Genomic DNA, 43,073 nt, shown 5'->3' with positions numbered 1-43,073 from the left:
GTCATCAGCTTCATCTGGTTCGTCATCCACTCCTGGCGCAAAAAAGATCCGCTGGTCAACCTGCGGACACTCAAGGACCGGAACTTCGCCATCGGCTGTTCATTGATGCTCCTGCTGGGGCTAAGTGTCTATTCCACCATTACCGTCCTGCCACTTTTCTATCAGGAGGTGCTGGGGTATACGGCGTTCACGGCCGGCTGGGTGGTAGGACCGCGCGGATTTGGCGCCATTGCCGCCATGCCCATTGTCGGCACGCTCGGAGGGAGGCTTGATGCGCGCTATCTGCTCACATTTGGTTTTGGCGTTTTCGGCATTACGTCGCTGATTTTTGGCGGAGTCACGCTCGACACCAGCCCGACTACATTGTTGTGGCCGATCATCATCACCGGCTTTGCCATGAGCTTCGTCTTCGTGCCCATTACCACGCAGGCCTATGCCACTCTCAGAAACGAGCAGATTGGCAACGCTAGCGGCATCTTCAACCTGGTGAGAAACATTGGCGGTTCGGTTGGCATTTCACTGGCGCAGACGCTGCTCACCCGCCGCGCTGATCTCCACCAGCATGACCTGGCCAGTTCCATTGCCCGGTCGAGCTACTGGCTGCAACAGCGCATGAGTGGCCTGACGAACTACCTTAGCCATCAGACCCATCAGGGCAATGCGGCTGGCGCCAGTATGGCGCAGCTTTACCGGCAGCTTGGCCACCAATCCATGCTGTGGGCGTTCGTGGATGTCTTCCGCTATATCGCCCTGACTTGCTTCGGCTGCATCATCCTTGTCTGGTTCTTCCGCAAAGTCCAGCCTGGAAAGAAGGCCCCGGCCGGCGCGCACTAAAACCATTCGGCTGGTCTCCACTAAAATGATTCGGAACCGAATCAGGAGAGAACCTCGCTTGTCCACGCCGCAGAACACCTATGACGCCGTCGAATACCCCGGCTATGCATATGCCCACACCCATCCTGACCAGCTTGCTCTCATGTCTCTCCTCTATGGATTGGAGCCAGCGCCTGTTGCGACCTGCCGTGTGCTGGAAGTCGCCTGCAACGAGGGAGGAAACATCATTCCCATGGCCTACGCCATTCCCAGAGCACAGTTTGTCGGCTTCGATCTCGCTCCTGAATGCATTCACCGCGGGCAGGAGCGAATTAACACTCTAGGGTTGAAAAACATTCGTCTCTTCCAGGCAGATTTACGGAAAGTTGGCACAGAGCTGGGCGAATTCGACTACATCATCGCCCACGGACTTTACGCATGGGTGCCGGAGCCGGTGCGCGACCGTCTGCTTGCTCTCAGCGGGGAACTGCTCGCCCCTAATGGCGTCGCCTTCGTCAGCTATAACGCGCTGCCCGGCAGCTATATGCGGAAGATGGTCCGCGAGATGATGACCTTCGCCGCTTCAGAAGTCGAAGATCCGGACAAAAAGCTCAAGGCGGGGATCGAATTTCTCTCCGCACTTGCGGCGACTCGCGCAGAAGGCGATGTCTACAAAGCGCTCCTCGAAGAGCACCATAAGCGGCTGAATATCAAATCGTCGCACAGCGTTTATCATGACGACTTCAGTCCGGCCTATCACCCCGTTTATTTTTCACAGTTCATCGAGCACGCTGCGAAACATGGATTGCAGTATCTAACTGAAGCCGAGTTGCCTGTGCCCACTGATCCCTGCTTCAAGGCTGGATTTCAAGGCACAATCAAGGCCATTTCAACCGATCTGCTGGAGCAGGAACAATTGCTCGATCTGGCGCGCATGCGCATGTATCGCGAGACCCTGCTTTGCCGCGCCCACCATCAGCTCGAGCGCAAATTTCCGCCGGATTCTTTCGACCGCCTGCTCTTTGCATCGCCCGCTGTCTCCGAGCCGGGAGAGGATGCTTCATCGCGCTTCTATAACCTCATCGGGGACAAAAGACTACATTGCACTCATGCGCCAACTATCGCCATCATGGAAAAGCTGATTAATGCATGGCCGCACACTCTGCGCTATGACGAGCTCATGCCTATCCTCAGGGAGCACGGCATTGCTGAAGCCGATAAGGCGGCCATGATGCTGTTACAGCTCGCTATCAGCCAAATGGTCGAATTGCATTCATGGGCGCCGCCGCTGGCTCCTGTGCTTTCAGACCGGCCGCTGGCCACGCCAATCAGCCGCCTTGATGCGCAGACGCGCGACTTCACCTCGACTTTATGGCATACACAGGTAAATTTCACCGATGCGATTGGCCGTGAATGTCTCAAGCTGCTGGATGGCACGCACGATCGCGCAGGGCTACTTGAGGCACTGAAAGCGAAATTTCCGGAAATACCGGCAGAAGATTTGAAGCAGGGAATTGAGCCAAACCTGAAATTCGCCTACCGTGCTGGTCTGCTGGAAGCCTGACTGTTACAGGTGATGATGCCAGAGGAGATGTATATACTCCTCAACTCCGATCAGCACCAGGGTCACGATGGACAGGACCATCTGCCATCGCTCCATGCGGATTTTGCGCGGACTCAGCGGCGTTTGCCGCCACTGCGAGGCCGGGCGGTTGCGCAGACGGCGCAGTTGCATCAGGACAACCAGGTTCAGCAGAGATCCGATGAGCGCGAGCAGTACCATCGGTATCCGTATCGCATCGGCGTGCAAATGACGCATGACTGAAACAAGGCCAGCGCTTACTGCGAGTGATCCAATACCGATAATGAGGCGTACTCCCTCGAGAGCGGCGAAAAACGTGCAGATGCTTTGCAGCAGCGCAAAAAGGAAGCTGGACCAGGCGATGGTTGCCCGCGCAGTTCCTTTCCCGTGAGTTTCTGAAATCTGTTCCCCGGACGCTGCGGGTTGTGCGGGGCTCGACACGAAAACACCTCTTCCCGGAGAAATAAGTACGCACTTCCTTTATACAAGAGCAAAGATGGTCCAGGTCAGCCGGAAGTCGAGTCTTCCAGCGGCGCGAATTTACGCGTCTGCTGGTCATAGGCCTCGATTGCGCCCGTCATGATGTCGTAATACCAGCCGTGCACCTGCAAAGTACTTTTGGCCAGTCCGGCAGCGACTTCGGGATGCGTTTTGAGGTTGTGTAGCTGGGCCACGATATTAGCGTGGATGAGTGCTGTATGCTGCGCCTGCTCGTCACCCATAGGGTCGCTGGGGTCGCGGTATTGCCATGCGGCTTCAACATAGCTGAGCCATTGGTGGGTAACGGGCAATCTGCTGACATCCTTCTTCTGAAGGACCGCTTTTACCGCGCCGCAATCGGAATGGCCGCAGATGATGACGTGGCGCACTTTGAGGACTTCAACAGCGTATTCCACAGTTGCCGAGTTGCCGCCTGCCATCTCGCCAAAAGGAGGAACCACATTTCCAACGTTGCGGGCAATGAAGAGGTCGCCCGGCTTCGCCTGCAAGATAAGGCTGGGGACAATCCGTGAATCGGCACAGGTGATGAACAGCACATCCGGAGCCTGGCGGTCTGCCAAAAGTTTGAAATGGTCTTTCCACTGCGGGAAAGCATCTTTGCGGAATTGCAGATAGCCTTTGAGAAGATTTTTCATGCCAATACAAATCTACCAAGAAGACAGGCGGTTGCTCAGAGTAACAAGAGTGGTCGCTAATTGGTCGTCTTCCCATCGAGCAGCCATGCGCATTTTTCAATCCGCTTCTCGCCGTCATGCACGACGAAAATTTTAGGTGAGCCACTTGCGGTGGTGTTCCAGAGTGAGACCCCAGCATAAGCGCCGTCTTTGCGGACGATGTAATAAATCATGTCGAGATAGCGAATCTTGTTCATGTCGCCGTTGTAGTTGCGGACAATCCGCCGCAGAGCTTCGAGGCCGGCTTCTTTTGGCGACATGCCCTGCCTCATGCAATCGACGATGGTGTGAGCACCGGCAACCTTGATGTTCTCCTCGCCTGATCCGGTCGCGCCAGCCGAGCCAACGTCCTGGTCGGTATAACATCCGGCGCCAATGATGGGCGAATCGCCGACTCTGCCGGGGATCTTCCATGCCTGTCCGGAAGTAGTCGTCGCGCCGGACATCTCGCCCTGAGTGTTGACGACGGAAATGTGGATGGTCCCGGTTGTCGGCCACAACACCTGTTCGACGGCGAAGGCGCGTTTGTGCGGCGCTATTCCGAGGTCGCCGGCCATACCCATAAGCTGCTGCGAGCGGGTACGGATGACATCAGCCCATTCGGGACCCGGATGGCGCGGAATGGCGCTGTGGTTCAGGGTTGGGGGCGGAGCAGGCTGCTTCCATTGAGGACTTGATAACGGAGGCCCCCAGAAGTTGTGGCTGTTGCGGTCCTCTTTCCACAGAAGCCACATTTTGCGCGCGTCGTCGGAGAGCATGTCCTCGCGCTTGAGGCCCTCCATCACGGCGAAATGCTCCGCGCCCCGGCCGACGAGCATAACATGGCCCGTCCGCTCCATCACTATGCGCGAGACCAGGCACGCGTGGCGAATATTCTGCAGAGCGCCTACTGATCCCGCCATACGCGTTGGTCCCTGCATGCAGCAGGCGTCAAGCTCGACTACGCCGTCTTCATTAGGAAGCCCGCCATAGCCCACGCTGTGGTCATTGGGGTCGTTTTCGCGTGCGACGCAGACGTGATTGCAGGCGTCGAGGGTGTCCGCTCCGTCGAGCAACATCTTGTAGGCCTCGTCGATGCTGGCATCGCCGGTGTCGCGGGTGACAATCACGGGCTTCTTCGGCGGCCGCATCTGTTTGACACTCTCGGCTACCTGCGCGGGCAATGCCTGGCCCACGGTCACAGCGCCGAATCCCGCGGCCGTCATCGCGCTGCGGGAAAGAAAATCACGCCTGGTCGTCATGCCTCGCAGCATATCATTCCATTTGCTTACCTTACCGGCGCGATTTACCCTGTGAAGCGCCATGCGCCGCTACGTTTTAGCCCTGATTTTCTCGTTACTGGCTGTTGCAGCAACAATCCCCGCGACTGCGCAGACAGCCGGCAGCTTCGCCCAGCCCGTCGATACAATCCCCGCTGACCTGCGCGGGAAGATTGACGCTGTAGCTAATAAAGTTCTCGCAGATACCGGCGTTCCGTCTGCATCCATTGCCATCGTGCAGAAAGGCCAGATTGTTTACACGAATGCCTACGGCAAGGCGCGGCTCGATCCGCCAACTCCGGCTGCGCCGCAGATGCGCTACTCCGTCGGCTCTATTTCAAAGCAGTTCACGGCGGCATCGATTCTGTTATTGCAGCAGCAGGGCAAGCTATCTATTGACGATCCAGTGTCGAAGTATGTCCCCGGCCTTACGCGCGGCGATGAAGTAACCATCAGGATGCTGCTCTCACATACCTCGGGCTATCAGGACTACTGGCCGGAAGATTACCTGATGCCGCCGATGCGCAAGCCCGCGACGGCGCAATACATCCTCGATACCTGGGCGAAGAAGCCGCTTGATTTCGACCCCGGCACGAAATGGCAATACTCGAATACGAACTACGTCATCGCAGGCGTGATCGTCGAGAAACTGGGCGGTGAGCCGCTGATGCGCTTCTTGCAGCAGAACGTCTTCACACAGCTCGATATGAAGTCGGTCTACAACACCGATGTAGCCAAGCTTGGCGACACTGACGCGGCTGGATACATACGCTATGCACTTGGCCCGCTGCGTCCCGCGCCGAAAGAAGGCGCAGGCTGGATGTTTGCCGCGGGCGAGCTGGCCATGCCCGCACACGATCTCGCGCTCTGGGACATCAGCATTATGAACCGCTCGTTGCTTGCGCCTGAGTCCTACAAGCAGATGTTCACCTCGGTCAAGCTCAAGGACGGGACGGACAGCCACTATGGGCTGGGCCTGTTTACCGGGCCGCGGTCGGGTCATGCTGCGCTGGAGCATTCGGGCGAGGTTTCGGGTTTCGTTTCGGAAAATATCGTCTTTCCTGACGATAAGGCCGCTATTGTTGTCCTCACCAATCAGGACGCGTCGCCAGCCGCCTCAGCGATTGGCCGCCAGTTGACGCCTATCGTTCTCGGCCTCGATACAGAGGCTGCATCGCAGGCTGAGACGCAGGGCTTGGCCATTTTCAAAGGATTGCAGCAGGGGCAGATCGACCGCACGCTTTTCACTGACAACTGCAACGCCTATTTCGACTCGCAGGCGCTTGGGGACTTTTCATCCAGCCTGAAGCCGCTGGGTGAGCCGGCAACATTTCATCAAATGGCTGACGACTTGCGCGGCGGCATGACCTTCCGCGTCTTTGCCGTCACGTTCAAAGAGAGCCCGCAGCGCCTGCGCGTGACCACCTACACCATGCCGGATGGCAAGCTGGAGCAGTACCTGGTGATTCCGGCGCAGTAGTGTTGGTGCATCGCTTTTGCGCGAAGCGCATCTATATGTGTCGATACGCTCTCGGGGCTGGAGCGACATCCAGCCCTGTACGATATAAGAAGAAGTAAAGAGTCAATGCCACCAACACAGCACAAAGACTATTACGCCACGCTCGGCGTGAAAAAGACGGCGACATCGGAGGAGATCCGCAAGGCTTTTCGCAAGGCGGCGCGCAAGTACCATCCCGACGTGAACCCGGGCGACAAGAAGGCCGAGGAGAAGTTCAAGGAAATCTCCGAGGCCAACGACATTCTAAGCGACGAGAAGAAGCGCAAAATCTACGATCAGTTTGGCTTCTACTCCGACCAGATTGATCCCGCGGCGGCGGAAGCAGCGGCGCGCGCGGGTCAGGGAGCGGGCGCGCACGGACAAGGCGTGCCGTTCGATTTCGGTGGCTTCGACTTCTCCGACTACGCATCCTCCGGTGCGCAGCCCGGCAGCGGGAATGCGCAATCCGGCGGCTGGGGCGGATTCCGCGACATCTTTTCCGGCATGTTTTCGCAGGGCGGACGCCGGCAACAACACGGCCCCGAACCCGGCACCGATCTTGAATATCAGGCCACGGTCGATTTCTGGACGGCGATACGCGGCGGCACCACGCGCCTCGACATTCATCGTCGTGAAATTTGCCCTACCTGCAAAGGCAAGGCTACGACTGGCGGGCCGCATACCTGTCCCGAATGCAACGGCACAGGCCAGGTCACGCAGATGGGTGGGCGGATGAAGTTCAATATCCAGTGTCCGCGCTGCGGAGGCACCGGCAAGGTATCGAATGCCTGCCCGACCTGCCACGGCGAAGGCACTGTGGATCGCACGGAACACATCGATTTCCGCATCAAGCCCGGAACGCGCGATGGCCAGCGCATTCGCCTTGCAGGCAAGGGAAACGCCGGAATGAACGGCGGCGTTCCGGGTGATTTGTACCTCATCATCCGGGCAGGCACGCATCCCGTTTTCACGCGCCAGATCGATGACATCCACATCACTGTTCCGGTAACTGTGGCTGAGGCTGCCTTGGGCGCGAAGATTGAGGTGCCCACTATTGACGGGCGCGCGCAGTTGAAGATCCCTCCGGCCACGCAGTCCGGACAGAAGCTTCGCATGAGGGAACGCGGAGTTCCTTCGGCCTCGCAAGAAGGCAAGCGCGGCGACCAGATCGTGGCCATCGAAATTGTTGTTCCGCACATACAGGACGAGCGCTCGAAGGAAATACTGCGCGAGTTAGCCAAGCTCAATCCGGCCGATCCGCGCGAGGCGATCTGGACGAAGATAGGGACTGCGCAGTGACCGAAGACTCGCAAATCCGGGAAGACGCCAACGAATTGCTAAACGCCGCCGTCAATTATGCCCGACAAATGTTGCGTAGATACGGCGCCTTTGGGCCGTTTGGCTTCTCACTGAACGAGAAGCGCGAGATCGTAAATGAAACAGTCCCACGCAAGAATGTGCCGCCCGATCCCGCCATGCTGTTAGACCTTCTGTATGAGCAGCTCACAGAACGGAGCAACAACAAAGAGATCATCGCGGCGGCCACGGCGGCCAACGTGACTATGGGCAAGCCATCAGCCGAGGGCTTTTCCGACGCTTTGCTGGTGGAAATCGAGCACCAAAGTGGGTACTGTATAAAAGCCTTCGTGCCTTACAGAATAGGCGGAGGACAGTTTTTTCGGCTGTTGCCCCGGTATATCCGGTGGGGCGCGGTCCATGTGCAAGATGGAGAGGCGCGGTTGTTCGCGCATTGAGAAAAGCGATGCCGACGAAACGCAAATCGAAGGGTGCGTACATGATCTCGGCGGTTGCCGAGATGTATGACATCCATCCGCAGACGTTACGGCTATATGAGCGCGAAGGGCTGCTGAAGCCATCGCGCACAGAAGGCAACACACGCCTCTACACGGATGGAGACCTAGAGCGGCTGGAATTCATCCTGAATCTTGCGCGCGACCTGGGTGTGAACATTGCCGGCATTGCCATCATTCTGCAAATGCGCGAGCGCATGGAAGAGATGAACCGCCAGATGCAGGGCTTTGTCGATTACGTTCGCAGCGAAATGCTCAGCCGTATGCAGCACAGCTTCCAGCAGCAGGGATCAGCCATGGTGCCGCTGCGCCGTCCTGTGGTGGTTGTGCCTCCGGTCAGGAATAAACGCCAGTAGCTGCTGCAAATCTCGGATGTGAAAGAAAAGGAAGTTTTCGGATACTTCTTCTTTCTTGCAACGCAGTTAGAACATGAGTTGCAGCGACATCTGAATCTGCCGCGGGCTCCCGATCGTATGGCTGGTAAAACCGAGGCCTGTGGGACAGTTGAAGAATGTCCCGCTCGGCGGATTTCCGGCTGCGCACGAAGCTGGTGATGGCGCTGGCGGTGTGCCCTGCACGGGGAAGTCGTTGAATCCCGCATTCTGCGAGACGTTATCACCCGGTATGTCGAAGCTGGTGGTATTGGTCACATTGAAGACGTCGAAGGTATATCGTGCACTAATGCGCTCGGTAATGTTAACGGCCTTGACCAGAGACATGTCCGCGCGCCGTTGATATGACTGACGAAATATGTTGCGTTGGCCTGTCGTAAAGTCTGTCTCGAAGTCATCTCCTGCGGGAATGGCCCCACCGAGATCGCCGGCGTGCAGCAGAGGCAGGGTAAAGCACGCCGCATTGAGCGCCGGCGTTCCGAATGCTCCTGAATGCCCGGTATACGCGCGGTGCGCGTTACAACCAGGCGCCAGAGGCACAACGGGATTGGTGATGCCGTTCGAAGTCCCATAGTAAATGCTGCCAACAGCGCCAGAGTAATCTATAACGCTGTAAGGCTGGCCGCTTTGAATGACGGTGATGCCTTGTAACGCCCAACCATTCGCCACTTTTCCTTTGAATGAGTTTTCAGCAAAAAACTTCGGCAGCTGATACAGATAGTTGAAATTGATGACGTGCGTGCGATCGAAATCTGAAGAGCCATAGCCGTCCCGCAGATTCAGCGGATTGTTGCCGTTATAGAACAGGCCCAGCGCGCTCTGTTCGTCTGTCGCATGCGAATAGGTGTATGAGAAACCAACCTGCAATCCCCCGCTAAGGCGTTTCTCAATATGTGCCTGCAGCGCGTTATAGGCGGAAATACCAGCGGCTTTATATGTCTCCGACTCAGAGGAATATCCAATATAGGGGACACGTAGGTCGATGTTGCCGCCTTCGTAGGTTGAAAGAAAGGGTTGTCCATTAGGCAGATTTGCCGGGGAGCACGAGTAGTAATCGCAGGGCATCGTCTGCACAGAATATCCATACGTATATATCTGATCGTGGATTGGATTCGATGTGCTCGCGATCTGCGCTTGATTAAACGGAACTGGAATGACTTGATGTCGGCCGAGGTTGCCAATGTATCCAATGTCGATTGCGACATCATTCCGTGGCTGCCACTGCCAGTCCAGCGTGTAGTTGATCGAGTAGGGCAGCTTGTTCGCACGGTTGTACGTTGCTATCGCAAAAAGCGACGCGCCGTTGACAATGGCTGCGGCATTGGGGAGGTATTTGGTGATGTCCGCAGGGTTGCCGGTCGGCGGAATTCCAGGAGTGTCGCCCCAAGGATTAGAGAGCGAAATCTCTCCGGAGCAAGGCGAAATAAATGCCGGCGCTCCGGGGCATTGAATCGTGCTTACAAAAGGTGGCGTTTGCGTAACGCCGAAGGGTCCGCTGGTAACTTCGCCCGCCGCATATCCCGGAGATAGATAGGTGAACAATTCTCCGCGGTCGTAGTACATTCCTGCTCCTGCACGGAAGACAACCTTGCCGTCATTCTGCTTCGGAGAGAAAGCCACCCCAATGCGCGGACCGATTCCCCACTGCCGGCCGGTAAGTGTCGTATCGCTCACGCCTTTCGTCGGGTACTGCTTGTTGTTCCCTGCAATGATGAAGCCGTTTGACATTATTTGATCGGCTACATCGTCATAGGAATAGAGCGACGGATCAAAGTTGTAGAGGCGTCCATATTTCTCTGTCAGACCACCGTTCCAGTCGTAGCGCGCTCCTACAGTCAGGCTGAGGTTCGGCAGAATCTGGAACTTGTCCTGCACATAGGCGCCGGTCTGATTGGCGCGATAGTAGCGGTTGGCATCTCCCAACATAAGTGAAGTGGTCGTAAAGTCGTCATTCTGGAACGCGATGTTGCCTTGCAGAAATCCGGCGAAGTTCGCCGAGGCGATCATGCCTTTACCCGGACGTTCATTGCGAGCGGTGAGCTGTGTATAGGAATAGCTGCCCCCGAAAGTAACAGTGTGCCTGCCGAGGATCCAGATAGCATTCGCCGAAGGCATGATGCGGTTCTGAAACATGCCCGTGAAAGGCCCTTGAGTTTCCGATCCTGGGCCAATATTCATAATCGGGTTGTAGATGCCATCTGGATTGTTGGGAGAGCTATTTCCGAAGGGATCCACGATTGTGATTCCGGGAAAGTAACTGGAGCCGAATGTATTAATACCCGCCGCTTGTGCAGTAAAAACCTGATCGTTGTAGCCATAGGCTTTTTCACGCAGGAAGCCGAGCACTCCGGTAACACTCAGCGTCGGCTTGAGGAAAAGGGTGTTGTTAAGCGAGAAAACATGACTCCCTGTATCGAGGTGCTGTTCAAAGCCGGGGACATTGGAATAGGCGTAGGGCGCGAGTGTCGGATCATGCTGGTAGTAATATTTCAACGCCAACGTATCCGTCTTGGTTGCGTTCCAATCCAGATTCGCCACCGCTTGATCAGCTATGAAATAGGCAGTACCGGGGATCGATGCGTTGTCAGGAGTGTTGTAGGTGGGCGTAACTCCTGGCGTAGCGGAGGGAACCATATAGCTTCCATTCGGGAGCTTGTACTGCATCAGAAACAGCGCGACCGGGCTGATTGCACCCGGATCCACGTAGTTTGGGTCGCCTGGATCCGCAGAGCCGGAACCATTGCAGGGATCTGGATAAACACTACTCGGCGCAACAAAGTTGCAGTTGGCGATGTTGGCTAATGCTGCAGGGCTGCGATCATCAGTCAGCCCATATGGAACTGTAAAGCGGGAGATGCCGATTTCCTGGTCGCTAACATGCACGTGTTGATAGGCCAGATACGCAAACAATTTGTCCTTGATGAACGGTCCTCCGACGCCCCCACCCGCGATATAACGATGCAACTGCGGAACCTTTTCATTTGCTGGAATGTCTCCATCCTGCTTGAAGAAGAATGGTGCAGCGTTGAGCCAGTCTGTGCCTCGATGAAAATAAGCTGTACCGTGGTATGCATTGGTTCCTGAAAGCGTGCTCATGTCGATATGCGCGCCGCTTGTCGATCCCTGCTGCGCGTCATACATAGACGTATTCACGCGCACTTCCTGAATCGTCTCAGGGGCTGGCGTCGGGAGGGCTTGCCCAATTGCCAGGTAGACTGAAGCGCTGGTTTGCAGCACGCCGCCAGCTGCCGGGTTTCCAGTCCCTGTGTTGAGCGTGACACGAGACGACGCTACCTGACTCGTGCTTTTGCCGTTGAACAAATTGCTCGCGTCGACACCATTCATTAAGAAACTGTTTGAGGTATCCCGTTGGCCATTGGCCCAAATGGGCGAGTTGCCCAGACCACTATTGGCTCCTGTGCCGCCGGAAACCTCAGCATTCACGCCCGGCGAAAGAATCGCGAGCCCGGTGAAGCTCCCGGTCGGCAGCGGAATGGCATCAATCTGCTCTTTGTCGAGCACATAACCATTCGTGGTATCGACTGCATTTAGCAGCGGAGTTTCTGTCACGGTAACGGAAGTGGTGATAGACCCTATTTTGAGCGCGGCGTTCACTGAAACAGTGCGATCGGCCTGCACCAGGATCGACGGCATATTTTGTGTTTCAAAACCGTCATGGGAAAACGTGATGGTGTAAGTGCCAATCGGCAGATTAACAAACTGATAGCCGCCATCGCTGTTTGTCTTCACAACACGGGTAAGTTTGGTCTGGTCTTCAACCGCGGTAGCCGTGACGTCACCGAGGAGCGCGCCGGAAGTGTCGCTCACCGTGCCGCTTATGGCGCCGAGTGTCTGCTGCGCCCGAGCAAACGGCATGGCAAACAGCACAAAACACAAGAAAAAGAGGAATGCTATCCACTGAAGATTCCTTCTGAACATATGTCGCCTCACAAAGGTTAGCTTGGGACAAGCACTTCAGCAGTCAGCCTTATGCCGGCTGATCACATCGCTGTTGGTCTTTAATGTGAAAACAACTCGACCCGTGAAATAGAGCAAGCTTTTGAAAACCCGGGCGCTAGGAATGCGTTTTTCGAGAGAATAACCCACGCTTGGATGTGCCCCCAAGAGGAATTAGTATCCACCCATTTCGTGTGGATGTTACAGATAAATTTTTCTTATAGAACGCACCGCTTCCGTCTTGATGCGAATGCCCAGGAGTGCTCCGAGTTTGTGCCTTTAATCTGTTCCGTCGTATGTTGACAAGTACGCTTCAGGCCATGACGGTTAACCGAATTTTTATTGACTGTCCGCTATCTACCTACCCCAAGGAGGATGCTTCCGTGGGCTTCAGCGGCGGAATCGGGGAGCACAGCGCGTCCGTTCGCGCCGATGTATGTCAGCGGATCGAGTTCTTTAGATCGCGGTCCTCATCATTCCAGGCGAAGAAGAGAAGCAGATAGCGCGCCGCTGCCGTGCGCTGCTTTGCTGCCCGTCAAATCTTGATGAAAACCTTCTTCTTATAAAGAACCAGCACGGGAATGAAGCACACAGTTACGAATGTGAGCGAATAAAGCAGGGATCCGAAAGCGGGGTCTGGAACATGCGCAAAGCTGTGTGAGTAGATGATGTGGCCTATCGCTTGGTGGTCGGCTCCTATACGGAAGGCCCCCAGCGCGGCGGCGAGCAACTCAGAAAATACATAAACCGCAATAGAATTAGACCCGAACACAACCCAGGGAAAGGTCCAGCCGCGCCGCCATTGCTTGATCTCGATCATCCAATAGAAAACGGCGAGGCCAAGCAGCGACCATCCGGCGGCGAACAGCACATAAGAACTGGTCCAAAGCTTCTTGTTAATTGGAAACCAATGGCCCCATATTTTGCCGAGTATGAGACCGGCAATCGCAGCCACGAGCAGGCCCACAAATTTATTCTGCGCGCTCTTTTTCGTGCGCAGCCAAATTGCCGTCAACATGCCGAGCAGAGCCGTCCCCAAAGCAGGCAGGTTGCTCAATAATCCTTCAGGATCGCGTGTGCCTTCATAAAGGCGGCCGGGGAAGATATGGCGGTCGATGTATGCAACCCAGTTAGCATCCTTGTCCAGCAGCGGAATATCGCGGGTCGGCAGCCCATATCCGGGCACTGGAATCCAGCGCATGATGATCCAATAGCCAAACAGCGCGGCAAGAATGACCACGACCTTGCTTTTCACGTCGCTCTTCCACAAATGCAGCACGCTGGCAATCAACAGGCAGATGGCGAAGCGCTGCAGCACACCATAGATACGCAGAGTCGGCCAGTGAAAGAAAGGAAAGCCATTGACGACTAGTCCCAATGCAAACAGGATGATCGAGCGCTTCACCGCATGTGCGAGGAGAGACTTCTTGGACGCACCCTTGGCCAGACGCGATTGAAACGAGAAGACCAGGGAGACGCCGGCGACGAACAGGAACGTGGGGAAAACAAGGTCCGTCGGCGTCCATCCGTTCCAGAGGGAATGTTTCAGTGGCCAGTAAGCGTACCGCTCATCGCCATTGTTGTTTACCAGAATCATGAAGGCGATGGTGATGCCGCGAAGCACGTCAAGGGAGATGAGCCGCGTCTGCACTCCGGCAGTGGCAGGATTGGTGATAGTCGTAGCCGTCATAGAGGGTATGACGGCTACTTTACCGCGTAAGCATGTTTTGTGGAAGGGAATGGGCCAATTAAGGCTCGACGCGCGTAGTCTTATTTCTTTCCGCTTGCTTGTTTCCGGCTCGAGGATTGGGTTGGCGGCTTCTGATAAAACCTGTAACCCACAAGCCCCCGATAATGCAGGCAAGAATCACGGCGACGATGACGGCGAAAAGTCCCATGCAATCGTCCTCCTCTATGGTAGGAGGAGGCGCAGATAAACATGGTTGCCATAAAAATCAGGAAGACTGCGGCGGCGCGTAACGCGCATCGAGCAGGTCGATATCCATGATGAGTTGCTGATAGACCAGGTCATTGATCTGGTTTGTAGCAAGCAGTTCGCTGGCCGTGTGCCGTTCTACATTGCGGGCTGCGCGCGTCACGTCAAGATAACGGCGCGCATGGGTAAACATCTCTTCCTTGGAAGCGTCCTGCGGATTCTTCAGCAAAGCAAGCCGCCGCCTGTAGGCCCTTTCCACGGCATCATAAATTTCTTTTTCTTCCGGGGCTCTCTCTCTTTCCTGATGAAGGTACAGGATTGCATCCTGGACCATTTTTTTGATTGCCAGCTGTTCTTCCACATTTCCTTTCCCGGTCCGCGCAAGACCTAGCCAGCGAATGACAAACGGAAAAGTAAGGCCCTGAAAAACCAGCGTAACCAAAATGACGCAGAAGGTAAAAAAGATAATGATGTTGCGCGCCGGGAATGGCTGGCCATCTCGCAGCGTTTCCGGGAGAGACACAGCAGCCGCCAGAGCAATAGCGCCGCGCATACCGCCCCATCCAACGACAAAAATTCCGCGCTTGTCCACGGGTGGCGGATTAGGTCCCGAAGAAAACATGCGCAACTTTTGCCCCACCCATGCTCCTGGATAAATCCAAATGAAACGCAGAGCAATCACGATGAAGCTCACCATGAGTCCGCCTGCGATCAACTGTCCGAGGCTTAATTGTTTGATTCCAGCTAATACCAGAGAGATCTGCATGCCAAGCAGCAAGAAGACAATGCCATTCAGGACAAAGTCCACAGTGTTCCATACAGCAGGAGCCTCGAGCCGCGCTCCCAGAGAAAGGAGTTGCGCGCTCCGGTGGCCGATATACAGGCCACAGGCGACTGTCGCCATTACGCCCGAGGTGTGCAGCCTCTCAGCCAGCAGGTACACAACATAGGGCGTCATAAGCGTCATTGTGAGTTCAATCTGTGCGGCTTCAATGCGCAGAATCAGCCGGGAAAACAGCCACGCAACTGCGAGGCCGATGAGAATCCCCCCAATGGACAGATACAGCAGCTTGCCCATGGCCATTTCAAATGACGGCGCGCGGCCATCCAGGATGATGGACGCGGTAAAACTAACCGCCAGCAAGCCGGTGGCGTCATTGATGAGGCTCTCGCCCTCGATAATGTCAACGATGCGCGACGGGATGCCCAGTTTGCGCGCGATGCTTGTGGCCGCAAGTGTGTCGGTGGTGGAGACCACGGCGCCGAGCACGAGGCCAGTCTGCAATGTAAGCTGCGAGAAAAAGAAATGCGCTGCAAATCCTACACCGATTACGGTGAAAGCAACCAGTCCGATCGCGAGCGAAAGAATGCTCGCCATGTTCTCGCGGAGATCACGCCATGAAGAGTTATGAGCGGCCGCAAATACAAGCGGCGGCAGAACAACAAGAAAAACAAATTCAGGACGCAGCGCAATGTCCGGCACAGGCGGAAGAAAACTCAGGACCAGCCCGCCAAGCACAAAGACAATTGGATACGGTTGGCCGATCCGCCGCGCCAGCGCAGCCAGCACGACCACAAAGACCAGCAGCATCAGCATTAACAGTTCAAGGTGATGGATGTTGACCGTCATGTGAAGTTCAAACTATTAAAATCTCTTCGTTTATGTTGCTTTGGATGCAGGTCTTTGGATCGCAAAATCATATATCTTGGCGTTAGTGAAATGAAGATCAATCCCTCTTTTGCTCTCTTTGCTGCAGTTCTTTCTATTTCGTGCGCGGCCCAACAAACCTCATCCAATCCACCGGCAATCAGTTCAACTGTCGTTATTGTTGGCAGCCCGCAGGCTGTTACGCTCGGCGAATCGAACCGCTCGGTTGTGGTGATGGCTACGCAACAGCATCCGCGGACCTTTCAGACAGTCGAAGACCGCCTCCGCACCGACTCTTCCACTTACATCGAACAGCGCGGCGCCGGAGGAGCGCAGGCAGACATCTCCATCCGCGGATCGTCATTCGAGCAGACGCTGGCCCTCATCAATGGTTTGCGCATCAACGATGCGCAGACCGCGCACCACAATCTAGATCTGCCTGTTCCGATGGATGGAATGAGCTCGATAGAAGTGTTGCACGGCGCGGGTTCCACGCTCTACGGCTCTGACGCGATCGGCGGCGTCATCGACTTCGTCACCGCTGCTCCGGAGACGACCTCATTGCGATTTCGCAGTGGGGTGGGCAGCTTCGGCGCAAACGATCAGGCATTTACCGGCTCGGTTCTGGGAAAGAGATGGTCAGAATTAGTTTCCGGGGAGCGGAACTTCTCCACAGGGTTTATCTCCGACCGCGATTACCGAAACGAAAACGGAAGCTCGGAAACGCGATGGAAGACCGCGGCAGGCGAGAGCGATATTCTGCTCGCCGGAAGCGATCGAGCATTCGGGGCCGACCAGTTCTACGGCAACTTCAATTCATGGGAGCGCACGAAAGGTTGGTTTGCATCGATGCGTCAGGAACTCGGCGATAAGACCAGTGCGGCTTTCGGTTATCGAAGGCACAGCGATATTTTCATCCTTCTGCGCAACGATCCGGCGTTCTACAAAAACCAGCATATCGACCAAAGCTGGCAGGGGGCGGTTCGCAGAAACGAACATCTCGGCGCGAAAAGCTCACTTTTCTATGGACTGGAAGGCGATGACGATTCCATTGAAAGCAACAACCTTGGCAAGCACGCGCGCAACTGGGGCGCGAGCTATCTTGATGCTGACCTGCAATGGAAGAAAGTCTCGCTGACCGCCGGCTTGCGGCAGGAAATCATCAGCGGCGGCTATAACGTCACCAGCCCAACACTTGCGGGCAGCTATTGGCTGGGCAGCGAAGTGAAAGTCCGCGCGGCAATGGGATACGGCTTCCGCCTGCCGACATACACCGATCTCTACTATAGCGATCCATCAACGATCGGCAACCCTAACCTCAAGCCCGAATCTGCGTGGAACTATGAAGCGGGAGCGGACTGGTTCGCTGGAGCCGCATCGTACATGTCAGTTACCGGATTCTACTCCCGCCAGCACGACACCATCGACTACGTTCGCCCAAACCCGAACAGCCAATGGCAGGCAAGCAATCTGACTAACCTGCGCTATGCCGGCATGGAAACTGCGTGGACCTGGCAGCCGACTCACAAGCAGCAGATCAGGCTCGCGTGGACATTCCTTTCCGGCGCGCAGCAGGCGCTCAACGGTCTGCAATCGGAGTATGTGTTCAACTATCCCGTCAACAATGCGAGATTCGAGTGGACCGCAGAACCTGTGCGCGGATATGTGCTGCACAATCGCGTCGGTATCGCGCAACACTATCAGAAAGATGCTTATCCGGTGTGGGATGCGGCCATCGCAAGAGAGCGCGGGCGCATTCATCCCTATCTACAAATGTCAAACGTGAGTAATACTGGTTATCAGGAAATCGAAGGAGTGCCTATGCCGGGAAGGAGTTTTAGCGGTGGAGTAGAGATATTGCTGAAGAAGGAAACACGATAACTATTCGAGCATTCCTCGTAGAGTGCTTTCGAGCAGCGCCGTGATTTCATCAGCGGGCAAATCTCTATCGATTCTCATTGGTTCTCCCACGCAAATCGATAGCTTGCCTGAACGAAACCATTTCTGTTCGCTCTGCTTCAGTTCCCCCAAACCCTGAAGCGCGACGGGCAGCACGTCCGCATTCGATTCTTGCACAAGCAGTCCGATACCCTGCCGGAAGTGATCGAGAGGTCCTTCGGAACGGTGCCCTTCAGGGAAAATCAGGACATTATAGCCGTGGTCCAGCGCTTTGCCCATGTGCGCGAAGCTGTTGCGAAAGCCCGCGCTGCGCGGCAGAGGGAATACATTGAAGAGCGCTATGATCAACAGATAAGCCGCAGGGCCCAGTGCATTCAAGAACCATGATTCCAGACCGCGAGCATCGCGAAAATCATTGAGCATTTCCGCAGCCATTGCGATCACGACGCGGCGGCGCATTCTTCCCGGCAGCGCGTATAAGACGAGCGCCCCATCAAATGCAGTGACGTGATTTGCAATGATGAGAAGCGGCGCATCTGGCAGCTCTGGGATCGCTGCGTATTTGATCTTTGGCTTTGCCAACAGCCAGACCAACGGGCGCATAATGCACTCCAGAAACAAAATACGAGTGACCTTGACCGGCCATGACCAGGGCCATTGCGGATAGACTATGCTTTCAGATGGCTGCCTGCTCTCGGCAGGAGAAGTAGTATCAACGCTGGGTTCGCTCTTTTTGATCCCGAGGCTTTGCCTCAGGTCACCGAGTGTTTCTACCCGCGCGATGGTCGCGTCATCGAGAGTGACGCCCATTCGACTCTCCAACTCACTTTGCAACTGAACCCGACCAAGGCTGTCGAGATGAAGGTCTTCATCAAGGCGCGCATTATCGCCCGAAGCTGAGGGAGCCCTGCGAGTAATGCACGAGATCAGCTCGATCAGGGCGTCTGAATTTGTATCTGTTGCAGTTACCTTGTTGCTTAGGGCGTATTCTTCTGCCCATTGCACGATTTTTCCACGCTGAATTTTTCCCGTTGAGGTCCGCGGAAAATCGAGACCAGGCCATACACGCCAGTACCGGATGCGCTGATAATCAGAAAGTAACGCATTTGCCTGCTTCACGGCCTCTGCCGCAGCCGTTTCTCCACCGCGACAGAGAAGCACAGCCATGGCTTCCGTGCCATTCGGCGTCTTGATGGGTACAACAGCGGACGCGTGCACTCCTTCCTGCCGGTCAAGCATGGCTTCCACATCTTCAGGGTGGATGTTCAAACCGGATGATGTGACAATAACCTGGCTTTTACGTCCCAGAAACTGGAGTCGGTCCTCATCGTCGCTGCGGGCAAGATCGCCGGTTGCCAGCCAGTTATCGGATGACTGCGACATCCTGCCCTGCTGCCAGGTTGCAGTTGAAACCATGTCGCCACGCACCAGGAGCTCGCCTTCGTCGCTGATGCGCACCTGACGTCCGGGCAAGACCTTGCCAATTGTGCCTTTGCCGATCTTGAAGGGATGATTCAGCGTAATCAGCGCTGTAGTCTCTGTCATGCCATACCCTTGAATCAGAGCGAATCCCAAAGTGTTCCAAAAAGATTCGAGATCAGATGGAAGCGAAGCGCCGCCGCAGACAAACGCCCAGAACTTCAGTCCGAGCAGTCTGTGAACTTTTCGGAAACGCCACCATCTACGCCAGACTGATTCTCCTTGCGCGCTTTCCATTTCTGTACTTAGCCTGGGATCGAGTATTAGCAAGTGCGAGCGCAGCAAGTTGAGTACACGCGGCACGGCAGCGAGCACAGAAATCTTTTCCTTCCGGATCAATTCAATTAAGCGAGGCGCCTGCAGGCGCGATTCAAAATGGACTTCTGCCCCAAGCAGAACCGGAAGCCACAATCCCATGAACTGCCCGAAAACATGGCTCAGTGGAAGCGTATGCAGAAACCGGAGCGGATGGACGATACGCTCATAGCGCAGGTACTTCTGCATCTCCGCTTCAATCGGCGCGATGCTGGCCAGCACGTTGCGATGCGTGTGCACCACGCCTTTCGGTTCTGATGTGGTGCCGGATGTAAAAAGAATCTGTACCGGCGTATCAAGTTCAAGAGAATCTAGCTGAGGCTTACTCAGAGGTTTTGTCGGTAGAGTGCTCTCTAACCCATCAAGAACAAGCTTCGGAATTGAATCAGGCAGGTTGGTAATCAGCGGCTGGTCGCCGACAATCAGTTTTGGGTTAGTATCGGCAACTACGCGCCGGGCGAAATCTGCGCCACCGCCCGCATCCAGTGGAACTGCCAGCACACCTTGCAGAACGCAGCCAAAGAAGGCGGCAATCCATTCGGCGCTGTTTTGCCCCCAAAGCAATACGCGCTCGCCTGACGCGATCTTCCGACGGTTTAATTCCGCGGCAAAGCGCTCTGCGAGCGAAGCAATCTCGCTATAGCTGGTGGTTTTTCTCCGGTTGCCGCGATATGTAACAACCGCGGTGGCATTTCCCCAACGGCGAAAATCATCGACAAGCGTGGCGAGATGAGGACGCATTGCGAGGCCCTAGCTCCGGGCGAAATCGATGTAGCCGCGCTCCGGGTCAGTATGCAAAAGTGTTACGGAAATCTTGTCGCCTACATCTACACCCTTTTGGCCGCGCACCAGCATGCCTTCAACGTGAGGATGCGTGGTGCGAACAAACGAGCCGTGTTCATTAACGCCGGTCACAATTGCCGTGAACTTCTGTCCAATGCGGCTGCGCATCACCACTGCTGCGATACGTTTCCTCATTTCACGCTCCACTTTGCGCGCGGCATCTTCCTGTTTTGTGCACTGCTGCGCAATCGCGGTCAGCTGGTTATCTGAATAGGGAGGGCGCTGCTTTGCGAGCATTGCCTTGAGCAGCCGCTGCGTCACCAGATCAGCATAGCGACGGTTCGGCGCAGTGGAGTGCGTGTAGTCTTGCACGGCAAGGCCAAAGTGTCCTTCGGCAGTCTCGCCAACACGTTCCAGCACATATTCTCCCGAGCCAAGCAGCTTCACGACCGCTAATGACAGGTCGGGGAAGTGATCAGGATCAGCGGCCTGTCGCTCACAGAGAAAATCGTGCAGGGCCTTCGAGTCTGGTGCACCGGGAAGCTTTGTACCAAACATGGACGCCACTTCGACGATGCGGTCCCACCGCTTCGGCGTCTTCACCACGCGCCGAATCGACGAAAACCCGGCCTGCTCAAGACTTTTTGCCACAACTTCGTTGGCTGCAATCATGAAGTCCTCAATCAGGCCGGTGGCCAGATTGCGTTGCTGTGTTTCTATGCCAACAGGCTCCCCGTTCGTCATCAACGGATGAGTTTCGATAGTTTCGAGATTAAGGGCACCGCGACGATAGCGCTCCTTCCGCAGCCATTGGGCAACACGGTTCTGCAACGAGAGCTGCTTCTGCAACGCTTCGGAAGCAGCGACTTTGTCCGGAGCATTTTTGCCGGACTGCAACCACGCGCCCACAGATGGATATGCAAGCTGCGCATGGTTTCTCACCGAAGCGCGGTAAATGCTGCTCGTGCCGACGCAGCACCCATTTTCCACGGAAAACTCATACACAATGCTTAACCGGTCCTGGCCCTCGAGCAGGGAAGTCGATCCTGTCGAAAGCTCGTCCGGCAGCATGCCGAAGTTATGCACTCCGGTATACACCGTGGTCGTCTGCTCGGAGGCGTGCTTGTCGATGGCCGAACCGGCTGGAACATACGAGTCTACGTCGGCTATTGCGATCTGTATGCGGACCGCGCCGTTTTCCGACTCTTGTGCAAATTCAATCTGGTCGAGATCGCGCGATGTGTCGTTGTCAATCGAAGACCAGAGCAATGCGCGCAGATCGCGCGCCCCCTGCGTTTGAGGTTGTATATCCAATGATTGAACTTCTTTCTGTGCGGCGGCAGAAAAATCCGGATGAAAGCCATGCTCAATCATGGATTCACGCGCGGCTGCCTGAAGATTTGGGCGATGATTCTCGTTCATAAGCTCCAGTCCAAGGTACAGATATCAGATGCGTTTTCGCAAAGCGCGGCCGTAGTTGGCATCACGATGCTGCTCCTTCGCTTCCAAGTAAATCATGCCGTTGCCACGGATCAAGCTGCCTGCAGAGACCAACGATACTTCCGCATCCGTGCAGCGTGATCTCGACCGTCCAACGGCGTCTGAAATTTACCAGCAGGTCTCCAAAAATGCGCGCCGGGAATTGTCTCGGCCGAATCTGGCGCTTGCTGTCTCAGGAATTGTCGGCGGCCTCACGATGGGGTTGACCGGTCTCAGTGTCGCGCTTGTAAGAGCGCAGCTTGGCAGCAGCTCTATTGCTGCATTTGTCGCCATGTGCTTTTATCCCATGGGTTTTATGGCGGTCATTCTTGGACGCGGCCAGCTCTTCACGGAGAACACACTTTATCCAGTCGCGCTTATGCTCACGGAGCGGCGGCACTTCTGGAACACAATGCGCCTGTGGGGAGTTGTGTTTTCCGCGAATGTTGCCGGCGCATTCCTGTTTGCCATGCTGGCCGTGCGCACGGGCGCATTACGAGCGGAATACGCGGACGCGCTTTCGCGGCTCGGCGTTGAAGCGGCGAATTATTCCGCAAGTCACATTTTCTGGAGCGCCGTCGTGGGCGGATGGATCATCGCGATGGTAGCGTGGCTTGTAAGCGGCAGCCATTCCATCACAGGGGCCGTCATGCTTATCTGGGCACTCACATTCGTCGTTGGTATGGGGCACTTCGCCCACTGCATTGCTACCAGCGGCGAAATTCTGGCAGCGGTGCTGCATGGGCAACTAGCTACATCGCGCTATTTTCTCTGGCTAGGCCCGGCCTTGCTCGGCAACATCACGGGAGGCGTTCTGCTTGTGACGCTACTCGAATACGGCCAAGTCAACCTTGAGTGAATCAAGCCGTCTTGCCCTGCCTCTCTTTGAGGTCCCGAAGCAGCCCTTCAATCTGCTCCTCACGTTCCAGCGCGGCGAATTTGTCTTCTAGTGAATCGCCGCCGAGAAGCTCATGGTGTGCAGTATTTTCTGATTCAGCGCCGGCTACACGAAGACGAAAGCGGTCGAAACCTGCGCCATTACCTCCGCCGTTCTCCGCATCCGCAATCTTCTGCCGAACTTGATTGGCCTTGCTTACTACGCGTGCGCGGCGATGCTGAGCAATCAGTATTTCGCAGCGGCTGCGCGTCTCTGTCAGCTTTTGTTCAAGCTTGCGTAATGCGGTGCGCAGAGAGTCGGCTTCGTGCGTCTGGTCTTCAATCTGCTGCGTAAAGCCTGTAGCCATTTGTTCGTGACTCAGCGCACGCTCCAGTGCAGCCCGGGCCAAATCGTCTTTGCCCTTGCTCACAGCCAGCTCGGCTTTCTTGTGCCATTCTCCTGCGGAATCGTCGTGCTCTTTCTTCTTTTTTTCCAGCAGATGCTGGTCGGCAATTGCAATCGCGACCTGCGTTTTCACCTGCAACAACTGGTTCTCCATATCGAGCACCAACTGCTTCAGCATCTTTTCCGGATCTTCCGCTTTATCGATCAAGTCATTGACATTCGCGCGCAGCAGGGCCGCAACGCGTTCCAGGAGTGCCATATCTTCCTCCTTATCTTGAAAAAAGTAAGTGGACGGAGCACAAGGCTCCGTCCCGGATTAAGTGTTACTTGCCATCGACTGTGGCCGCCCCATTCGGACGCGCCCGCATGCTTTTTACGTTGCTCATCAGCTCGTGCATATCCATACCGGAAAGAGCTTCAAACAATGCCGGTACCTGCGCGGCGATCTTCGTGATGTCGCCTGTGAGTTTATTTACCCCTGCCGATCCATCATTGCCAGTCGAGACGACGGTGATTTTGTCGACTTTAGAAAGCGGCTCAGACATGGCCCGAACAACATCGGCCATATTGCTGATCAAGCGGTCAACCACCGCCGCCTGGTTCCATTCCTGATAAGCTTCAGCCTTCACGTTCATCGCCTTGGCCTCGGCCTCGCCCTTCTGGAAGATGATTGAGGCTTCAGCTTCGCCCTGCGCGCGAATTGCAGCGGCGCGGCCTTCAGCCTCAACTGTCAGGCGAGCTTTCTCCGCGGCAGCAAGGTTCTCAACCCGTTGGCGCTCGATCTCCGCCTGCTTCAACACGGTCGCGATCAGCTCCTTTTCATGGCGCAGAATTTCAGCTTCCTGCACCTTAATCTGCTGTTCCTTTTCAACCTGCTCGACTTTTACCTGTTCAGCGATGACCTGCTGCTGCATCACATTCGTCTGCAACTCGTAGGCTTTATCGGCCTGCGCCTGCTGCCTGCGGCTCTGCTCGGCAAACTGCGCTTTCTGGATATCGAGATCGCGCTGCGCCGCTGCCTGTTTGGCCAGAGATGCAGTCTCAGCAATCACGCGCTCCTGATCGGCTGCAGCTTTCGCAATCGCAGCCTCGCGCAGTGCATTGGCCCTACGAATGGCTGTATCGCGCTCCGCTTCCGCAGCAGCCACATCGGCGTCACGGCGAATGCGAACAATATCCGGACGTCCCATATTGGTGATGTACTCGTTCTTGTCGCGGACTTCCTTGATGGTGAACGAGACAACTTCAAGGCCCATTTTGCTCATGTCGTCAGCGCAGGTTGCGCGCATCCGGTCAGCCACCATCTCCGGCTCTTTCACAATCTGCTCGACCGTGAGCTGGCCGATGATGCCGCGCAGGTGACCTTCCATCACCAGCCGAATCAGGCCCTCGCGCTGCGGAGGCGTCTTTGTCAGGAACTGCTCTGCAGCGGTAAGAATCGACTCCTGATCTGAACGCACCTTGATCTGAGCAACGGCTTCGACCGTGACGGCGACGCCCTGTTTGGTGTAGAGATCCTGTTGCGGAGCCACGTCAAACGACATGAGTTCGAGTGAAAGCTCGCGGCAGTTCTCGACCATCGGGAAGATGACTGTACCGTGGCCTTTAATGACACGCGGTCCGCGAAATCCATAAACAATGAGCGCCTCGTTCGGGCCGGCTTTGCGAAACATCTTCGCTAAAAGCCCTGTCAGAACGATAATGGCCAATAGACTTAATCCAACGATGATGATGACTGTGTTCGTCATAGCGGTCCCAGTCCTTTCTACTGGGAAAACCGTGTGAGTGAATGGTTGACATTACGCGCCGGGGAACTACTTCAACTCGTCAGCAACTTCGTCCCAGCGGCGCACCCAGGCGATGCCCTGCTCGTAGCGCATCACCACTACTTCCGTATCGCGCGGAATCGGCAGCCCGTTCTCGCTGCGCGCGGCAGCGAATCGGCGAGATCCGTTCTGCGAAAACAGAATCTCTCCCGTGCCATGGTCGCGGATTGCTCCGCTTACGCGGCCTACCATGCCGAGGGTCGCCGTCTCCTCTGCCGTCAGCGCGTGCTCATGCGGCGCCAGCACATGCGCCATGAACCAGAACAGCGCCGTAGCGCCGGCAATTCCCGCAATCGTTGACAGCAGCAGCACAACGGGGACTACAAATCCGCCATACCGTTCCAGCAAGTAGCCGGCGCCGCCAAACCAGCAGAGAAAGATCACCAGCGTGAATCCGTTGATCGGGCTTACTGAGTTTGAACTTCCGCCGTGACCGGCGCTGCTGTGCACATGCCCTGCTTTTGCCAGATGCAGGTGCATGTGACCGATGTGAAAGTGCGAGAAGCCGCCCACGAATGCAATCGCGCTGAGACAAAGCCCCAGTGCAAAGCAAAACAGGTAGAAACCTTCCCACGTCATTTCTGCCTCTCCTTTCCGGACAGCCTTTTTGCCGTCCGGTCTTTTCCATGTTCCGGTCGCAGTACCTCCAGTAGCCGCTCCACCAGCCCCGGGGTATCCATCACTGCTTCCAGCAGCAGGAGGCACTGCCGTGTATCGTTACGCCGGGCCAGCGTCAACAAAGCCTGGCGCAGCGCAGGATCGCGACGGAAGCGCTCGGCGCCGCTCACTAGCCAAAGGTCGAGTTTGTCTTCCAGCGTGCGAGCGTCGCTTAGCAACTCGGGGTGATAGCCTTCCGGGTCATCCACCAGATAGCCTGGATGCACCTTGAAGAACTTCGCCAGCAGTTGCCGGGTCGTGTTCGTCAAGTGCGGCCGCGCGCCGCTCTCAATCTGCGACAGGTACGACTGGCTCATGGAAGCTCCGAGTTCGGAGCGAATCGCCTTGAGCAGTTCCTGCTGCGTCATGGCCCGGTTCAGGCCGCGCAGACTGCCTTCTACTTCGCGGAGATAACGGATTTTCTCGCCGAGCTTCATATCGCAATCTGTGATATTTATATCGCTGATTGCGATATATGGCAAGAAAAATCAACAAGCTCTTGTGAAAATTGGCTGGCATACATGCGCTAAGTTATTGATATACAATAATTTATTAGAGAAGCTTAGAAATGCGCGCCATCAGGCCTAGAGCGTCAAAAGGCGCGCGTACTTTGGCGTCGTTATCGAAATAGACGTACACATCTCGTGAATCGCACGCATTTGCAGAAATCGGATTGGCTTTCATATCGCCCGCAGATTCACCACCGCGGGCCCATGTCGCAACTCGCGAACCCCATTCATCCAAAGCGGCGCTATAACCGCTGACGTAAAGTTGTTCGGATCCATGCAGCCTGCAATAGACGAAATCAGAAGTTACATCCATGAGTCGTGGCCATTCAACCGTATCGGCGCACACTAAAGCTACACGATATTTACGCAGCAGTTCTATGAATTCCGGCGTTACGAAACTCTTGTGCCGAATCTCCATTGCATGACGGACTTTGATTTTGCTTTCCGGCTCAGTGAAGGCGCGGCCTTTCATCCAGGGGTCATGGCTCTTCGCCAGCATAGAAGCGTGCATAGTATCGTGCGGCAAGAGCATGAAAAATGACTCAATCAAGTCGCGATCGAATTTAAAGCTTGGCGGGAACTGCCAGAGTATGGGGCCAAGTTTTTTTCCGAGTTGCAGCAGACCCGATGCGAAAAAATTTGCAAGCGAAAGCTCTATGTCTCGCAGTCTTTGTATGTGCGTGATGTAGCGCGATCCTTTAACTGAAAACACAAAATCGTCAGGCGTTTCCCTGGCCCAGCGCGCAAATGAGGTGGGCCGCTGCAGGGAATAGAACGTCCCATTAATTTCAATGGTTGGAAACTTGCTGGCGGCATAGGATAGCTCCTCCTTTTGAGGAAGCAGCTCCGGATAGAAGACGCCACGCCAGGGCTTGTAAGTCCATCCGGATATTCCGATGCGTACTGTGCCGCGCATTTTCACTGCTATGCCAATTGCCGGTCGAAGGTTGTCCTCGACAGGAATTTCTTTTTGTCACTGCAGGACATACTAAGGCACGTTTGAACCGCATCTGAAAAGACGTAAGAGGCACGGTCTCTTTTCAGGAGCAAAAAACATGAACATGAGGAAGAGCTATAAATTTCTCTCCGGATCGGTTGCGGTACTCGCGAGTGTCCTGGTGATATCCGGCTGCAACAACAAGCCGGCGCATCCCGACGAGAAGTCGGCGGTAACCAATGCGCTTAACAGCAATAATCTGAGCGACGTAAGCGTTTCTCAGGACCAGAACAAAGGTGTGATGACGCTTACCGGCAATGTTGCGTCGGCGGACCAGAAATCAGAGGCGGAAGCCCTCGTAAAGCAGGCAGCGCCGGACTACACCGTCGCCAATGAAATCGGGGTCCGCCCAGAAGGCGCCGAGAGTCAGGCAAAAGCTGTTGATTCCAGTCTTGACAGCGCAATCGAGGATAATTTTAAGGCGTCTTTGAAAGCCAACAAGCACCTCGATGATCAAAGCATCGATTATTCCGCAAAGAACGGAACGCTCATGCTGAAGGGCAGCGTTAAGACTGCTGCTCAAAAAGCCGAAGCGGGCAAATTGGCAAAAGAAGTGCCAAATGTTCAACAGGTAGTGAATGAAATCGAAGTTAAGCCTGGCAAGCATTCGACTGCAAAGTCATAACCAGCCACTTTGGCACGGGAGCTCTAACCAGGGCTCCCGAATTTTCCTCTCATTTTGTTTCCCCGTGCATTCCACGAAAAACAGCATCTCTGCGAAAATTTCAGCAGGGAAGAACAGACATGAGTCGTTTACGAGGACATACTGCAATCATTACCGGCGCAAGTTCCGGTATCGGTCAAGGCATTGCAAAACGTTTCGCCGAGGATGGCGCGAATATCGTCATCAACTACATTGGACATCCCGACGGCGCACGAGAGACGTTGAAAATGGTGGAATCTGCAGGCGCTCAGGGCGTGATCGTTCAGGCTGATGTATCGAAAATCAGCGAAGTCGAATCCATGATGGATGAAACATGGAAAAGACTTGGTTCGGCGGACATCCTTGTCAACAACGCGGGCGTGGAATCGAGAGCGCCATTCCTGGAAACCAGGGAAGAGGACTTCGATCACGTTATCGCCGTGAACCTGAAAGGGCCGTTTTTTGTCACGCAGGCCTTCGTGCGCAAACTTGCCGCGGAGAAGAAGCCGGGCCGCGTCATCAACATCAGTTCTGTTCATGAAGATATTGTCTTTCCCGCAGTCGCTCCCTACTGCGCCAGCAAAGGGGGCTTGAGGATGATCATGCGCACTCTCGCTGTTGAACTTGGAGCGCTTGGAATTACCGTCAACAACATTGCTCCCGGCGCCATCGCCACGCCCCTCAACCGATCGCTGCTAAAAAACAAGCCGAAGCTTGATGCGCTGCTCAGACATATTCCTCTTAATCGTCTCGGCACTCCGGAAGACGTGGCGGCCATTGCATCCTGGCTGGCGTCAGATGAGGCCAGCTACATTACCGGAGCAACGTATTACGTCGATGGCGGCCTCTCACGCTATTACAACGAATAGGCGGGGAACAGAAACGATGCATCGGTCCAGGGTCTGGGCGCCGAAGGCGAATACCATTGGCGTCTGTATAGATGACGCCGTTCATCAGATGGAGAATATAGGCGGCGGTTGGTGGCAGGTCGATGTGTCGGGCGCAAATGCCGGGACTGAGTATGCTTTCGTGATTGACAAGACCGGGCCTGCTCTGCCCGATCCACGTTCCGCATGGCAGCCGCATGGAGTGCATGGTCCATCGCGCATTGTCGATCACGCGGCCTTTGCATGGACAGATGCGGAATGGCAGGCCCCGCCGCTTGCCAACGCCATCATCTATGAGCTCCATATCGGCACGTTCACACGCGAAGGAACATTCGACGCGGCGCAGCAGCGCCTCTCATATCTTAGGGGTCTCGGCATTACGCATGTGGAACTCATGCCCGTCGGAGCCTTTCCCGGGAAGCATGGGTGGGGATACGACGGCGTCGATATCTTCGCGCCGCAACAGGCCTACGGAGGCCCGGAAGCATTGAAGCGCTTTGTCAACGCTTGCCATGAGCACAGGCTAGCTGTGCTGCTCGATGTGGTCTACAACCATCTCGGCCCATCCGGAAACTACCTCGCCCGGTTCGGCCCATATTTCACGCACGCGCACCACACGCCGTGGGGGGACGCTGTCAATCTTGAAGGCGCAGGCAGCCACGAAGTCCGCCGCTTTTTCTGCGACAACGCGCTGATGTGGCTCCGCGATTATCACTTCGAAGGCCTGCGTCTCGACGCTGTGCACGCCTACATGGATCGCTCCGCGATTCACTTCATGGAACAGCTTTCCACGGAAGTCCGGAGGCTCGAAGCGGAAACCGGCAAGCACTACCTCGTGATCGCCGAAAGCGATCTCAACGATCCGCGATTTGTTAAGCCCATCGAAGCAGGCGGCTATGGTATGGATGCGGAATGGAGCGACGATTTTCATCATGCGCTCGTCACTATGCTTACCGGAGACCGCAGCGGTTATTACTCTGATTTTGGCTCTATCGCTGATCTCGCGAAGGCATTGAAATCGGTCTTTGTATATGACGGAATCTACGCGCCGCATCGCGACCGCATACAAGGCCGTCCCGTTGAACGCATTCCAGCATGGCGATTCCTCGGCTACTCACAGAACCACGATCAGGTGGGCAACCGAGCTCGCGGCGAGCGCCTGTGCCATCTCGTCAATGCCGGACGCGCAAAAATCGCTGCAGCGCTGGCATTGACAGCGCCATTTGTGCCCATGCTGTTTCAGGGTGAGGAGTGGGCCGCGTCATCGCCATTCCAATACTTCACTGACTACGAGGACAAGGAGCTTGGCCGCCTCATTTCTGAAGGCCGTAAGAAGGAATTTGCCGCCTTCGGCTGGAATCCGGACGACATCCCCGATCCGCAAGATGAGGAGACATTCCTGCACTCGAAGTTGAAATGGGACGAGCAGTTACAACAGTCGCATGCCGACATGCTCGACTGGTATCGAAAGCTTATTGACTTGCGCAAATCTTATCCCGACCTGACGAACGGCTCGCTTGACGAAACGCACGTGGAATACAGCGAAGAAGAGAAATGGCTTGTTCTGCGTCGAGGGACGATTGAAGTCGTCGTCAATTTGGGGAGCCGTCCGCTGGAGCGGAGTGTCACGGCCGGGACAAGCATTCTGCTGGCGTCAGGCAGTACAGCGTTGGAAGAGACATTGCTCAAGCTCCCCTCGGATTCTGTTGCCATCCTCAACTCAGATGGGCATTCTTAAATCCTTGTTGTAGGCTAATTCTTCGCATGAGTACGCTCGAATTCTCAGGCTGGATATTCGGCAGTTCGGTCCTGGCTGGCCTCCTCGGAGCGCTGACTGGCCTGGGTGGCGGCGTTGTCATCGTTCCCGTCCTCACGTTGCTGTTTCATATCGACATTCGTTACGCTATTGGCGCCTCGCTGGTCTCGGTCATCGCCACGTCTTCCGGAGCCGCCGCTGCGTATGTGCGTGAAGGCTTCTCCAATGTTCGTATTGGCATGTTTCTTGAGATCGCAACCACGCTGGGAGCGCTCGTCGGCGCATATCTTACAGCCATTGCTTCCACGCATGTCATCGGTTTTATCTTTGGGGCAGTGCTGCTTTATTCCGCCTACGCGTCTATGCGCAGCCATCCTGAGGACGCCAAATGCGCGCCCAATGCGCTGGCACTGAAGCTGAATCTACAGGGCAGCTATCCTACGTCGCATGGGCCGGAATGCTATGTAGCGCAAAATGTGCCTGGAGGCTTCAGCCTCATGTTTGTTGCCGGAGCCTTGTCCGGGCTGCTCGGCATTGGCTCAGGGGCCGTGAAAGTGCTCGCCATGGATCGCGCCATGCGTCTGCCATTCAAGGTCTCAACAACGACCAGCAATTTCATGATTGGCGTCACAGCTGCCGCGAGCGCGGGAATTTATCTCAGCCGCGGTTATATTTCACCCGGTCTCGCCATGCCTGTCATGCTGGGCGTGCTGGCCGGCTCGCTGACCGGCACACGCATTCTGGTCAAGGCAAAGGTCAAAACGCTGCGGTTGCTTTTCGCCGGCGTGATTATTTTGCTTGGCATTGAAATGATCTACAACAGTCTGGCAGGCAGGCTCTGATGATGAACGACGAGAAGATGGACCTTGCCATTGGCCGACTGCTCCGCGCCGGGGTGCTCATCGCTGCCGCTGTCGTGCTTGTAGGCGGCCTGTTGTATCTGAACCAAAAGCGCGGGCCGCGCCCGGACTATTCCGTGTTTCACGGCGCGGCTGCAGAATTGCGCAGTCCGGCTGGAATCGTACGGCATCTTTCAGTCAGCAACAGCGGGTCCATTATGCAATTAGGATTGCTACTGCTGATTGCAACTCCCGTCGCCCGCGTTGCCTTTGCCGCATTTGGCTTTCTTCTTGAGAAAGACTGGCTTTACGTCGTAGTGAGTCTGATCGTGTTTGCAGTGCTCATGTATAGCCTGCTTTACGACCACTAGACAAGTGGCCGCACTAACCGCGGATATCGGGTGATCCAGGTCTCGATTGTGAGACATGGGATCTATTTCGAGCCAACTGGCGCGATGGGCACTCGTTAAGCTCACAAACAGATCGTTGCGCCAGATCATGCAACAGCAATTTGCGATTATCACCCGCTGGCATTGCCGCCAGCACCTCGCGCCGCAATTCGCCCAGCGCGGCAAGCCATGGACTCAGGTTGTCAGGGAGTTGTTCGTCGATCTCCTTGCGCAATTGCTGGGCCAGCGCCGGACTCTCTCCGGCGGTAGAAATGGCGATTTGCAGATCGCCGCGTTTGACGATGGAAGGGAAATAAAAATCGCAGTTCGGAGGATCGTCAACCGCATTGCAGATCACATTGCGCTGCAATGCCTCGCGATATACCGTTGCATTGACCTCAGGAACATTGGTTGCTGCAACGACAAGAAATACCCCATCCAGATCGCCAGGCACGAACTCGCGCTGATTCCATTCAATCCGCCCAGGACGCGCAATAGCGGTTAATCCAAGGGTTGCTTCCGGAGCAACCACCGTGACATGAGCGTCCGCCGCCAGCAGGCTCTGTATCTTTCCTTCCGCAATTTCCCCAGCGCCGACGACCAGACATCGCCGGCCTTCCAGCTTCAGAAAGATTGGGAAAAGACTCATCCAGCAACCCCAACAGGAACAGGCCCCACAGGCAAGTCCCGCGCGACGGCTTCAACTGCCACGCCTGAAAGGCGATTGCGGATCTCTTCTTCCGTATGCCGCCCGAAATAAGCGCGCAGGTTCTCTGCTGGCTTTCGTTCTGATAGGTAAGAGCGCAGAAGACGCGCAATGGCTGCAGGCGCTTCGGTCGCGGCAACCCGGTAGCCAACCTGCCGCGCGATGCCTGCGTATTTGCCGACCGCCCCGCCCACGCAGAAATAATACGCGTCCACCATCTTGGCGTCCTGTTTCACTTTTTTGCCTTCGAGGCCGATATCGGCAATCCAGTGCTGGCCGCAGCCATTCGGGCAGCCGGTTACGTTGAGCTTAAGCTGCTCGTCAAATTGCGGAACAAGCTCCTCAAGCTCTTCCACCAGCCAGCGGGTAAAACCTTTCGTCTCGGTAATCGCGAGCTTGCAGAACTCCGTTCCAGTGCAGGCAATCGCGCCGCGCCAGAAGGTCGATCCTTCCACGCGCATGCCAATCTTTTCAATCTCGCCTGCCAGATCGATGGCTTTAGCAGTAGGAACGTCAATAAAAATCAGGTTCTGCATCACAGTCGCGCGCAGATTGCCCGAGCCGTAGCGTTCAGCAAGCTCCGCGGCGGATGCAAGCTGGTCGCCGGTGAGACGCCCGCGCAGTACCGATGCGCCAACGAAGCTCAATCCCTGCTGCTTCTGCTTATGAATCCCAACATGGTCGCGCAGAATGTCTTCCGGCTCGTCCTCGGCCACTCCTGGATCAAGCTTGTAGCCAAGCCGCGATTCCAGCTCGTGGAGAAATTTCTCCGCTGTCCACCCTTCGCGCGTAAATAGGTATTTCAATCGCGCACGGTCGCGGCTCTCGCGCAGCACCTGCTCATCGCGAAAGATCTCAGCGACGCCGCGCACCGCATCAAACGCCTGCTCCGGCTTGATAAAGGCATTCAGCTTTACCGCGAGATGCGGCTGGTTGGAGAGCCCTCCGCCTACGCGCAGCGAATAGCCCACTTCGCCGCCGCGGCGAACGGCCGTCAGCGCCACATCGTTCAGCTCCGGATAATTGCACCAGACGGAGCATCCGGAAACCGAAATCTTGAATTTGCGCGGCAGGTTGTAGAACTCAGGATTCGCAATCAGCTTGTGCGCGATTTCCAGCGCCAGCGGAGACGCGTCCAGAATTTCCTCATGATCGATTCCCGCCAGCGGACAGCCAGTCACGTTGCGGACGACATCGCCACACGCGCCCTTCGGTGACAACCCAACGGCATTGAGCGCGTCCACAATCTCAGGCAGCGATTCAATCGTGAGCCAGTGCAACTGGATGTTCTGCCTGACCGTGATGTCGGCCAGGTTGCGCGCATGTTTCTTCGCGATGTTCGCAATCACGCGGAGCTGGTCGGCGCGGATGATCCCGTTTGGAATGCCGACACGCATCATGAAGTATTCCGAAGCCAGCCCTTCGCCGCCTTTGCCGCCCACCGCGCCTATGCCGTCGCCCTGCGTGTAGACGCCCCACCATTTGAAATAGGCCGACGCCCACTCGGGAACGACACTGGCGCGCCCCTGCCGCGCAAACTCGCGCACCTCGTTGAAGGCCTCCCACGGGTTCTTCTCGCGCTTCAGGCGTTCCATTCTTTGCGCTTTGGTTTCTTTCGGCGGTGCAATGTCTGTCATGTGTCAACCTGTCGGAAAATAGAAAACCCGCGTCAGTCTTAGCTGATACGCGGGCTTTAATGTGAAACCTGGAACTTAAATGTTCGCTGGGGTCATTCACTCAAAGTCCGGCGCGCGCAGTGACAACACCCGCAACAAGTCGCCGGAATGGATGAATGAGACATTTGTACAAGAGTAACGGTTTCGCAGAGGCCAGTCAAGAAGACCTGCCTCTGCCTGGTATGGGCTAGAAGTTGAATGCAGCTTCCAGGAAGATACTGCGGTTACCTGCTGTCGGAGGTCCAAAGAAGCCCCCGGCCAGCGATTGTGATTTATCAAAGAACGGCGAGAGCAGCGTTCCGTTCGGCGTTCCCAGGTTTTGATGGTTCAGCACGTTGGTTGCGAAAGCGGTAAATGTCAAGTTGTACTTGCGCGATACAGACGCATCCAGGCGTCCGGGCCCGCTCTGGTTGCCGCTAAGGCCCATAAAGCCGCCGCCGCGACGTCCTCCGCCCCCGCCACCAGGGCCATTACCTTCAACGCGCGGCCCGAGGCCGATCACTTTGCTCACGCGCATGTTCAGGCTGATATTCTGCGGTCCGTTGCCATATCCAAATGGAACGATCCGTTCATTGGTGCCCGCGGGGTCCGTGTTCAGGCAGCCGAACCTTGTCTGAACAGCGCCCGTCTCACTGCAACTCGCGGCGAATGTGGGCCGCGCATTGAACTGGTTGTTTCCAGTCAGATCGGTACCAATAGTGAGGTTGTAGGGCGTCCCTGAGTTGTATGCCAGGAACGGCGCAAACGAGATGGCCCATGGCGCCTGGATGTTGCCCAGAACAATGAACCGGTTGTGCACGTCAAAGGCCGAGCGCCCATAGTCAAGTTTAGGATCATGTGCGTTCGACAAGAACGAATTCACGCCGCCCGTATTGCTCAACGCATTGTTGTACATGTAGAAGCCAAAGAGGCTGAAGCGGCGGAAACGCGCGTTGCCGCTGGCGATGATCTGGCTCTGGCGGTAAAAGCCGATGGATTGATAGGTGTAGAGGTTTTCACTGGGAGGCGCAAGCCCACCGGCGTCAATATACGTTCCACTTGATGTGTCGAAGGGCGTGGCGCTCACGTTGTTGCTGAGGTACTGGTGTATGCCTTGGCTGTAAAGATAGGTCACGTTCGCCGTGGCTGTCTTGGATATCTGGCGGTCAATCCCGATTGCCCCCTGCATCTCCAGCGCTGCGTGGAAATGAGAATCAATCTGCCAGTAAGTCGGGGCTTGATTCTGGGTCGTTGAGTTGCCGAAGTTTTGAATCACGATCTGCTGGTTTGATACACCGCCCGGCGCGGGAACATTGTGATGGATGGTGTAGATGACGAAAGGAGTACTACCGCCCCCGCCGAACGTGTTTGCCTCGTTAAAACGCTGGTAGAACCATCCATACCCAGCGCGCAGAACGGTTTTCGCCCGCTTTCCGTTGCCGCCATCAAGCGCGTAGGCGAATGAAACGCGCGGCGCCCAGTCATTGATGTCGTGGATGTAGTTCTGTGCCTCCCAGCGCAGGCCGTAGCTGAAAGTGAAGCGTGGACTTATCTTCCAGTCATCCTGATAAAAGAGACCTGAATCAAACATTGTTGCTCGTGCGGTGTACGCATTGTTGTTTACGACTGTGTACTGATAGCGCTGCGGGTTGTTGTTCAGATAATCGGTAAGCGACTGATAGGTGTACATCCCGTTGGTTCCGGCATCGGTGTAGTTTGCATCATGCGTGGCGCGGAGACGCGCGCCAAAGTTCAGCGCGTGATTGCCCTCAGCCGCAGTGAAATAATCCTGGAACTCGAAGTAATCCTGATTGTCACGCAAGGTCCCGCTGTTGCTGCCGCCAGAGGTGAACGCTCCTTGGACGGAGATTGTCGGATCAGTTGACAAGGGAGTCTGGTCGCTGTGTGAGCGCGTGTACTCAAAGCGCATATCGTTGACGATTTTCGAGTTCATGATCCAGCTATTGCTCAACTGGATTTCGTTCTCGATTCTGTGCGTGTTGTATCCCACGGAGGGAAGACTGGTGGTGCCGATTCCGGCATTCTCGTCCGTGTTCCGCGTGAAGTCATAGCGGACCGTCAGCGTGTCCGGCTCGCCGAGTTGAAAATCTAAGCGTGGGCTGATATCGAGGCGCGTACTGGGATTGCTGACCGTGGTATTCAGATATACCGGGTTATTGGGGTCGGTAGTGGTCTCGGGATTGACCGCGTCAATGACGCTCACATTCTGTGTGTCACGCCCAAAACCGCTTACAAAAAAGGACGTCTTCTTGGAAAGAGACCCGCCGACGTTTGCATGCCCGAAAAAGCTGTAGTAATCCGGAAAAGGAATCTTTGGCTGGCCGGGTTGCAGGTTCGAGTTGAGAATCGGGTTCGCTGCGTTGAAGGCTGAATCCGTGCCGCTCACATGGACGCTGCCGTGCAGCTTGTCCGTTCCCGGCTTGGTCAGAATCTCAATACGGCCATAGCCGAGCCGATCATATTGCGCCGAAAACGGGTTCTGGTTCACGCGAATTTCGCGGATCGACGACTTCGGCGGAAGCTGTCCACCAGTAAAGCCGTCAATGTAAATCTGCCCGCCGTTCGGTCCGGCGGAAGGACCGGCCAGCGCTTGGAGTTCGCTCTGCAATTCGTCAGGGTCATCGGAAAGAGCATCAAGGTCTTTGCCCTTCAATACCATGGCGTTGGCATTGTTATCCGGGCTGGTGTCTACTGTGGTGGCCTCGGCGTTCACCTGCACCTGCTGCTTTTCGACCTCGATTTCGAGCGAGACGTTAAAGTCCTTTGTCTGCCCCGCGGTGACGGAAATCGCTTTTGAACTGGATGCCGCGAAGCCCTGGGCGTTCGCAATCACAATGTAGGTGCCCGGCGTCAAATTGTTCACTTCATATGTGCCGCGCCCATTCGACGTGACCGTGGCAACGGTGTGGCCATCAGGTGTGGTCAGGCTGACGTTAGCATTCGGAATCACTGCGCCAGTCGGGTCGGTCACCTGGCCGCGCACCGCGCCCTTCGTGGCCTGCGCCATCATATGTGTTGCCGATCCAAAAGCCAGCAATAAGGCGAGCAGAATAGAGAAATAGTGTGCAAGAACTCTTTGTTTCACAAACACTCCAAGAGCTTTCAATAATTGACGTATCGATGTGCTTACTGTTGCGAGGCTGCCGCGGCGTCTCCGCCACCGCCCAGGCTCCAGGAAGAAGAAAAAAGGCTCTGGCTTGCTTTAGTTGAAGCCTGGAGCATTGGTTCCACGCCAGCCAGCAGCGTAATCGCCGTCGCCGCGTCGCTTGCGCCTTCGGTTGCGACAATCATCACCGCGTCGCCCGGATGCAAATCTGTTAGTTGAACACTCGGCGCGCGCTGCAACATTTGCGAAAGATCTCCCCCGCGCCTGCCTGCGCCCATTCCTCCGCCATTCTCCGCAGGAGGCCGCGCGCCCGCCGCAACTGGCTGTTCACCAGCCGGAGTTCCTGCGGTCTTGAGCCTGCCCGCAATGGCCTGCGCCATCTCCGGCGCGAGCCTATGCAGCTGAGAGTCGGGCGTAACGCGGATGACGACATGCTTTTTCGTAGCCAAATCAGTCACAGTCAACGTTTGGCCGGCTGGATTCACGCTTGCGATGGTCGCAGCGATATTGCGGAACGAGCCGGCAACTATTTCATCAGCGTTGACTTCAGCCCCGTCCGCATTGCGGTCGCCGCGAGCGCGCAACTGGTCGCCCGGCTTAATCTGGTCGAGCGTTGAAACTTTGGCATCATCAAACTTCACTGAATCCGGCGCGTACTGGCGGATGATGGTCTTTGGCGTGGTATGGATCATAATGGTTCTCGGACCCGAAGCCACCACTATCGTGCCGCCGGCTGTGTCTACCGACTTCACAATGCCGCCGACGCCACGCTTCTGCCAGTCTTCGCGCTCCTGCTGCTGGCGCTGCGCGATGTCGCTCTTCTTCATCGCGATCACCGCCTGGGCGGTGTAGGTGTTCGCAGCCGGAACTGGCGTGGCCCGCACCAGCACGCGATCACCAATCGCCAGGTCCTGCACATGGATCGGTGTAGCGCTACTCAAATCTCTTTGCCCCGGTTCCGTACGCACAATGCGGGTTGCATCACTGACGGTGATCGTTGACACTACGCCGGCGTCTGATTTGATCGTGATCGTGTCGCTGTTTACCGCCGTCACCGTTCCCAACAGACGCGCTGTCGACGCCGGGGCTGTCTGGCCTGCGGTTGCGAATGCAGGGTGAACTGCGACAGCTGCAAGTGCCGTCGAAACAGACAAGCCAAGCGCCAGCGATGTTTTTACAAATGGCATAGATCGAAAAGTGTCCTTAAGTCTCTCGGGGAAAAAGGGCCCACCACTTCATAACTCACTCAAAAGACGTAGGGCCCATTATGAAAGTTTCAAACTTAATTCCTTATGAGGCAAGCGATTACAAGGGTGAAAATTCTAATCTGGCAACGTTTCCATCGTTTTATGCCGAGTCAGCCGTTGCTTTGTCCATTTATGATCAGCGTTGATCTTGTTTCCGGCGCATTTTGGCGGCATCTCACTGGAACAGGATTGCGTCATTTTTGAGGACCCAGGACTGCATGGCCATCACAAATGTAAGCAGCACTTCAGGTACAACTAACGCTCCAGGCTCGACTAACAAAAGCGCCATGGCGATGGTCACGACGCTTTTCTTCGTGTGGGGCTTTCTCACTTCGCTCAATGACATCCTTATTCCGCATTTCAAAGATATTTTTGGCCTGAGCTACTCGGAGGTGGCCAACATCCAGGTGGCATTCTTCTTCGCTTACGCGATCTTTGGGTTCCCTGCAGGGAAGATCGTGGAGTGGATAGGCTACCAGCGGACGATGGTGGCGGGGCTATTTACGATGGCGCTAGGCGCTGTGTTGTTTATTCCTGCCGCTAACCTGCCATCATTTGCCTTATTTCTGGTCGCGCTGATTATTTTGGGTGCTGGTATGTCGGCACTACAGGTTGCCGCAAATCCGTATGTGGCCGTCCTTGGACCGCCGCAAACGGCTTCAAGCCGACTTAATCTTTCGCAGGCCTTCAATTCTCTTGGGACAACAATTGGGCCGCCGTTAGGCGGTTATCTAATTTTGCGGAGCGCGACGAAAGCTGTTGAAAATACCAGTTCCATGACAGCTGCGGCGCTTCGATCCTATCAGCAACAGCAGGCGGCCTCAGTCAAGTTTCCATACTTCATCTTCACGCTGGTGCTTGTGCTTTTGGGATTGGCGATTGCCCTATACAAGTTTCCGCGCATCGACACAACCAAGGACTTCCGCCCCATTAAAGGAGGCGGGAAGCAGCACAGCATCTGGCGGTATCGGCATGTGGTGCTGGGAGCAGTGGCGATCTTTGTTTATGTTGGGGCGGAAGTTTCGATTGGCAGCTTTCTGATCAACTATTTTCATCAGTCCTACATAGCCGCATTAACAGAGTTAGCGGCATCCGCTTACGTTGCCTTTTACTGGGGTGGTGCGATGGTCGGGCGTTTTATCGGATCAGCCGTTCTGCAGAAAGTGAAAGCGGGGACACTGCTGATGTTGTGCGCTCTGATGGCAGCGGCACTTGTGCTGATCAGCATGAATACTACATTTACATCGGGTGTCACTACGGCACTACCTTTGCATTTCCTTAGCTGGCATTGGACGCTGCTGATTCCGCACTCCTGGCCCATGTGGAGCATTCTGGCGGTGGGATTGTTTAACTCCATCATGTTCCCTAGCATCTTCACGTTAGGAATCGCTGAGATGGGACCGCTTACCGGCGAAGCCTCCGGCTTGCTAGTGATCGCTATTGTCGGTGGCGCGATTATTCCGAAATTGCAGGCAATCCTGATTGATCACATAGGCATTCACCGGGCGTTCATCATCCCCGTGCTCTGCTACATCTTTATCGCTTACTACGGCGTGAAGGGATCAAAAGTAGTGTTTCCGGAATGACGCAGAAATCCGTCTACACACGCGCCGATCTTGAAGCCATCTGCTTTGATCCGGTAACGGATCTCGGCTTCCCCGGCGAGTTTCCCTTCACGCGCGGCATTCAGCCAACGATGTATCGCGGACGGCTCTGGACCATGCGCCAGTATGCCGGCATGGGCGATGCCGAGGAGAGCAACCGCCGTTATAAATTTCTGCTGGAGCAGGGGACGGCAGGGCTGTCAGTCGCTTTCGATCTGCCGACGCAGATCGGCTATGACTCCGACGATCCAATGTCACTGGGCGAAGTGGGCAAGGTGGGCGTGGCCATCGATTCGATCGAAGACATGGAGTGGCTCTTCGATGGCATTCCATTGGATAAGATTTCTACTTCAATGACGATCAACGCGACGGCCAGTATTCTGCTGGCGCTCTATGTCGCAGTGGCGAAGCGCACAGAAGCGGACGTTAAAAAGCTCTCCGGCACCGTGCAGAACGACATTCTGAAGGAGTACATTGCGCGCGGGACGTATATCTATCCCATCCGGCACGCGATGCGCATTATTACGGACATGTTTGCGTGGGCGAACGATGAAGTTCCCGAGTGGAATACGATTTCGATTTCCGGCTACCACATGCGTGAAGCCGGATCGACAGCCGCACAGGAAGTCGCCTTCACGCTGGCTAATGGCATGACATATGTGCAGGCAGCAATCGATGCTGGCTTAGACGTCGACAAGTTCGCCCCGCGTCTCTCATTCTTTTTCAACGCGCACAATAACTTTCTGGAAGAGGTGGCGAAGTTCCGCTGCGCTCGCCGCGTCTGGGCGCATCTCATGCGCGACCACTTCGACGCAAAGAATCCGCGCTCGTGGATGCTGCGTTTTCATACGCAAACGGCAGGCTCAACGCTCACCGCGCAGCAGCCGGAGAACAACATTGTCCGCACCGCCATCCAGGCGCTGTCAGCATTGCTGGGGGGCACACAGTCGCTGCATACCAACGGTTATGACGAAGCGCTGGCGCTGCCGACGGAAGAAGCCGCGCGCATCGCCCTGCGCACCCAGCAAATCATCGCCATGGAATCCGGCGCACCACAGACCATCGACCCCTTTGCTGGGTCGTATTATGTCGAGTCGCTGACACACAAAATTGAGCAGCAGGTAAGGTCGTATCTCGACCGTATCGACGCGCTTGGAGGAATGTTGCGCGCCATCGAAAAGGGCTGGGTGCAGCAGGAAATCCAGAACGCCGCCTATGAATATCAACGCGCTGTAGACTCAGGCGAAGCAACGGTCGTCGGTGTGAACCGTTTTACGCGTGAAGAGGAACCGCCCATTCCTATCCAGCGCATTGATGAGGGGCTGGAACGCAAGCAGGTTGAGCGTGTTCGCGCCCTGCGCCAACGCCGTGATAAAGCGCAATGGCAATCTGGAATCGGCAAAGTGAAAGACTATGCTCGCTCCGGCGACAACCTTATGCCCGCAATTCTCGAAGCAGTGGAAAGTTACGCCACAGTGGGGGAAATAGCCGCGTCCATGCGCGAAGTCTTCGGGGAGTATCACGAATCCGTGGTGATTTAGCTACAATCCAAATCATCAGGAGATCCCCTTTGGAACGACGCCATTTTCTCACTTCCTCCCTCGCCGCATCGGCACTCGCATTCACCGGCAAATCTGGAGCGCAGACAACCATGGGCAAGCAACGTGAATATTATGAGCTGCGCAAGTACTTCATGCAGTCAGGTCCGCAAACAAAGCTGACTGAAAGCTACGTCTCAGATGCGCTGATTCCGGCGCTGAACCGTATGGGCATTTCGCCTGTCGGCGCATTCCGCCTCACCATTGGGCCGGAGACGCCGACGCTCTATGTCCTTAGTCCCAGCACGTCGGTCGAAACGCTGGTGACTGCCGATTTACACCTTGTTCAGGACAAGCAGTTCATGCAGGCTGCTGAACCTTTCTGGAATGCATCGGCAAAAGAGCCTCCATACGTCCGCATTGAAAGCCAGCTAATGATCGCTTTTGAGGGCCATCCCAGGCTGACCGTTCCGGCGGCCACGGCGCAACACGCGAAGCGTGTTTTCCAGTTGCGCACCTACGAGAGCCCGACGAACCAGGACCATGTGCGCAAGGTAGAGATGTTCCACAATGGCGAGTTTGAGATTTTCCAAAAGGCTGGCTTTGGACAGGTGTTTTATGGAGACTCGCTCATCGGGCCGCGTCTCCCGAACCTGACCTACATGCTTACATTCGGCGATATCGGCGAAATGAATGAAAAATGGGCCGCATTCGGCAACGATCCCGACTGGAAGAAGCTTTCAACATCGCCGCGTTATGCTTTCGAGCAGATCGTGAGCAACATCACAAATCTGATCCTGACGCCAACCGACTTTTCGCAGATATAGCCGTCAACTGTTCACCTTGTTCTTCCGTCTAAGAGGGAGACGATCCGTTTATGTCTCCCACGAAGTCGATTTGTCGCTGTTTTGCCATTGTCCTGGGCCTGTTCTTCTGCGCAGCCATCGCATTTCCCCAAACCGCCGCGCCTGATGCCGCAAAACCAACCGCTCCCGCAACCACGCTCTCGGTCAACGTAAAAGTCGTCACTCTGCCGGTTTCTGTCCGCGACAAGAAGGGGCAGATCGTCGCCAACCTGACGAAAGACGACTTCACCCTGCTTGAGGACAATCGCCCGCAGACCATCAAGTACTTCAATCTCGATACGAACCTGCCGCTCACGCTCGGGTTGCTGGTCGACACCAGCATGAGCATGCGCAATGCCTTCGATCAGGAAAAGACGGCGAGCAAGACTTTCCTGAACCAGATGCTCACAAAGCCAGAAGACAAGGCCTTTCTTATTCACTTTGACCGCGAAGTGGAACTGCTGCAGGATTTGACCCCATCGAAAGACAAGCTCTCCGCCGCGCTTGAAGACCTGGGGCCGACACAGCAGCAGTATCAAA

General features: G+C 55.7%; 34 protein-coding genes (1 of these 34 only partly in view). 17 read left to right on the top strand and 17 right to left on the bottom strand.

All coding sequences use genetic code 11. The features are described from left to right. Window positions 1–834: MFS transporter (locus VEV40_RS14185; RefSeq protein WP_324833223.1), on the top strand; the 834-nt coding region annotated here is incomplete at its 5' end. Window positions 835–892: 58 nt separating this feature from the next. Next, the gene (locus VEV40_RS14180; protein WP_324833221.1) at window positions 893–2,377 is read left to right on the top strand and encodes a class I SAM-dependent methyltransferase; all 1,485 of its coding nucleotides are present in this window, start codon (window positions 893–895) and stop codon (window positions 2,375–2,377) included. Window positions 2,378–2,380: 3 nt separating this feature from the next. On the opposite strand, the gene VEV40_RS14175 is transcribed toward VEV40_RS14180, so the two are convergent. The 3 genes from VEV40_RS14175 to VEV40_RS14165 all read right to left on the bottom strand — a co-directional run bounded on the left by VEV40_RS14175 (window position 2,381) and on the right by VEV40_RS14165 (window position 4,811). Further along, window positions 2,381–2,836, bottom strand: a complete 456-nt coding sequence (locus tag VEV40_RS14175) for a hypothetical protein (protein WP_324833220.1) — start codon at window positions 2,834–2,836, stop codon at window positions 2,381–2,383. A gap of 65 nt (window positions 2,837–2,901) precedes the next feature. Further along, the gene (locus tag VEV40_RS14170) at window positions 2,902–3,531 is read right to left on the bottom strand and encodes a carbonic anhydrase (RefSeq protein WP_324833219.1); all 630 of its coding nucleotides are present in this window, start codon (window positions 3,529–3,531) and stop codon (window positions 2,902–2,904) included. A 56-nt stretch (window positions 3,532–3,587) separates the two neighbouring features. Then, a complete protein-coding gene (locus tag VEV40_RS14165) occupies window positions 3,588–4,811 on the bottom strand; it encodes a N(4)-(beta-N-acetylglucosaminyl)-L-asparaginase (protein WP_324833218.1) in 1,224 nt (407 codons plus the stop codon). Window positions 4,812–4,872: 61 nt separating this feature from the next. Here VEV40_RS14165 and VEV40_RS14160 point away from each other — a divergent pair, with 61 nt between their 5' ends. The 4 genes from VEV40_RS14160 to VEV40_RS14145 all read left to right on the top strand — a co-directional run bounded on the left by VEV40_RS14160 (window position 4,873) and on the right by VEV40_RS14145 (window position 8,494). Continuing rightward, complete coding sequence (locus VEV40_RS14160) at window positions 4,873–6,309, top strand: serine hydrolase domain-containing protein (RefSeq protein ID WP_324833217.1); 1,437 nt, start codon at window positions 4,873–4,875, stop codon at window positions 6,307–6,309. A gap of 105 nt (window positions 6,310–6,414) precedes the next feature. Further along, on the top strand, window positions 6,415–7,626 hold the full coding sequence (locus VEV40_RS14155; protein ID WP_324833216.1) for a J domain-containing protein: 1,212 nt from the start codon (window positions 6,415–6,417) through the stop codon (window positions 7,624–7,626). Next, a complete protein-coding gene (locus VEV40_RS14150) occupies window positions 7,623–8,081 on the top strand; it encodes a hypothetical protein (protein ID WP_324833215.1) in 459 nt (152 codons plus the stop codon). Before VEV40_RS14155 ends, VEV40_RS14150 begins: the two co-directional genes overlap by 4 nt. Before the next feature lie 8 nt (window positions 8,082–8,089). Continuing rightward, complete coding sequence (locus VEV40_RS14145; RefSeq protein ID WP_324833214.1) at window positions 8,090–8,494, top strand: helix-turn-helix transcriptional regulator; 405 nt, start codon at window positions 8,090–8,092, stop codon at window positions 8,492–8,494. 66 nt (window positions 8,495–8,560) lie between these two features. Here the strand turns inward: VEV40_RS14145 and VEV40_RS14140 are convergent, their stop codons facing one another. The 3 genes from VEV40_RS14140 to VEV40_RS14130 all read right to left on the bottom strand — a co-directional run bounded on the left by VEV40_RS14140 (window position 8,561) and on the right by VEV40_RS14130 (window position 16,053). Continuing rightward, a complete protein-coding gene (locus VEV40_RS14140; protein WP_324833212.1) occupies window positions 8,561–12,406 on the bottom strand; it encodes a TonB-dependent receptor in 3,846 nt (1,281 codons plus the stop codon). Window positions 12,407–13,022: 616 nt separating this feature from the next. Then, window positions 13,023–14,177: an acyltransferase family protein gene (locus tag VEV40_RS14135; RefSeq protein ID WP_324833211.1), complete on the bottom strand. Its 1,155-nt coding sequence runs from the start codon at window positions 14,175–14,177 to the stop codon at window positions 13,023–13,025. 265 nt (window positions 14,178–14,442) lie between these two features. After that, window positions 14,443–16,053, bottom strand: coding sequence for a Na+/H+ antiporter (locus tag VEV40_RS14130; RefSeq protein WP_324833210.1), 1,611 nt, complete (start codon window positions 16,051–16,053; stop codon window positions 14,443–14,445). Window positions 16,054–16,143: 90 nt separating this feature from the next. Here VEV40_RS14130 and VEV40_RS14125 point away from each other — a divergent pair, with 90 nt between their 5' ends. Then, window positions 16,144–17,952: a TonB-dependent receptor plug domain-containing protein gene (locus tag VEV40_RS14125; protein WP_324833208.1), complete on the top strand. Its 1,809-nt coding sequence runs from the start codon at window positions 16,144–16,146 to the stop codon at window positions 17,950–17,952. On the opposite strand, the gene VEV40_RS14120 is transcribed toward VEV40_RS14125, so the two are convergent. Continuing rightward, window positions 17,953–20,505, bottom strand: a complete 2,553-nt coding sequence (locus VEV40_RS14120; RefSeq protein ID WP_324833206.1) for an AMP-binding protein — start codon at window positions 20,503–20,505, stop codon at window positions 17,953–17,955. It lies immediately after the preceding gene. Between the two features lie 9 nt (window positions 20,506–20,514). Then, window positions 20,515–21,969, bottom strand: coding sequence for an RNB domain-containing ribonuclease (locus VEV40_RS14115; RefSeq protein ID WP_324833205.1), 1,455 nt, complete (start codon window positions 21,967–21,969; stop codon window positions 20,515–20,517). A 94-nt stretch (window positions 21,970–22,063) separates the two neighbouring features. Between VEV40_RS14115 and VEV40_RS14110 the strand changes: the two genes are divergently transcribed. Next, the gene (locus VEV40_RS14110; protein WP_324833204.1) at window positions 22,064–22,885 is read left to right on the top strand and encodes a formate/nitrite transporter family protein; all 822 of its coding nucleotides are present in this window, start codon (window positions 22,064–22,066) and stop codon (window positions 22,883–22,885) included. Window position 22,886: 1 nt separating this feature from the next. Here the strand turns inward: VEV40_RS14110 and VEV40_RS14105 are convergent, their stop codons facing one another. The 5 genes from VEV40_RS14105 to VEV40_RS14085 all read right to left on the bottom strand — a co-directional run bounded on the left by VEV40_RS14105 (window position 22,887) and on the right by VEV40_RS14085 (window position 27,216). Then, window positions 22,887–23,567, bottom strand: coding sequence for a PspA/IM30 family protein (locus tag VEV40_RS14105; protein ID WP_324833202.1), 681 nt, complete (start codon window positions 23,565–23,567; stop codon window positions 22,887–22,889). Window positions 23,568–23,631: 64 nt separating this feature from the next. Beyond that, window positions 23,632–25,056 (bottom strand): flotillin family protein, encoded by a 1,425-nt coding sequence (locus VEV40_RS14100; RefSeq protein WP_324833200.1) that lies wholly within the window; start codon window positions 25,054–25,056, stop codon window positions 23,632–23,634. Window positions 25,057–25,122: 66 nt separating this feature from the next. Then, on the bottom strand, window positions 25,123–25,713 hold the full coding sequence (locus tag VEV40_RS14095; RefSeq protein WP_324833198.1) for a hypothetical protein: 591 nt from the start codon (window positions 25,711–25,713) through the stop codon (window positions 25,123–25,125). Continuing rightward, complete coding sequence (locus VEV40_RS14090; protein ID WP_324833197.1) at window positions 25,710–26,273, bottom strand: helix-turn-helix transcriptional regulator; 564 nt, start codon at window positions 26,271–26,273, stop codon at window positions 25,710–25,712. Before VEV40_RS14090 ends, VEV40_RS14095 begins: the two co-directional genes overlap by 4 nt. A gap of 70 nt (window positions 26,274–26,343) precedes the next feature. After that, entirely contained in the window at window positions 26,344–27,216 is an 873-nt protein-coding gene (locus VEV40_RS14085) for a DUF72 domain-containing protein (protein ID WP_324833195.1), read from the bottom strand. Between the two features lie 139 nt (window positions 27,217–27,355). Here VEV40_RS14085 and VEV40_RS14080 point away from each other — a divergent pair, with 139 nt between their 5' ends. From VEV40_RS14080 to VEV40_RS14060, 5 genes are all read left to right on the top strand, one after another. Continuing rightward, window positions 27,356–27,922 (top strand): BON domain-containing protein, encoded by a 567-nt coding sequence (locus VEV40_RS14080; protein ID WP_324833193.1) that lies wholly within the window; start codon window positions 27,356–27,358, stop codon window positions 27,920–27,922. A 119-nt stretch (window positions 27,923–28,041) separates the two neighbouring features. Then, window positions 28,042–28,809: a glucose 1-dehydrogenase gene (locus VEV40_RS14075; RefSeq protein WP_324833192.1), complete on the top strand. Its 768-nt coding sequence runs from the start codon at window positions 28,042–28,044 to the stop codon at window positions 28,807–28,809. A 16-nt stretch (window positions 28,810–28,825) separates the two neighbouring features. Next, window positions 28,826–30,565: a malto-oligosyltrehalose trehalohydrolase gene (treZ, locus tag VEV40_RS14070; protein ID WP_324833190.1), complete on the top strand. Its 1,740-nt coding sequence runs from the start codon at window positions 28,826–28,828 to the stop codon at window positions 30,563–30,565. Between the two features lie 26 nt (window positions 30,566–30,591). Then, window positions 30,592–31,425, top strand: coding sequence for a sulfite exporter TauE/SafE family protein (locus tag VEV40_RS14065; protein WP_324833189.1), 834 nt, complete (start codon window positions 30,592–30,594; stop codon window positions 31,423–31,425). After that, window positions 31,425–31,793 carry a DUF1634 domain-containing protein gene (locus tag VEV40_RS14060; RefSeq protein ID WP_324833188.1) on the top strand — a complete coding sequence of 123 codons (369 nt, stop codon included), beginning with the start codon at window positions 31,425–31,427 and terminating at the stop codon, window positions 31,791–31,793. The genes VEV40_RS14065 and VEV40_RS14060 overlap by 1 nt, the downstream gene beginning before the upstream one ends. A gap of 13 nt (window positions 31,794–31,806) precedes the next feature. Here the strand turns inward: VEV40_RS14060 and VEV40_RS14055 are convergent, their stop codons facing one another. The 4 genes from VEV40_RS14055 to VEV40_RS14040 form a co-directional block, all read right to left on the bottom strand. Next, the gene (locus tag VEV40_RS14055) at window positions 31,807–32,460 is read right to left on the bottom strand and encodes a bifunctional precorrin-2 dehydrogenase/sirohydrochlorin ferrochelatase (protein ID WP_324833186.1); all 654 of its coding nucleotides are present in this window, start codon (window positions 32,458–32,460) and stop codon (window positions 31,807–31,809) included. Next, the gene (locus VEV40_RS14050; RefSeq protein ID WP_324833184.1) at window positions 32,457–34,154 is read right to left on the bottom strand and encodes a nitrite/sulfite reductase; all 1,698 of its coding nucleotides are present in this window, start codon (window positions 34,152–34,154) and stop codon (window positions 32,457–32,459) included. The genes VEV40_RS14055 and VEV40_RS14050 overlap by 4 nt, the downstream gene beginning before the upstream one ends. A 226-nt stretch (window positions 34,155–34,380) precedes the next feature. Beyond that, on the bottom strand, window positions 34,381–37,278 hold the full coding sequence (locus VEV40_RS14045) for a TonB-dependent receptor (RefSeq protein WP_324833183.1): 2,898 nt from the start codon (window positions 37,276–37,278) through the stop codon (window positions 34,381–34,383). Window positions 37,279–37,319: 41 nt separating this feature from the next. Then, window positions 37,320–38,486 carry a DUF5666 domain-containing protein gene (locus tag VEV40_RS14040; RefSeq protein ID WP_324833182.1) on the bottom strand — a complete coding sequence of 389 codons (1,167 nt, stop codon included), beginning with the start codon at window positions 38,484–38,486 and terminating at the stop codon, window positions 37,320–37,322. Window positions 38,487–38,764: 278 nt separating this feature from the next. Between VEV40_RS14040 and VEV40_RS14035 the strand changes: the two genes are divergently transcribed. The 4 genes in view from VEV40_RS14035 to VEV40_RS14020 are tightly spaced (at most 50 nt apart) and all read left to right on the top strand, a layout consistent with a single transcriptional unit that may run on beyond the window. Next, window positions 38,765–40,132: a sugar MFS transporter gene (locus VEV40_RS14035; protein WP_324833181.1), complete on the top strand. Its 1,368-nt coding sequence runs from the start codon at window positions 38,765–38,767 to the stop codon at window positions 40,130–40,132. Then, window positions 40,129–41,691, top strand: a complete 1,563-nt coding sequence (locus VEV40_RS14030) for an acyl-CoA mutase large subunit family protein (protein ID WP_324833180.1) — start codon at window positions 40,129–40,131, stop codon at window positions 41,689–41,691. Before VEV40_RS14035 ends, VEV40_RS14030 begins: the two co-directional genes overlap by 4 nt. A 29-nt stretch (window positions 41,692–41,720) precedes the next feature. Continuing rightward, window positions 41,721–42,515, top strand: a complete 795-nt coding sequence (locus VEV40_RS14025) for an NIPSNAP family protein (protein WP_324833178.1) — start codon at window positions 41,721–41,723, stop codon at window positions 42,513–42,515. 50 nt (window positions 42,516–42,565) lie between these two features. Further along, a protein-coding gene (locus tag VEV40_RS14020; protein ID WP_324833176.1) for a VWA domain-containing protein crosses the window boundary here: on the top strand, window positions 42,566–43,073 show its 5' end (the start). It continues 617 nt past the right edge of the window; the window shows 508 of its 1,125 coding nt (coding positions 1–508); its start codon is at window positions 42,566–42,568; the stop codon falls past the right edge of the window.

It is taken from the genome of Alloacidobacterium sp. (genome assembly GCF_035631355.1).
GTDB lineage: Bacteria > Acidobacteriota > Terriglobia > Terriglobales > Acidobacteriaceae > Alloacidobacterium.
This window is presented reverse-complemented; position numbering and strand designations above follow the sequence as displayed.

What these genes read in the sequence shown, in the direction of transcription:
- VEV40_RS14170 (WP_324833219.1), bottom strand. Translation starts at nt 3,531, where the DNA reads ATGAAAAATCTTCTCAAAGGCTATCTGCAATTCCGCAAAGATGCTTTC.
- VEV40_RS14165 (WP_324833218.1), bottom strand. Translation starts at nt 4,811, where the DNA reads ATGACGACCAGGCGTGATTTTCTTTCCCGCAGCGCGATGACGGCCGCG.
- VEV40_RS14160 (WP_324833217.1), top strand. Translation starts at nt 4,873, where the DNA reads ATGCGCCGCTACGTTTTAGCCCTGATTTTCTCGTTACTGGCTGTTGCA.
- VEV40_RS14155 (WP_324833216.1), top strand. Translation starts at nt 6,415, where the DNA reads ATGCCACCAACACAGCACAAAGACTATTACGCCACGCTCGGCGTGAAA.
- VEV40_RS14145 (WP_324833214.1), top strand. Translation starts at nt 8,090, where the DNA reads ATGCCGACGAAACGCAAATCGAAGGGTGCGTACATGATCTCGGCGGTT.
- VEV40_RS14140 (WP_324833212.1), bottom strand. Translation starts at nt 12,406, where the DNA reads ATGCCGTTTGCTCGGGCGCAGCAGACACTCGGCGCCATAAGCGGCACG.
- VEV40_RS14135 (WP_324833211.1), bottom strand. Translation starts at nt 14,177, where the DNA reads ATGACGGCTACGACTATCACCAATCCTGCCACTGCCGGAGTGCAGACG.
- VEV40_RS14130 (WP_324833210.1), bottom strand. Translation starts at nt 16,053, where the DNA reads ATGACGGTCAACATCCATCACCTTGAACTGTTAATGCTGATGCTGCTG.
- VEV40_RS14125 (WP_324833208.1), top strand. Translation starts at nt 16,144, where the DNA reads ATGAAGATCAATCCCTCTTTTGCTCTCTTTGCTGCAGTTCTTTCTATT.
- VEV40_RS14120 (WP_324833206.1), bottom strand. Translation starts at nt 20,505, where the DNA reads ATGCGTCCTCATCTCGCCACGCTTGTCGATGATTTTCGCCGTTGGGGA.
- VEV40_RS14115 (WP_324833205.1), bottom strand. Translation starts at nt 21,969, where the DNA reads ATGAACGAGAATCATCGCCCAAATCTTCAGGCAGCCGCGCGTGAATCC.
- VEV40_RS14110 (WP_324833204.1), top strand. Translation starts at nt 22,064, where the DNA reads ATGCCGTTGCCACGGATCAAGCTGCCTGCAGAGACCAACGATACTTCC.
- VEV40_RS14105 (WP_324833202.1), bottom strand. Translation starts at nt 23,567, where the DNA reads ATGGCACTCCTGGAACGCGTTGCGGCCCTGCTGCGCGCGAATGTCAAT.
- VEV40_RS14100 (WP_324833200.1), bottom strand. Translation starts at nt 25,056, where the DNA reads ATGACGAACACAGTCATCATCATCGTTGGATTAAGTCTATTGGCCATT.
- VEV40_RS14095 (WP_324833198.1), bottom strand. Translation starts at nt 25,713, where the DNA reads ATGACGTGGGAAGGTTTCTACCTGTTTTGCTTTGCACTGGGGCTTTGT.
- VEV40_RS14085 (WP_324833195.1), bottom strand. Translation starts at nt 27,216, where the DNA reads ATGCGCGGCACAGTACGCATCGGAATATCCGGATGGACTTACAAGCCC.
- VEV40_RS14080 (WP_324833193.1), top strand. Translation starts at nt 27,356, where the DNA reads ATGAACATGAGGAAGAGCTATAAATTTCTCTCCGGATCGGTTGCGGTA.
- VEV40_RS14075 (WP_324833192.1), top strand. Translation starts at nt 28,042, where the DNA reads ATGAGTCGTTTACGAGGACATACTGCAATCATTACCGGCGCAAGTTCC.
- treZ (WP_324833190.1), top strand. Translation starts at nt 28,826, where the DNA reads ATGCATCGGTCCAGGGTCTGGGCGCCGAAGGCGAATACCATTGGCGTC.
- VEV40_RS14065 (WP_324833189.1), top strand. Translation starts at nt 30,592, where the DNA reads ATGAGTACGCTCGAATTCTCAGGCTGGATATTCGGCAGTTCGGTCCTG.
- VEV40_RS14060 (WP_324833188.1), top strand. Translation starts at nt 31,425, where the DNA reads ATGATGAACGACGAGAAGATGGACCTTGCCATTGGCCGACTGCTCCGC.
- VEV40_RS14055 (WP_324833186.1), bottom strand. Translation starts at nt 32,460, where the DNA reads ATGAGTCTTTTCCCAATCTTTCTGAAGCTGGAAGGCCGGCGATGTCTG.
- VEV40_RS14050 (WP_324833184.1), bottom strand. Translation starts at nt 34,154, where the DNA reads ATGACAGACATTGCACCGCCGAAAGAAACCAAAGCGCAAAGAATGGAA.
- VEV40_RS14040 (WP_324833182.1), bottom strand. Translation starts at nt 38,486, where the DNA reads ATGCCATTTGTAAAAACATCGCTGGCGCTTGGCTTGTCTGTTTCGACG.
- VEV40_RS14035 (WP_324833181.1), top strand. Translation starts at nt 38,765, where the DNA reads ATGGCCATCACAAATGTAAGCAGCACTTCAGGTACAACTAACGCTCCA.
- VEV40_RS14030 (WP_324833180.1), top strand. Translation starts at nt 40,129, where the DNA reads ATGACGCAGAAATCCGTCTACACACGCGCCGATCTTGAAGCCATCTGC.